The organism is Neglectibacter sp. CSJ-5 (genome assembly GCF_032490475.1).
GTDB classification, from domain to species: domain Bacteria; phylum Bacillota; class Clostridia; order Oscillospirales; family Acutalibacteraceae; genus Hominenteromicrobium; species Hominenteromicrobium mulieris.
This window is the reverse complement of sequence record NZ_JAVYJC010000005.1, coordinates 1-57,671: the sequence shown is the minus strand read 5'-3', so window position 1 is coordinate 57,671 and position 57,671 is coordinate 1. Positions and strand designations below refer to the sequence as shown.

The 57,671-nt window shown below is 50.8% G+C and carries 51 protein-coding genes and 3 pseudogenes (1 of these 54 running past the window's edge); 50 read left to right on the top strand and 4 right to left on the bottom strand.

The window, feature by feature from the left end; all coding sequences use genetic code 11:
* The 18 genes and pseudogenes from R2K26_RS11110 to R2K26_RS11030 all read left to right on the top strand — a co-directional run.
* Window positions 1–1,010, top strand: a pseudogene (locus R2K26_RS11110) (VirD4-like conjugal transfer protein, CD1115 family) (its annotated part extends 394 nt beyond the left edge of the window); the annotation flags it as partial.
* Window positions 1,011–1,256: 246 nt separating this feature from the next.
* Complete coding sequence (locus R2K26_RS11105) at window positions 1,257–1,469, top strand: Maff2 family mobile element protein (protein WP_117493307.1); 213 nt, start codon at window positions 1,257–1,259, stop codon at window positions 1,467–1,469.
* A gap of 6 nt (window positions 1,470–1,475) precedes the next feature.
* Complete coding sequence (locus tag R2K26_RS11100; RefSeq protein ID WP_008394466.1) at window positions 1,476–2,339, top strand: VirB6/TrbL-like conjugal transfer protein, CD1112 family; 864 nt, start codon at window positions 1,476–1,478, stop codon at window positions 2,337–2,339.
* A 31-nt stretch (window positions 2,340–2,370) separates the two neighbouring features.
* Entirely contained in the window at window positions 2,371–2,820 is a 450-nt protein-coding gene (locus R2K26_RS11095) for a SpoVG family protein (protein ID WP_008394467.1), read from the top strand.
* The gene (locus tag R2K26_RS11090) at window positions 2,820–3,383 is read left to right on the top strand and encodes an MT-A70 family methyltransferase (RefSeq protein ID WP_283680695.1); all 564 of its coding nucleotides are present in this window, start codon (window positions 2,820–2,822) and stop codon (window positions 3,381–3,383) included. Before R2K26_RS11095 ends, R2K26_RS11090 begins: the two co-directional genes overlap by 1 nt.
* 2 nt (window positions 3,384–3,385) lie before the next feature.
* The gene (locus R2K26_RS11085) at window positions 3,386–4,129 is read left to right on the top strand and encodes a hypothetical protein (RefSeq protein WP_316521091.1); all 744 of its coding nucleotides are present in this window, start codon (window positions 3,386–3,388) and stop codon (window positions 4,127–4,129) included.
* A 78-nt stretch (window positions 4,130–4,207) separates the two neighbouring features.
* Window positions 4,208–4,639, top strand: a complete 432-nt coding sequence (locus R2K26_RS11080; protein ID WP_316521089.1) for a PrgI family protein — start codon at window positions 4,208–4,210, stop codon at window positions 4,637–4,639.
* A pseudogene (locus R2K26_RS15470) lies at window positions 4,542–6,224 on the top strand (VirB4-like conjugal transfer ATPase, CD1110 family); the annotation flags it as partial. The gene R2K26_RS11080 and the pseudogene R2K26_RS15470, both read left to right, overlap by 98 nt.
* 9 nt (window positions 6,225–6,233) lie before the next feature.
* Window positions 6,234–7,430, top strand: coding sequence for a VirB4-like conjugal transfer ATPase, CD1110 family (locus R2K26_RS15465; protein WP_396897248.1), 1,197 nt, complete (start codon window positions 6,234–6,236; stop codon window positions 7,428–7,430).
* A 33-nt stretch (window positions 7,431–7,463) separates the two neighbouring features.
* Complete coding sequence (locus R2K26_RS11070; RefSeq protein WP_316521081.1) at window positions 7,464–9,980, top strand: CD1108 family mobile element protein; 2,517 nt, start codon at window positions 7,464–7,466, stop codon at window positions 9,978–9,980.
* A 17-nt stretch (window positions 9,981–9,997) separates the two neighbouring features.
* On the top strand, window positions 9,998–10,255 hold the full coding sequence (locus R2K26_RS11065) for a DUF4315 family protein (RefSeq protein ID WP_183775351.1): 258 nt from the start codon (window positions 9,998–10,000) through the stop codon (window positions 10,253–10,255).
* On the top strand, window positions 10,245–11,417 hold the full coding sequence (locus R2K26_RS11060) for a DUF4366 domain-containing protein (protein ID WP_316521077.1): 1,173 nt from the start codon (window positions 10,245–10,247) through the stop codon (window positions 11,415–11,417). Before R2K26_RS11065 ends, R2K26_RS11060 begins: the two co-directional genes overlap by 11 nt.
* Before the next feature lie 51 nt (window positions 11,418–11,468).
* A complete protein-coding gene (srtB, locus tag R2K26_RS11055) occupies window positions 11,469–16,430 on the top strand; it encodes a class B sortase (protein WP_396897245.1) in 4,962 nt (1,653 codons plus the stop codon).
* Between the two features lie 68 nt (window positions 16,431–16,498).
* The gene (locus tag R2K26_RS11050; RefSeq protein WP_173870706.1) at window positions 16,499–16,981 is read left to right on the top strand and encodes a hypothetical protein; all 483 of its coding nucleotides are present in this window, start codon (window positions 16,499–16,501) and stop codon (window positions 16,979–16,981) included.
* Window positions 16,982–17,557: 576 nt separating this feature from the next.
* A complete protein-coding gene (locus tag R2K26_RS11045) occupies window positions 17,558–18,919 on the top strand; it encodes an RNA-binding domain-containing protein (RefSeq protein ID WP_330590974.1) in 1,362 nt (453 codons plus the stop codon).
* Window positions 18,920–19,119: 200 nt separating this feature from the next.
* Complete coding sequence (locus tag R2K26_RS11040; RefSeq protein WP_243164763.1) at window positions 19,120–19,314, top strand: hypothetical protein; 195 nt, start codon at window positions 19,120–19,122, stop codon at window positions 19,312–19,314.
* Window positions 19,301–20,068: an FAD-dependent thymidylate synthase gene (locus tag R2K26_RS11035; protein ID WP_316521547.1), complete on the top strand. Its 768-nt coding sequence runs from the start codon at window positions 19,301–19,303 to the stop codon at window positions 20,066–20,068. The genes R2K26_RS11040 and R2K26_RS11035 overlap by 14 nt, the downstream gene beginning before the upstream one ends.
* Window positions 20,065–20,478, top strand: a complete 414-nt coding sequence (locus R2K26_RS11030) for a dUTP diphosphatase (protein ID WP_008394486.1) — start codon at window positions 20,065–20,067, stop codon at window positions 20,476–20,478. The genes R2K26_RS11035 and R2K26_RS11030 overlap by 4 nt, the downstream gene beginning before the upstream one ends.
* A gap of 182 nt (window positions 20,479–20,660) precedes the next feature.
* Here the strand turns inward: R2K26_RS11030 and R2K26_RS11025 are convergent, their stop codons facing one another.
* Complete coding sequence (locus tag R2K26_RS11025) at window positions 20,661–20,975, bottom strand: helix-turn-helix transcriptional regulator (RefSeq protein WP_316521544.1); 315 nt, start codon at window positions 20,973–20,975, stop codon at window positions 20,661–20,663.
* A gap of 154 nt (window positions 20,976–21,129) precedes the next feature.
* On the opposite strand from R2K26_RS11025, the gene R2K26_RS11020 reads away from it, so the two are divergent.
* The 32 genes from R2K26_RS11020 (at window position 21,130) to R2K26_RS10865 (ending at window position 54,471) form a co-directional block, all read left to right on the top strand.
* Window positions 21,130–21,657: an SLOG family protein gene (locus R2K26_RS11020; RefSeq protein ID WP_316521068.1), complete on the top strand. Its 528-nt coding sequence runs from the start codon at window positions 21,130–21,132 to the stop codon at window positions 21,655–21,657.
* Between the two features lie 155 nt (window positions 21,658–21,812).
* Window positions 21,813–21,956: a DUF3789 domain-containing protein gene (locus tag R2K26_RS11015; protein ID WP_087180090.1), complete on the top strand. Its 144-nt coding sequence runs from the start codon at window positions 21,813–21,815 to the stop codon at window positions 21,954–21,956.
* Window positions 21,953–24,061, top strand: coding sequence for a DNA topoisomerase 3 (locus R2K26_RS11010; protein WP_316521064.1), 2,109 nt, complete (start codon window positions 21,953–21,955; stop codon window positions 24,059–24,061). The genes R2K26_RS11015 and R2K26_RS11010 overlap by 4 nt, the downstream gene beginning before the upstream one ends.
* Window positions 24,058–24,432, top strand: a complete 375-nt coding sequence (locus R2K26_RS11005) for a cysteine-rich VLP protein (RefSeq protein ID WP_117493295.1) — start codon at window positions 24,058–24,060, stop codon at window positions 24,430–24,432. Before R2K26_RS11010 ends, R2K26_RS11005 begins: the two co-directional genes overlap by 4 nt.
* Before the next feature lie 160 nt (window positions 24,433–24,592).
* Window positions 24,593–25,432, top strand: coding sequence for a hypothetical protein (locus tag R2K26_RS11000; protein WP_316521056.1), 840 nt, complete (start codon window positions 24,593–24,595; stop codon window positions 25,430–25,432).
* Window positions 25,433–25,904: 472 nt separating this feature from the next.
* A complete protein-coding gene (locus R2K26_RS10995; RefSeq protein WP_316521541.1) occupies window positions 25,905–26,537 on the top strand; it encodes a hypothetical protein in 633 nt (210 codons plus the stop codon).
* A 12-nt stretch (window positions 26,538–26,549) separates the two neighbouring features.
* Window positions 26,550–27,476 carry a DUF4316 domain-containing protein gene (locus tag R2K26_RS10990; RefSeq protein ID WP_316521053.1) on the top strand — a complete coding sequence of 309 codons (927 nt, stop codon included), beginning with the start codon at window positions 26,550–26,552 and terminating at the stop codon, window positions 27,474–27,476.
* Window positions 27,477–27,479: 3 nt separating this feature from the next.
* Window positions 27,480–28,184: a hypothetical protein gene (locus R2K26_RS10985; RefSeq protein WP_316521051.1), complete on the top strand. Its 705-nt coding sequence runs from the start codon at window positions 27,480–27,482 to the stop codon at window positions 28,182–28,184.
* Window positions 28,181–28,525 (top strand): plasmid mobilization protein, encoded by a 345-nt coding sequence (locus R2K26_RS10980; RefSeq protein ID WP_087180083.1) that lies wholly within the window; start codon window positions 28,181–28,183, stop codon window positions 28,523–28,525. Before R2K26_RS10985 ends, R2K26_RS10980 begins: the two co-directional genes overlap by 4 nt.
* Window positions 28,526–28,616: 91 nt before the next feature.
* Window positions 28,617–29,018: a hypothetical protein gene (locus R2K26_RS10975; RefSeq protein WP_316521047.1), complete on the top strand. Its 402-nt coding sequence runs from the start codon at window positions 28,617–28,619 to the stop codon at window positions 29,016–29,018.
* A gap of 92 nt (window positions 29,019–29,110) precedes the next feature.
* Window positions 29,111–30,502, top strand: coding sequence for a relaxase/mobilization nuclease domain-containing protein (locus tag R2K26_RS10970; RefSeq protein WP_316521044.1), 1,392 nt, complete (start codon window positions 29,111–29,113; stop codon window positions 30,500–30,502).
* 114 nt (window positions 30,503–30,616) lie between these two features.
* Window positions 30,617–31,267: a TetR/AcrR family transcriptional regulator gene (locus R2K26_RS10965; protein ID WP_316521042.1), complete on the top strand. Its 651-nt coding sequence runs from the start codon at window positions 30,617–30,619 to the stop codon at window positions 31,265–31,267.
* 92 nt (window positions 31,268–31,359) lie between these two features.
* Window positions 31,360–32,601, top strand: a complete 1,242-nt coding sequence (locus R2K26_RS10960) for an MFS transporter (RefSeq protein WP_316521040.1) — start codon at window positions 31,360–31,362, stop codon at window positions 32,599–32,601.
* 65 nt (window positions 32,602–32,666) lie between these two features.
* A complete protein-coding gene (locus tag R2K26_RS10955) occupies window positions 32,667–33,146 on the top strand; it encodes a response regulator transcription factor (RefSeq protein WP_316521036.1) in 480 nt (159 codons plus the stop codon).
* A gap of 208 nt (window positions 33,147–33,354) precedes the next feature.
* On the top strand, window positions 33,355–34,038 hold the full coding sequence (locus R2K26_RS10950; RefSeq protein WP_316521034.1) for a response regulator transcription factor: 684 nt from the start codon (window positions 33,355–33,357) through the stop codon (window positions 34,036–34,038).
* On the top strand, window positions 34,035–35,066 hold the full coding sequence (locus R2K26_RS10945) for a HAMP domain-containing sensor histidine kinase (RefSeq protein WP_316521032.1): 1,032 nt from the start codon (window positions 34,035–34,037) through the stop codon (window positions 35,064–35,066). Before R2K26_RS10950 ends, R2K26_RS10945 begins: the two co-directional genes overlap by 4 nt.
* A gap of 119 nt (window positions 35,067–35,185) precedes the next feature.
* Window positions 35,186–35,851: an ABC transporter ATP-binding protein gene (locus tag R2K26_RS10940; protein WP_316521539.1), complete on the top strand. Its 666-nt coding sequence runs from the start codon at window positions 35,186–35,188 to the stop codon at window positions 35,849–35,851.
* A gap of 14 nt (window positions 35,852–35,865) precedes the next feature.
* A complete protein-coding gene (locus R2K26_RS10935; protein ID WP_316521028.1) occupies window positions 35,866–38,370 on the top strand; it encodes an ABC transporter permease in 2,505 nt (834 codons plus the stop codon).
* Between the two features lie 211 nt (window positions 38,371–38,581).
* Window positions 38,582–38,911 (top strand): response regulator transcription factor, encoded by a 330-nt coding sequence (locus R2K26_RS10930; protein WP_316521533.1) that lies wholly within the window; start codon window positions 38,582–38,584, stop codon window positions 38,909–38,911.
* Window positions 38,912–39,192: 281 nt separating this feature from the next.
* Window positions 39,193–40,179: an AraC family transcriptional regulator gene (locus R2K26_RS10925; RefSeq protein ID WP_316521531.1), complete on the top strand. Its 987-nt coding sequence runs from the start codon at window positions 39,193–39,195 to the stop codon at window positions 40,177–40,179.
* Window positions 40,180–40,309: 130 nt separating this feature from the next.
* The gene (locus R2K26_RS10920) at window positions 40,310–40,912 is read left to right on the top strand and encodes an MptD family putative ECF transporter S component (protein ID WP_316521025.1); all 603 of its coding nucleotides are present in this window, start codon (window positions 40,310–40,312) and stop codon (window positions 40,910–40,912) included.
* Between the two features lie 112 nt (window positions 40,913–41,024).
* A complete protein-coding gene (locus tag R2K26_RS10915; RefSeq protein ID WP_316521023.1) occupies window positions 41,025–41,798 on the top strand; it encodes an energy-coupling factor transporter transmembrane component T in 774 nt (257 codons plus the stop codon).
* The gene (locus R2K26_RS10910; RefSeq protein WP_316521020.1) at window positions 41,795–43,267 is read left to right on the top strand and encodes an energy-coupling factor ABC transporter ATP-binding protein; all 1,473 of its coding nucleotides are present in this window, start codon (window positions 41,795–41,797) and stop codon (window positions 43,265–43,267) included. The genes R2K26_RS10915 and R2K26_RS10910 overlap by 4 nt, the downstream gene beginning before the upstream one ends.
* 15 nt (window positions 43,268–43,282) lie before the next feature.
* Window positions 43,283–45,067, top strand: a complete 1,785-nt coding sequence (locus R2K26_RS10905; RefSeq protein WP_316521017.1) for an ABC transporter ATP-binding protein — start codon at window positions 43,283–43,285, stop codon at window positions 45,065–45,067.
* The gene (locus R2K26_RS10900) at window positions 45,068–46,816 is read left to right on the top strand and encodes an ABC transporter ATP-binding protein (RefSeq protein ID WP_316521015.1); all 1,749 of its coding nucleotides are present in this window, start codon (window positions 45,068–45,070) and stop codon (window positions 46,814–46,816) included. It abuts the gene before it with no gap.
* An 18-nt stretch (window positions 46,817–46,834) separates the two neighbouring features.
* The gene (locus R2K26_RS10895; protein ID WP_316521011.1) at window positions 46,835–47,197 is read left to right on the top strand and encodes a metal-dependent transcriptional regulator; all 363 of its coding nucleotides are present in this window, start codon (window positions 46,835–46,837) and stop codon (window positions 47,195–47,197) included.
* A 215-nt stretch (window positions 47,198–47,412) separates the two neighbouring features.
* Window positions 47,413–47,718, top strand: a complete 306-nt coding sequence (locus R2K26_RS10890) for a helix-turn-helix domain-containing protein (protein ID WP_396897244.1) — start codon at window positions 47,413–47,415, stop codon at window positions 47,716–47,718.
* A gap of 513 nt (window positions 47,719–48,231) precedes the next feature.
* Window positions 48,232–48,657, top strand: coding sequence for an RNA polymerase sigma factor (locus R2K26_RS10885; RefSeq protein ID WP_067536939.1), 426 nt, complete (start codon window positions 48,232–48,234; stop codon window positions 48,655–48,657).
* Window positions 48,658–49,307: 650 nt separating this feature from the next.
* On the top strand, window positions 49,308–49,538 hold the full coding sequence (locus R2K26_RS10880; RefSeq protein WP_087180054.1) for a DUF6870 family protein: 231 nt from the start codon (window positions 49,308–49,310) through the stop codon (window positions 49,536–49,538).
* Window positions 49,539–49,683: 145 nt separating this feature from the next.
* Window positions 49,684–51,303, top strand: coding sequence for a recombinase family protein (locus R2K26_RS10875; RefSeq protein ID WP_316521004.1), 1,620 nt, complete (start codon window positions 49,684–49,686; stop codon window positions 51,301–51,303).
* A 1-nt stretch (window position 51,304) separates the two neighbouring features.
* Window positions 51,305–52,942 carry a recombinase family protein gene (locus R2K26_RS10870; protein ID WP_087225075.1) on the top strand — a complete coding sequence of 546 codons (1,638 nt, stop codon included), beginning with the start codon at window positions 51,305–51,307 and terminating at the stop codon, window positions 52,940–52,942.
* A complete protein-coding gene (locus R2K26_RS10865; RefSeq protein ID WP_278604265.1) occupies window positions 52,939–54,471 on the top strand; it encodes a recombinase family protein in 1,533 nt (510 codons plus the stop codon). The genes R2K26_RS10870 and R2K26_RS10865 overlap by 4 nt, the downstream gene beginning before the upstream one ends.
* Window positions 54,472–54,669: 198 nt before the next feature.
* Here R2K26_RS10865 and xerC read toward each other — a convergent pair.
* From xerC to R2K26_RS10850, 3 genes and pseudogenes are all read right to left on the bottom strand, one after another.
* Window positions 54,670–55,656, bottom strand: a pseudogene (gene xerC / locus R2K26_RS10860) (tyrosine recombinase XerC); the annotation flags it as partial.
* Complete coding sequence (locus tag R2K26_RS10855; RefSeq protein WP_316520995.1) at window positions 55,620–56,822, bottom strand: site-specific integrase; 1,203 nt, start codon at window positions 56,820–56,822, stop codon at window positions 55,620–55,622. The gene R2K26_RS10855 and the pseudogene xerC, both read right to left, overlap by 37 nt.
* 96 nt (window positions 56,823–56,918) lie before the next feature.
* Complete coding sequence (locus R2K26_RS10850) at window positions 56,919–57,506, bottom strand: hypothetical protein (RefSeq protein WP_396897243.1); 588 nt, start codon at window positions 57,504–57,506, stop codon at window positions 56,919–56,921.
* Window positions 57,507–57,671 lie beyond the last annotated feature (165 nt).

Genomic DNA, 57,671 nt, shown 5'->3' with positions numbered 1-57,671 from the left:
CCAAGAACGAGCAGAACTTCTCCACTTTGGTAGAAATGATAAATGCCATGGAGGTCCGGGAGGATGATGAATCGTTCAAAAACGCGGTTGACCTTCTCTTTGACGCTTTGGAGCAGAAAGACCCGGACCACTTCGCCCTCCGGCAATATAAAAAATATAAGCTGGCGGCTGGCAAGACAGCGAAGTCGATTTTGATTAGCTGCGGAGCCAGGCTTGCGCCTTTTGATATTGCGGAAGTCCGGGAGATCACCATGTATGACGAGCTGGAGCTGGATTTGGTCGGGGATCGGAAAACAGCGCTGTTCTTTATTATTTCCGATACGGACGCCACATTCAACTTCCTGGTGAGCATGGCCTATACGCAGCTTTTCAACCTGCTTTGTGAAAGAGCGGATGATAAGTATGGAGGCCGGCTGCCGGTGCATGTGCGCTGCCTGATCGACGAGGCGGCTAACATTGGGCAGATTCCGAACCTCGAAAAACTCATGGCAACGATCAGGTCCAGAGAGATTTCGGCCTGCCTGGTGCTGCAGGCGCAGAGCCAGTTGAAAGCACTGTATAAGGATAACATGGACACCATTATCGGCAACTGTGATTCCAGCTTATTCCTGGGAGGAAAGGAAGAAACCACCCTAAAAAGCTGGAGCGCCCTGCTGGGGAAAGAAACCATTGATATGTATAACACCAGCGTTACGAAGGGCACGCAGGAATCCCACGGCCAGAACTTTCAAAAACTGGGCAAAGATCTGATGTCCATGGACGAGCTGGCTGTGATGGACGGTGGGAAGTGTCTGCTGCAGGTGCGTGGCGTCCGGCCCTTCCTGTCCAGAAAGTACGATATTACAAAACACCCCAATTATAAGTACCTTTCGGATTTCAACCCGAAGAACACTTTCGATATAGAGAAATACCTGTCTACCCGCTTGCGGGTGAGGCCGGACGACCTGTTCCTCAATTATGAGATCAGCCCGTCCGAGCTGGCGGAAGAATCCGCAGACGATACCGAATAGGCCCGCCGATCTGCAAGTTTCCCATTCTTTTCGGCGGGCCTTGTTTTTTTATGCCCATTTTAAGGAGGTGCCTATTGGTAAGGAGCCGTGATTCTCCTGAATTTACTCACAGTCCGCAGGATATACGCCTGCGTTCGCCGCCCGCTGTTTGTTCTCTTTTCAAGCAGCGGGCGGCTTTTTTCGTTTCAGGCCAAAAAAACGGCCACAACATTATTTTTCATTTGATAAGGAGGTAATTACCCTAATATGAGTTTTTTCACTTCTGCTATTGATACCCTGCAGATTTTGGTTGTCGCGCTGGGCGCTGGTTTGGGCGCGTGGGGCGTCATCAATCTTCTGGAAGGATATGGAAATGACAATCCTGGGGCTAAAAGCCAGGGTATGAAACAGCTCATGGCTGGCGGCGGTATCGCGGTGGTAGGGATGACACTGATTCCGCTTCTGTCGGGCTTGTTCTAATCGTCCATGGACTGGTTATTTGGCTGGATAACAGACTGGATAAAACAGGGCTTAATCGACGCCATCACAGGACAATTTACGGGAATCTTTGAATCGGTCAACAACCAAGTAACCGATGTGGCCGCGCAGGTAGGCCAGACGCCCCAGGGCTGGAATGGCGGTGTTTTCAGTATGATCCAGACGCTATCGGAAACGGTAGTGCTGCCCATTGCCGGTATGATCTTAACTTTCGTGCTGGTGTATGAGCTGATCCAGATGATTCTTGAGAAAAACAACATGCACGAATTTGACACCTTCAACATCTTTAAGTGGGTGTTCAAGACCTTCGTTGCCACCTATCTGCTCACCAACTGTTTTACGATTGTGATGGCCGTATTCGATGTGGCGCAGACGGTTGTGGCGAACAGCGCGGGGATCATTAACGGAAATCTGGATGTGGCCGCGTCCATGGCCGACCTGGAAACGCAGCTTCAAGCCATGGGTATCTGGGAGCTGATCGGCCTGTGGCTGGAAACCAATATCATCAATCTGTGCATGTGGATTTTGTCTATCGTGATTTTTGTGATCGTTTACGGAAGAATGATAGAAATTTATTTGACCGTGAGCATTGCGCCGATTCCTTTTTCCACACTTGCCAACCGCGAATGGGGCGCGATGGGGACCAATTACCTGCGCTCCCTGTTCGCCCTTGGCTTCCAGGGATTCCTTATCCTGATCTGTGTTGCGATTTACGCGGTGCTGGTCCAATCCATCCCATCTTCCAGCAGCGTACACGCCGCGATCTGGGGCACAGCAGGCTATACGGTGCTGCTGGCCTTTGCCCTGTTTAAGACAGGTTCGCTATCCAAATCTATTTTCAATGCACACTGACGTATGTTTTAAAAAGTAAAGGAGATGTTTTATGAGTAATAACAATACTGCTGCAAATCCCACTGTCCCGGAAACAAGCGGGGACCTGCCTTTCAAGCTGGACGTGCGTGTCCGGCCTATCGCTCCTATGGGAAACCTGCTGGCCTACGCCAACGTCACCATCGGGGGCTGTTTTAAGATCGACGGCTTTCGGATCTGTTCCGGCGAAAAGGGGCTGTATGTCAATATGCCCTCCACCCAGGACAACAAAGGGAACTGGAGGGATGTCTGCTGGCCGGTGACGGCAGATTTTCGCCGCCAGCTCAATGAAGCGCTGATTGAAGGATACGGCGCGGCCATTGAAAACTTGCAGGCGACTTTGGAGGCTACGAAAGGCGCCGCAGAAAAACCTTCGCTGACCGGGGCGCTGAAAGAGAACGCCGGTAAAGTGAAAAGCCAGCCGGTGAAGGCAGCCGCCGCCAAAGACGGTCCCTCCCGCTGATGCCGGAGACTAAAAAATACGGGATCATCTATGCGGACCCTCCCTGGCGTTACGATATGAAGCGGGGCCACGGGGTTGCGGAAAACCACTATCCCACAATGAGTATTGAAGAAATCTGCGCGCTTCCGGTTGCGGACCTTGCGGCCAAGGACAGCGCGCTTTTTCTTTGGGGTACATTTCCTCAGCTTAAAGAAGCGTTCCGTGTCATAGACGCCTGGGGATTCCAGTATAAAACACTGGCTTTCCTGTGGCTGAAACAAAACCGCAAAGCGGACACCTGGTTTTACGGCATGGGGTTCTGGACGCGCTCTAACGCGGAAGTGTGCCTTCTGGCTACCCGCGGCCATCCGAAACGGCAGAGCGCCGGAATCCATCAGTTTGTCATTTCCCATATCGAGCAGCACAGCAAAAAGCCGGATATTGTACGGGAAAAAATCGTTAAGCTGATGGGCGACCAGCCCAGGGTAGAGCTTTTTGCCCGTCAGAAAACGCCGGGATGGGATGTCTGGGGCAATGAGGTCGATTGCACGATCACCCTCCCGGCGGGAAAGGAGGAAATTTGAGTTTGGAACAGGATGCAAAAAAACTGTTGATGGACAGACTGGACGATTGCCTGTCAATACACGCGGATATGCTGGACAGCACGAATATCGGCAGTATCTATGAATTGCAGGATTTGGCGGCCCTGCACTACTATCTGAAAGTTGAGCATGAATTTACGCCTGCGGAGGTAGAGGCTCTGCTGTCTTTTCAAGATCCGTTGGATGTGGCTCACTGGTGCTGGGAAGAAAACACACACGAACACAGTTTCCCGATTTGCGAATTGCTGGATAAAATTGACGCTTTCCAGAGGTTTGAACAGCTCAATGAGAAAACGTCCCCGGACCGGATGCTTGGCCTGATAAAACGCCTGGGACAAAATTGGGTAAGCCTTCGGGATGACTGGCTCTCCATGGATAAAGAGATACTGATTGAAAAGGCCCCGGAGATTGCGGCTGTGCAGGATGTCTACGCTTATATAACACAGGGTATGACCTTTGAAAAAATCGAGGTGGAAGCGCTGCTGTCACTGGAAAATCCTTTGAAATATCTTGCCGACAGATGGCCGAAGCCGGTATCTGACCTGATTGATATGGATGATCTTCTGGAGGAATATATCGGAGATATTCAGAGCAGCCCGGAATACCTTGCCCAGAAAGGGGCAGCAACGGCGCGGGAGTCGGTGCATGACCGGCTGCAAAAAGCCGCCCAGCGGGTAAGTACACAGGGTTCCCACGCAAAAGAAAGCCGAGATCCCCAGGTTCGGTAATGCCGACATTTTGTGTTTCCCCGGACAGCCTGCGTCATACGGGGAATTTATGATACAGAAAAGAAAGAAGGTGATTTTTTGCCCTATGTGCCAGTTCCAAAAGATTTGACGAAGGTTAAGACTAAAGTTGCCTTTAATCTGACGAAAAGGCAGCTTATTTTTTTCAGCATTGCCGGGGCGGTTGGCCTGCCGGTGTATTTTCTCACCCGCACGGCGATTGGGAATACCGCTTCGGTGCTTTTGATGATCGGGCTTATGATGCCCTTTTTCTTTATGGCAATGTATGAGCGTGACGGCCAGCCCGCGGAGAAGATTCTGAAAAATATGATCCGCCACCGCCTGTGGCCGGAGACGCGCCCATATAAAACCCGGAACTTTTATAAAATCATGTCAAAGAAGGAGGAAATAAGTATTGCCAAAAACCAAACAGCAGGAAGCGCAGGAAAAGCGCCTGCAGGCAAACATCCAGCAGGCACGAAAAAACCGGTCCGCAGTAAAAAAGGCCGGTAAAAAATCTGGGCCTCATGCAAAGCCGCCTGGCAAGGGCGGCTTTTTCAGTGGAGTAAAGCGGGATGCGCCGCAGACAGCCCAGCAGACGATCCCCTACCGGGAGATCTATAAGGACGGGATCTGCCGCGTCAATGATAAGCTGTACACCAAGACCATTCAGTTTTTCGATATTAACTACCAGCTTGCCCAGGCGGACGATAAGGCGCAGATTTTCGAGAATTACTGTGATTTTCTCAATTACTTTGATTCTACCATCAGCGTCCAGCTCACCTTTATCAACCAGCGGGCCAATATGCAGGACTTTTCCAAAAGCATTGCGATCCCGCCCCAGGGGGACGAGTATGACGACATCCGGCGTGAGTACGCGGAGATGCTTAAAAACCAGCTCGAAAAAGGCAACAACGGCCTTGCCAAACGCAAGTATATCACTTTTGGCATTGAGGCGGACGACCTGCGTACCGCCAAAATGCGGCTGGAGCGCGTGGAAACGGATGTGCTGAACAACTTTAAGACCCTGGGCGTCCAGGCGGTCCCGTTAAGCGGGCTGGAACGGCTGGAGCTTCTGCACAGCCAGCTCCACCCAAGCGGCCAGGAGAAATTTAAGTTTGCCTGGAGCGACCTTGCCAAAACCGGCCTTTCCACAAAGGATTTTATCGCGCCCACCAGTTTTACCTTCTCGAAGGATGGCAAGACCTTCCGCATTGGGGAGTATTCCGGCGCCATGTCCTTTTTGCAGATCTTAGCGCCGGAGCTGACGGACCGGATGCTGGCCGAATTTCTGGACCTGGACGACGCAGTGACGGTCAACCTTCATATCCAGTCTATCGACCAGGCCACGGCGATCCGCAATATCAAGCGGAAAATGAGCGACCTGCAGAAAATGAAGATCGAGGAACAGAAAAAGGCGGTGCGGGCCGGATATGATATGGACATCATTCCCACGGACCTTGCCACCTACGGGGAGGAAGCCCAAAACCTGCTTCAAGATCTGCAATCCCGGAATGAGCGTATGTTTTTGGTAACGGTGTTGGTGCAGAACATCGCCCCGAAAAGGCAAAAGCTGTTCAGTGACATTATGGCCGCCTCCGGCATTGCCCAAAAGTATAACTGCGCGCTGAAACGCCTGGACTACCAGCAGGAACAGGGCCTTATGTCCTCCCTGGCGCTGGGCCAGAACCAGATCGAGATACAGCGGGGCCTCACTACCAGCAGCACCGCTATTTTCGTACCCTTTACCACCTGCGAACTGTTCCAGGATGGGCAGGCATTGTATTACGGCCTCAACGCCATTTCCTCAAACCTGATTATGGCGAACCGCAAGCTGCTGAAAAACCCCAATGGACTGTTTCTTGGCACGCCCGGCTGCTTTGCCGGTGATACCCGGATTCTTTTGGCAGACGGCAGCGCTGCCTCCTTTGAGGAACTGCTGGCGCGCGGTGTAGAGGAAATCGAGGTCAAGACTTTTGATGATGAAACCGGCCGGGTTATCACCGCCATGGCGCGGGATATTCGCGTTGAAAAATACGCGGATGTCTTAAAGCAGATCACGTTGGAGGACGGCACCACTTTCCGCTGTACGGAAAGCCATCTCATTATGGATGACGCCGGGGAATACATGCAGGCGGTGGATGTGAAGGAAGGCCAGAAATTGAGCGGCGGCCATACGGCAGTGCGGGTATCGGTGCTGAAACTGCCGGAGAAAGTGCCGGTGTATGATCTTACCGTACCCCGCTATATGAATTTCCTGCTGGAAAACGGCCTGGTCGTCCATAACAGCGGCAAATCATTCAGCGCCAAGCGTGAGATCGTCAATGTGTTCCTGCTAACGGATGATTCCATCATTATCGCGGACCCGGAAAATGAATACGGCCCGCTGGTAAAACGCTTTGGGAAACAGGGGCAGGTCATTGACCTTTCGCCCACTTCTTCCAACTATATCAATCCGCTGGACATCAACCTGGATTACAGTGATGACGAAAACCCCATTACATTAAAGAGCGATTTTGTCCTCTCTTTGTGTGACCTGATTATCGGCGGCAAGGATGGGCTTACCCCTATCGAGAAAACCATCATTGACCGCTGCACCCGCCTGGTGTACCGGGATTACCTGCAGGACCCCCGCCCGGAAAATATGCCGATTTTGGGAGACCTGTATGAGCTGCTTCGCAAACAGAGCGAGCCGGAGGCCCAGAATATCGCCACCGCCCTTGAAATCTACGTCAACGGCAGCTTAAATGTGTTCAACCACAGGAGCAATATCGACATGGACAGCCACCGCGTCCTGTGCTTCCAGCTTAAATCCCTGGGCAAAGCCTTAAAAGAGATTGGGCTGCTTATCATGCAGGACGCCGTGTGGAACCGCGTCACGGCCAACCGTGAGAAACATAAAACGACCTGGTTCTATATTGATGAATTTCATCTCCTTCTCAAAGGCCAGACCGGTGCTTTTTCCGTTGAGATCTGGAAGCGTTTCAGAAAATGGGGCGGGATTCCAAGCGGCCTGACGCAGAACGTGAAGGATTTGCTGGCCTCCCGTGAGATCGAGAACATCTTTGAAAACTCGGATTTCATCTACATGCTGAACCAGGCCCAGGGAGACAGGCAGATTTTGGCGAAACAGCTTGGGATCAGCCCGACGCAGCTTTCCTATGTGACCCACAGCGGCCCCGGCGAGGGCCTTTTGTTTTTCGGGAATGTGATTATCCCCTTTGTCGATCACTTCCCGAAGGACACCAGCCTGTACCAGATCATGACGACCCGCCCGGAGGAAGTCGCGGAGGCCGGGACGTGATAACCTTCTTCACCGCCTGGCGTATGGGAGGTGATGCAGTTGCCAAGGGATGAAGAATTTAGGGCAAAGGAAAAGAAATTCCACAAAATGACCCGTGACGGGCTGGTGGAGCGGGGCGCCGCTTCCGGCGAGGAAACCCGTATCAGCGGCCGGGAGCAGGATTTTGATTTGCGGCAGGCAAGGGATTCTCCTGACTCTTTGGAGGACCTTTCGGCCAAAGCCCGCCATACCCGGCAGCAAAGGCCGAAAGACGGAGACACCCCGCAGGCGGAGCCAGTGGAAAATGGGGAGGCTTCCCCTTTGGAGGATTCGCAGCCCCGGGCCCATGAGGACGCCCCGCAGGAGGAACTACGGGAAAAGCCCGGAAGCCGGCGTTCTCGGCATCAGCAGAAATTTTCCGAGTCCAGCAGTGCCAGTGAAGCGGCCGCCGAGCAGCCCCGCACCTCAAAACTGCAATTCTCTGAGGACGAGCTGCCGCCGGATGCCCCCGCTAAAAAGCTGGTAAAGGCCCAGCAGAAGGCGGAACGGACCGCCCGGAAACTGGAACAGGCCGAAGCCAATCTTCCGGCCAGGCGGAAACTGCGGATGGAGGTGGAGCCGGACGCTGCCACCGGCAACGCCAAACGGCGCTTAAAATTTGAAAAAGAGGTGATCTCCCAACAGGAACACATAAAAGGCGCCAAACCTCTGCGCCCAGTGAAAAAAGGCGCAAACGCGGCTATCGGATATGCCCACAAGAAGATCTATGAGAATGAGCATGAAAACGTGGGCATTGAGGCGGCCCACCGCACAGAGCTGGTAGCTGAGGGCGGGCTTCGCGCCTTGAACCACCGCCGGAAAACCGCGCCTTACCGCAAGGTGTCCCGGCTGCAGAAAAAGACGGTGAAAACCCGCGCAAGGGCGGCTTACCAGCAGGCCCTCCATGATAACCCGCAGTTACGGAGCAATGTGTTTTCCCGCATGTGGCAGAAATACCGCTTAAAAAGAGAATACGCCAAAGCTGCCCGGACCGCCCGGCGCACCGGGCAGGCTGCCGGGAAAACTGCCGCTGTCACGAAAAAAGCCGGTGGCGCTGTTGGCCGTTTTGCCAGCCGCCACCCGGCCCTCTGCCTGATGGCGGCGCTGTTGTTCCTGATCGTCGTTCTGATTTTTTCGCTCTTTTCTTCCTGTTCCAGTATGGGGACGGGCGGGATCGGCGCGATTGCGGCGTCCAGCTATACCGCGGAAGATCAGGACATCAACAATGCCGAGCTGGTTTATACGGAATGGGAAACCGACCTGCAGATGCAGATTGACAATGCCGAAGCAGACCACCCCGGCTATGATGAATACCGCTACCATGTGGGTAATATCGGGCACAACCCCTTTGAGCTGATGGGATTCCTCACCGCGTCCTATCAAGCCTTCCAGTATGAGGATATTGAGGCGGTGCTGCAGGAGATCTTTGCCGAGCAGTATTCCCTCGAATTTGTGGAGGAAGTGGAGACCCGCACCCGCACGGAAACCCGGACGGACCCCAGTACCGGCGAGACTTATGAGGTAGAAGTGACCTACGAGTGGCGGATTCTCAATATCAACCTGACGGCCAAATCCTTTACGGATGTGATCGCCGCCCGTATGGACACGGAACAGGCCCAGCTTTTTAATATCCTGATGATGACGAAGGGCAACCGCCAGTATGTCTCTAACGTGTTTGGCGATACCAACTGGCTCCCTTATGTCACAAGCTACTATGGCTACCGCGTCCACCCCATCAGCGGAGAAAAGAACTATCATAAGGCGGTGGATATTGGGATGCCCCAAGGCACGGAGATTTTGGCCGGGCATGACGGCGTGGTAACGCAGGCCGGGGAAGCAGGCAGCTACGGGCTGATCGTGGTGCTGGAGGGCGCCATGGAGGACGGGCGGACCCTTACCACAAAATACGCCCACTGCTCGGAACTTCTGGTGTCTGCCGGGCAGGAAGTCAAACAGGGGGATGTCATTGCCAAAGTGGGCAGCACCGGTGATTCCACCGGGCCGCACCTTCACCTGGAAGTGCTGGTGGATGGGCAGTACCTTAATCCCCTGTATTTTACCGATACCGGCGACCATACCGGAACCAGCCTGATCCCTGGAAGCGCGGGCGGGCCGGAAATCCCCGCATATCCCGGCGCTCCTATGGGCGATGGCGATTATGCGGCGCTGATTACGGAGGCGCAGAAACATCTCGGAAAGCCTTATGTGTTCGGCGCTTCGGGACCAAACAGCTTTGATTGCAGCGGCTTTGTTTCCTATGTCCTCAATCAGAGCGGTGTTGCCAGTGTGGGACGCTCCACAGCCCAGGGGCTTTTCAACATGAGCACCCCTGTTTCCAGAGAGAACGCCCAGCCGGGAGACCTGATTTTCTTCACCGGCACCTACTCGGCGGGCACGCCTGTAACCCATGTAGGGATCTATATCGGCAACGGGCAGATGATCCATGCCGGGGACCCGGTACAGTATGCCAATATCAATACATCCTACTGGACCGAACATTTTTACGCATTTGGGCGTATCTCAACCAATTAAAGATCGGAGGTAATAAATTGAATCCCAAAATTGACAAACTCGCAAGGGATATAGAAAAAACGGAAAAGAAAATCGCAGACCTGCAAAAAAAGCTGGAGCTTTTCAAAGAGGAAAAGACCCGGCTGGAGAACGAGGATTACGGCGATATTGGCCGTGATTTCCACCTGACCCCGAAGGAGCTGGCGGAATTTTTGAAGGCGCACAGGGCTGGGACCCTTACGGTCCCGGAGGCCGCCCCTCCTGCGGGAGAACAGGAGGCCGGCCATGAAGAATAAAGTGAGGAATGTTCTGGCGGCGCTTGTGCTTTGCATGAGCGCCGTTGCCCTGCCTGTCACCGCTTACGCTTCCACGGGCAGCGATACCACGCCGCCCACCCTTACCGCGGCCTTAAAGGACGATAAGCTGGCGGTGGAGGCCAGCGATGATATGTCCGGCGTGGAGGCGGTGTATGTGGACGGGACCCGGATCAACAGCCTTGTCAACGGCAAGGGTACCGTGGCCTTGAAGGATTATGCCGGGGACGGCAAGGAAGTGACGGTTTACGCGGTGGACTATTCCGGCAACCGCTCCAAAGAGGTAAAGCTGGATAACCCTTATTATGAGGAACCGGCGCAGATCCAGGCGGCTTCCTCTGCCGCGCCCCAATCTTCCAGTGGGGAAACCCAGGCTGCGCCTTCCACGCCACCCGCGCCTTCTCCTTTGGCAAACAATGCGTCCAGCAGTTCAAGCAATTCGGAAAGCAGCCAGGCCGCCGGGACCCCTTCGACCTCCCAGGCAGAAACAGAGGCTTCTTCTGAAAGCCCTGCCGCGGAGGACGAAACGGAGTCGGCTGTGCCGGAAGGGGCTTTTACCCCGGAAGGCACCGGCACGGTCCTGGACTCAGCTACCGGACAGGAAGATGATAAGCAGTTTTATACCATCACCACCGCAGATGGAAATGTGTTTTACCTTATCATTGACGGGAAGCGGGATTCGGAAAACGTCTACTTCCTGAATGGCGTTACGGAGGAAGATCTGCTCTCCCTGGCCCAGCAGGATAATGGCGGCGAAAGCGCCATTGAGGTTGTCACCTGCAACTGTCCGGAAAAATGCGAGGCGGGCGCGGTGAATACCGATTGCCCGGTCTGCAAAAATGACCTGAACGGCTGCCTGGGCAAAGTGACGGAAGAACCGGCGCCGGAAGAAACCGAACAGCCGGAAGCAGAGCCGGAGAAATCCGGCGGCAATACCGGCATGATTATCTTCCTGGTGATCGCTCTTGCGGCCGCTGGCGGGCTGGGCTACTACTTCAAGATCGTGCGCCCGAAACAGCAGGCGGCTATGGATGAGGACGAGTTCGAGGATGACGGTTACGGTGAAGATTATGAGCAGGATTTGGCATACAGCGATGAGCCTTCTTATGACGAGGATGAAGAATCCACACAGGACGGCAGATAACGCCGTCCTTTCCGTTTCCCAAACAAATTTTATGAAAGTGAGGATTACAGCTTGAATACAAAATCTATGCGCGGCCATGGCCTTTCCCGGCTTTTGGCCGGTTTCCTTTGTCTGCTGCTTTTGGTGGGGATCTTACCGGTCAGCGCGTTTGCGGCTTCGGAAGGCCAGCAGGCCAGCTCCGCTTATGGCGATACGGTCATTGGCTCAGACGGGCAGCCCTATTATTCCCCATCTGGCTATTACACGATGACCTACCACGACGATGGTTCCACTTCCTATGTGTATCATGGTGGGAATGTGGCCTACCGTCATTTCGTGCTGAACACGGATGGCGGCGGATTCCGCTGGGTGTACTGCATTGAGAGCGGCATCCGGTTCGGTGATTCAGACGATGGCTATTATTCCGAACAGACGGACAACAGCCAGTATTTCAACCAGTTGCCGGAGGCTTCCCGTCGCGGGATCATGCTGGCCTCCCTGTATGGCTGGCAGCCTGGGGCTTCCCTCCCCATGGCTGGTATCAACGCTGATGACTGGTACATGGCAGCGCAGTGTATCATTTGGGAATACCAGCAGCAGCTCCGCAGCGACGCTGCCAGCCGCCACGACAATGGAAGTGTTGCGGAAAATACTTTCTTCCGCATTGTGCAGGGACGCCCTGCCGAGCAGGTCTATTACTGGATTCTGGAGCAGATCGCTTCCCATTCCACTATCCCTTCCTTTGCCGGGACAACCGCAGAAAGCGCCCCGGTGCATGAACTGAAATGGGATTCCAATGCCAAGGTTTATACCCTGACTCTGACCGATGCCAACAACTTAAATATCGACCTGGAGGCCCTTACTGCAAGCGGGATCTCCGTGACCCGCAGCGGCAACAGCTATACCTTCACCAGTAAAGAAATGCTGGAATCCCCGGTGGCGCTTCAATTCCGCAAAAATGTGCCTATCGGCGAGGCCATGCTGATCTGGGGGCGCGAGGGCTGGCAGACCATGATGACGGGCGCCAAAGACCCCGTTTCCTTCTATATGCAGATCAAGACGGAAACTTATGGCAAGGCAAAGATCGTAAAGACCAGCGAGGACGGTATTGTTGAGGGGATTCCCTTTACCATCAGCGGCAACGGCGTGGAGGAATCGGTTGTCACCGGCGCGGACGGCACGGTGTCCCTGGATCTTCTGCCCGGCACCTATCTTGTAACAGAGCAGCCCATTGACCGTTATGTGACGCCTGCCGCACAGTATATCACCATTGAGAGCGGCCAGACCGCCAGCGTCCAGTTTTCCAATATCCTGAAGAAGTTCCGCGTGGAAGGCCACAAGGTAGATGCGGAAACCGGCGAGGCCCAGGGAGACGCTTCCCTTGCGGGGGCCGTCTATGGCCTGTATAAAGGCGGGGAGCTTGTAGATACCTTTACCACCGGGCCGGACGGCAGCTTTGCCACCGGCTACTATCCTTGCGGGGATGACTGGACCTTGCAGGAGATTTCCCCAAGCCCCGGCTACCTGCTGGATGAAACGGTGCATGAGGTGGGCGCTTCTCCTTCCCTTTATGAAATCGAGCTGAATACCACGGAAAATACGCTGCCGGAAACGGTGATCCGCGGTAATATCCAGCTTGTGAAGCATACGGATGACCCGGACCCGGATGTATCGGACGAGGAACACAGTGACGACGCCAATGCCGGTATGGTGGAAAAGCCGGAGGAAGGCGCAGTATTTGAAGTTTATCTGACAAGTGCGGGCAGTTATGAAAACGCCAAAGAAAGCGAGCGTGACATCCTGACGACAGATGCGGACGGCTTTGCCGCCTCCAAGGATATGCCCTATGGCCGCTATACCGTCCATCAGACCGCGGGCGAGGACGATAAAGCCTTTGTGCCGGATTTCACGGTATTTATCAGCGAGAACGGAAAGACCTACTCCTATATCCTGAACAATGACGCCATTACTGCAAGGGTGCGTGTGGAAAAACGAGACGCGGAAACCGGTGAGATCATTCCTATGGCCGGTACGGGCTTCCGTATTAAGGACCTTACCACCGGCGAATTTATCAGCCAGGAGATCTACTATCCCAACCCTGAAACCATTGACGTATTTTACACTTCGGATGAAGGCTGGCTGATGCTGCCGGAGCCGCTGCCCGCCCACGAATTTGAACTTTACGAAGTAACAGCCCCGGAAGGGTATGTCCTTTCTGACGAGCCGGTGCCTTTCACAGTAGATGGTTCCGAGGCGGTCGTTACCGTCGTACAGTACAACCAGCCGCAGAAAGCCCAGCTTACCATCAGCAAATCCGGCGAGGCTTTTGCCAGCGTGCAGGAAAACGATGGCTTCTATCAGCCGGTTTATGAGGTAGTTGGACAGCCTGGAGCTGTGTATGACCTGATTGCCGATGAAGATATTTATACCGGCGACGGCACGCTGCGGGTGGCAAAAGATACGGTAGTCGCTACCCTTACCACCGGGGAGGACGGAACGGCGGTCAGCGAACCGCAATACCTGGGCCGCTACCGTCTGGAGGAACGCCAGGCGCCGGAGGGCATGGTGCTGGACCCCACGCCGATTTATACCGAGCTTACCTATGCCGGTCAGGAGGTAGAAATCACCCAGGCGGCCATTGGGCTTTATGATGAACGCCAGAAGGTGGAGATCGACCTTCTGAAATCCCTGGAAACAGATGAAACCTTTGGCATTGGGCTTGGCGAGGAATACAAGGATATTTCCTTTGGCCTGTACGCTTCGGAGGACTTGACTGCCCTGGACGGCAGCGTGATTCCGGCAGGCGGGCTTCTGGAAGTCGTGGCGGTTGCGCCGGTGGAGGACGCGCCCGGCCAGTATTCGGCTGCCTTTGCCTCCGACCTGCCTTTTGGCAGCTTCTATGTCCAGGAGCGCACCACCAATGAGGCATTTGTTCTTTCCGATCAGCAGTACCCGGTAGTCTTTGCGTATGCCGGGCAGGAAACCGCTCTGGTTACGGTTGCGGTCAATGACGGCGAGGCCATTTCCAATGAGATGATCCGCGGGCGCATTGACGGTGTGAAATACGGCGAGGACCCCGAAGGCGGTGAGGACCTTACCCTGGAGGGCGCGCTGATCGGCCTGTTTGCTCCCGGCACGGAAGAATTTACCGAGGAAAATGCCCTGCTGGTGACGACTTCCGGGGAAAACGGCGCCTTCTCCTTTGAGGACGTGCCTTTCGGCCATTGGATCATCAAGGAGATTGCCAGCCCTTCGTCCCTGTACTCCATCAGCCCGGAACAGCACCATGTCTATATCGGCACGGATGGGCAGGCCATTGAAATTGAAATCGACAATACCCTGATCCACGGTACGGTGCAGGTCATCAAGACCGAGGCTGTGGACGAATTGAAGTCTATCCAGGAGAACGGGGAAACCCCTTCTGAAAGTGAGGCTGGCGAAACGGAAGAAAACGCTGCTGACGATACCGGCGAGGATTCCGCAGACAACCCGTTCCTCCACCGGCTGCCCGGCGCCGTCTTTGAGCTTTACGAGGACACCAACGGCGATAAGGCATTTGATGAAGGCGACGCCCTGATCGGGGAGCTGACGGAAACCGATGAAGGGTTCCATGAAATGAGCGGCCTTTTGGCGAAGGGCTATTTTGTCAAAGAGAAAACTGCCCCGGAGGGTCACAAACTGGACCCCAACGCCTACTATTTTGAGATCACCACGGATGGGCAGGTTGTCGTTGTGGAAAATGGCGAATCCGGCCGCGGATTTGTCAATGAGGCGTACCGCGGAAACCTGAAAATCACGAAGGATTCCAGTGATGGCCGCAAGGACGGCTTTGCCTTTGAGGTGAAAAGTGAAGATGGCACCTACTGCGAGACTTTCACAAGCCCGGAGGATGGTATCATCCTGATCGAAGGGCTGCGCGTGGGCAAATACACTGTGACCGAGGTGAAAAATAAGGCCAGCGAGGACTATATCATCCCGGATGGCGCCACGGTGGAGATCAAGGCCGATGAAACTGCCGAGGTGAGCTTCTTTAATGAAAAGCCGGAGGAAGAAACCCCGGAAACGCCTGATACGCCGGATAACCCGGATAGCCCGGCAACGCCTTCCAATCCTTCCAAGCCGGTCCCGCAGACAGGCGATGATTATAACCTGTATATCTGGATCGGCGTGTTGGGCGCAGCGGTGGTCGGCAGCGGCATTGCCCTTTTCCTGTGCGCTTACAAGAAAAAGGGACAGAAGGCCAGTACCGGGCGCCGCAAAGCGGCAGCCGGCGCGCTTCTGATCTGCATTGCCATGACGGTAGGCAGCGGCTTCATGCTGGCGCGGGAGATCGGCCAGTACAAGGAAAGCGCCGATACCTATGCCGGTCTTTCGGAATATGTCACCCCGGCAGAAACGGACGGGGAAAAAGAGAACGCGGAGGCGCCGGAGGAAACCGGCGCTTCCTCCGTTTCCCTTCCCACGGTGGATTTTGAAAGCCTGCTGGCCCAGGGGCAGGATGTCAAGGCGTGGCTGGAGCTTCCCGGCACGGTCATTCAGTACCCGGTAACACAGGGCGAGGATAACAGCTACTACCTGAAACACCTGTATGACGGTACGGCAAACAAGGTGGGCTGCCTGTTCATCGACTATGAAAACGCGGAGGATTTTTCCGACAACAACACGATCATCTACGGGCACAACATGCGTGACGGCTCTATGTTCTCCACGCTGGTGGAATACAAAGCGCAGGCTTACTATGACGAACACCCGGAAATGTACCTGGTAACGCCGGAGGGCGGCTATGTAGCCGAAGTATTTTCCGCGTTTGTGGCAAGCCCGGAGGAATCCGGCAGCGAAACTTCTCCTTGGGCGCTGGAATGGAAAGACAGCGGCGCATATACGACCTGGCTTTCCGCGATGCAGGAACGCTCTATGATTGAAACCGGCGTTTCCGTCACTTCCAGTGACAAGGTACTGACCCTTTCCACCTGCACCAATGGCGGCGCTGACCGCTTCATCGTCATGGGCAGGCTGGTAGCTGTAACTGAATAACATTTTTCGTAAGATGGCGCGGGATGCCGGATGCTCCCGCGCCTATCTCTATATATGGAGGATTTGCAATGGTAAATAACATTGTTCCCATTCCCGGATATGTCCATCTCTACCGCTCCATGCTGCGGTTTTACGATATGCCCAGCGCGGAGCTGAAAGAAATGCTCTATCTTCTGAATACCGCCAACCTGGACAGCTATGGCTTCCACCACCCGGAGGCGCATGTGGTCGAGAGCGGCCCGGTGGCCTTCTGCGGCTGGCTGGATCATCGGTATGCCCGCCCTTACCGGACGGAAGTGCAGCTTTATAAATCCCTGCTGGCCCTGAAACGCAGCATTGACCGGGATTGCATTGTCACCTCCCAGCGGGAGGCCCTTCAAATGCTCCGGTGCGTGATCTCCAATCTGGAATACCGCTTTTATAAAGCCTACAACATGGAATTTGAGGATAAGCGCACGGTGTATTCCGAGTGCGCCTTCCGGCTAATCCCGCGTGAGGACGAACCCAGCGTGTGCCTGATGCACGATTGGGTGTACCTGCCTACGGCGTAAAATATGTGCTTTGCTTCTTTTTTCTAACCATCAATCTAACCACCTGCTAACAATGATGGTTAGATTGGTTAGAATAGCCGCTTGAATTGCGGCAAATATTCCGGCCAAACCAAAATCACAATTTAGTTTAGCCAGAGATTTCATTGACAATGAGGATAATCGCACGGTGTATTCTAAGTGCGCTTTCTGGCTGCTCCCGTGGGAGGCCAAACCCGGTGTGCGCCTGATGCACGATTGGATTTATCTGCTGACTGTATAAAACACAACGAATACTGTATGGAAGCCGTTGCATGATATTTTTTGATTTGTCCCGAATGTTATACGGCACCGCAATTTCGATAGGGTTCTTATGGTGTTATTTATCGGTTCAATCGTGTCACTGCCTGGTTAGAAAACTGAATAGAAACGATTGGATATGACAATATTATGAACGGAAAAGCACCTTTTTGTGTTAAAAGACTGCTGCAATGCACCCGTTTTTGTGAACCTCATAAAAGTATCGGTTCATAATCGGTTCATAATCGGTTCAGGCTCGTTGACACGATTGAACCGATTTGCTATAATAGGAGCGTTAATATGAATGAAGGAGATGGCAGTATGCTTTTTCGGGAAAGTGAGACCATAGAACTGAAAGAAGTTGTTGTGGACGAAATCAAAAAAGAGATCATTGCTTTTGCTAACTGTGACGGCGGAAAACTGTATATTGGCGTCCAGGATGACGGCACGGTAGTCGGAGTGGATGACCCGGACGGTGTATCTTTGCAAATCAGCAATATGGTACGGGATGCCATCAAACCGGATGTAACAATGTTCGTGCATTATAAGACGATTGAAGAAAATGGAAAAGACATTGTTGCTGTAGATATTCAGCGCGGAACGGACCGGCCTTATTATCTTGCCAAAAAAGGGATGCGGCCAGAAGGCGTCTATGTCAGGCAGGGTTATTCTTCGGTTCCTGCTACGGATACGGCAATCCGCCGTATGATTAAAGAAACGGATGGGGACCGCTTTGAAGCCATGCGCTCTCTGAACCAAGAACTCACATTTGAAGCTGCGAAAAAAGAATTTGACCTTCGGAATGTAGAATTTGGTCCGCAGCAAATGCGTACTTTGAAGCTGGTCGATCAGGATAACCTTTATAGCAACTTAGGGCTGCTTCTGTCCGACCAATGCGTCCATACGATTAAGGTCGCAGTTTTTCAGGGGACAGACCAGACGGTATTTAAGGACCGCCGGGAATTTAGCGGGTCGCTGCTGCGCCAGATGAACGAAGTGTATGATTTTATTGACTTCCGCAATCAGACCCGTGCAACCATAGAAAAACTGCTAAGGATTGATGTCCGGGATTACCCTGAAATCGCTGTCCGGGAAGCATTGCTGAATCTGCTGGTCCACCGGGATTATTCCTTTAGTGCCAGCGCACTTATCAGTATTTATGCGGACAGGATTGAATTTGTGTCCATTGGCGGCTTGATGCCGGGAATTGACCTGGAAGATATTATGGTAGGTATTTCCGTATGCCGGAACCAGGACCTTGCGAATGTGTTTTATCGTTTACATTTGATTGAGGCTTATGGTACCGGAATGGGAAAAATTATGAAGGCATACGAAGGCATGGTGGAAAAGCCTGTGATTGAAACCACAAAAAACGCCTTTAAGATCATACTGCCGAATATTAACGCCAAATATGAAAAAGGCGCTGAATCTGTTCTTCCAGCAGAGCCATCCGCACATACTCCTGTTGGCACGCCATTAAGTGCCGGAGAAGAAAAAGTGTTGGAATATGCCCGGACACATGGTGCTGTTACAAGAAATGAAGTCATGGGACTGCTCGAAGTGAGTATCTCTACTGCTGCCAGAGTCCTGAAAAAGCTGGTAAAAAGCAATCTGCTAAAGCAGAATGGAAAAGGCAGAGGCACCAACTATATACCATTATAAATAAACGATATGCTGCACAGCCGATTGGAAAAATCCAGTCGGCTGTTTTTAGTTAGGAGGGATGCTATATTACACAAACAGAAGTCAACGCCGTATTTGACGAGCAGGTGAGGCTTTGCGCTGACACGCTGCAGAAGAAAACCAAGGAATATACCGGGGATGATACGGACCGGCTGGGGGCATTTAAGGCGGCTGCTGCTTTGCAGCACGCAACACCCCAGCGGGCGCTTGCCGGTATGATGGCAAAGCACATCATCTCCATTTATGATATGTGCTTTTCAGACCGGAAAACTTTTGAGCTGGCTGTCTGGGAGGAAAAGATTACCGACAGCCTCAACTATCTGTTCTTACTAAAAGCTGTGATAAAGGAGGAATTGGAACATCAACCAGATTGAAACAAAAATTTTGAACTGCACTGCGGTACAGGAAGCGGAGAAAAACATGGTGTTTGCGGCCAGGCTCACCCAGCGGGGCCATAAGATCCATTCTATGGATGACCTTCTGGCTCTTTATGAGAAAGGCTATACTTCCGAAACGGTCAAACGGATTGCCTCTCTGCCTCATCCTGCCGTACAGAAGTTTTCGGTTATCACGGTGGCGGTTGTGGGCGCCAGCAGGCGTTTTCTGGCGCAGATCACCCGGCACCAAAATGAAGTCAAATTTATCAGTGCGTCCCTGCAATACAGCAATTACGCGGGGCAGGCCGATTTTGTGGTGCCTTATGAAATCCTTACGGCCAGCCAGTGGGTGCATGATTTTTACCTGAAAAAATGCCGGGCTGCCATGGAGCATTACGCGGATATAGGCGCCTGCGGGATTTCCAGGGACGCCGCGGGGTACCTTGCCCCGCAGAGCCTCCGCAATGTGCTGATAATCAGCGCCACGCCTTACCAGTGGAAGCACATGATCGGCCAGCGGACTTGCCGCCGCAATACGGATGAAACACGCTTTGTCCTGCTGAAAATATGGGCGGACCTGTATGCGCTGGACCCGGAACTATTTAGCCCGGAACTTGCCGGTCCCTTCTGCCAGCGGGAGGGATGTCTGGAAAAAGATATGTCCTGCGGCTGCCCGTGTGAAAAAGGGGCGCTGCCTCTTGACCTGCTGCGCCAGGACTATCCTGCCGCACTGGAAGGAGGCCGCCAGTGAAAATCAGGATCATTGATTTCGGGCTGCCGGAGAACCACCGTCCCCTCCGCTCCCACGCCAATGACGCCGGGGCGGATGTCTATATGCCATTTGACTGTACCCTGGAGCCTGGCGGGATCGCTAAAATCCCGCTGGGCTTTGGCCTGGAGGTGCCGGACGGCTATGCTGCCTATGTGTTCCCAAGGAGCAGCCTTGCGGCAAAAGGGGTGGTCTGTGAACTGCCCCCTGTGGATTCCGGCTACCGGGGCGAAATCCATGCCATTGTCAGCAATGTGGGAAATGAGGCCCGGACGCTTCCGAAAGATTCCAGGATCGGGCAGCTTATCATCATGCCCGTGGTGATCGCGGACTTTGTAAATGACCTGGGCGGCGAACGCGGCAAGGGTGCTTTCGGCAGCACGGGGAAATAACTTTTGTCTTTGTATAAATATTTTCTGTGTGGATAACTTAAAAATAAGGCCAGGTACTATACAGATGTAACCAATCCTATATAATATTGGTTATATCCGGGAGCAAAATACGATTTTAAACTGTTTTATTCCTTACAAAGAATAGAAAGTGGCCAGCCTCCCTTATATGTGACTGACCACTTCTACTTTTTGTTATTCAGTTCTTTCATAATGCCGAGGATGTAAGACATTGTTTTGGAATCCAGCTTCTTTGCCTCTGTGATAAATTCCTTTAAAGCGGCGGGATTCGGATTGCCTTCATCGAAAAATTCCTGTGGTGTTACGCCCAGGTATTCACAGATATAAAAGAAGGACTGCATAGAAGGAAGCGTTTTCTTGTTCTCCACGTTGTTGATATAGTTGTTGGCCTGTCCAAGCGACAGCGACATATCCCGCGCGGAAACACCCTTCTGCATCCTCAGTTTTGCCAGCCTTTCCGGGACAAAATCTTCGTACACCATAGTCACCTCCTATTCTGTAATAGATTGTACCTTACAGGCTGGCTCTATTCGCTAAATGAAAAGGGGTATTTCTGTTGACACGCTAAATGTAACCTACTAAAATAAGAAATGCAGTAGTTTTCAACTATCAGCCATAAGGGAGGCAGGTATCATGGAACAAAAAATATGCGGAGTAACCGGACACCGGGAGATCCCCGCTGAATATATGGAGCAGGCAGAGCAGGACCTTCGCCGGGAAATTGAAAAAGCCATCGCAGACGGTTATACCTATTTTATTTCCGGCTTTGCTGACGGCGCCGATCAGCTATTTGCCCGGATTGTTCTGGAAAAGGCAAAAGAAAATCCGGCGCTGCGCCTGGAGGCAGCAATTCCTTACCGCAACCGCTATAAGCGGCTGATGGAGGATGGGCAGACCAAAGCCATGCTGGAGGCATGTGCGAAGGTTGCAGTTATCAGCGAGGAATGGGCTTCCAATGTCTATATGAAGCGCAACCGTTATATGGTAAGCCAGGCAGACCGGGTGATCGCTGTCTATGATGGACGGGAAAAAGGCGGCACGGTGTCCACGATCCGCATGGTCCACGCCCAGAGAAAAGAAATGCGGGAGGTCCCTGTGGGGCCTTATCTTCCTGAAAACATGATAAATCTTGGATATTTCAGGAACGCTTCGGGTAGATAAAAGCACTCAAATCTCAAATTCCAAAATTAAAACTGAATACCATGAATTTACGCCGCAGATCCTTTCTGCGGCGTTTTGCTATATAATCCTGGCGCAAAGGTGCTCTTATCCCTTTGCGCTTTTTTCATATTCAAAATTCAAAGGAGGTGCGGCACATGTGGAGCGCAGTATCACATTTTCTGTCTTTCACGCTTGGCACAATCGCAGGCGTAACTTTGATGTGTCTGCTGCAGGCCGGAAGGCAGGCAGATGAGCAGTTTACAAAATTCTTTGATAAAGAAGGAGGTTCAGACGAATGAAACTTGTAGTAGCCGAAAAGCCCAGCGTGGCCCAATCTTTGGCCGCGGTGCTGGGGGCAAAAGAGAAAAAGGACGGGTATCTGGAAGGCGGCGGCTGGCTGGTGTCCTGGTGTGTGGGCCATCTGGTGGAGCTGGCCCAGCCGGAAGCCTATGGGGAGCAGTACGCCAAATGGCGGTATACGGATCTGCCCATCCTTCCCGCCCATTGGAAATATGATGTGGCAAAGGATAAGAAAAAGCAGCTTGGCGTCCTGCGCCGTTTGATGGAGGATAAACGTGTGGACGCTGTGGTGTGTGCTACTGATGCCGGCCGGGAAGGAGAACTGATCTTCCGGCTGGTCTATCAGCAGGCCGGGTGCAGCAAGCCCATTCTCCGGCTTTGGATCAGCTCTATGGAGGACGCCGCTATCTGTGATGGATTTGAACACCTGCGGCCCGGCGCCGATTATGACCTGCTTTACCAGGCGGCGCTCTGCCGGGCTGGTGCGGACTGGATCGTGGGGATCAACGCCACCCGGCTTTTCTCTGTCCTGTATGGCGACACCCTGAATGTGGGCCGGGTAATGACGCCGACACTGGCGCTGATCGTCCAGCGGGAAGATGCGATCCGTTCTTTTAAGAGCAAGCCCTTCTATGTGCCGGAACTCGCCTGCGGAGGGGTTACCGCTGCCGGGGAAAAGCTGGAGGACAAGGCGGCTGCGGAAGCGATACGGGCAACTTGTGACGGAAAGCCTGCCGTTGTCCGCAAAGTAGAGCGACAGAAAAAGACTGTCCAGCCGCCCCGCCTTTACGATTTGACTACCTTGCAGCGGGAGTGCAACCGCTTGTATGGCTTTACTGCCCAACAGACCCTTGATTATCTGCAAAGCCTGTATGAGAAAAAGCTGGCGACCTATCCGCGAACAGACAGCCAGTATATCACAGCGGATATGCAGGCCACGGTTGGCTCTCTGGCCCTTTGGCTGTGGCAGAATATGCCTTTTGGCAAGGACAGCACCACGGCGCCGGAGCTGGAAGGGATCATTGATGACAGCAAGGTAACGGACCACCATGCCATTCTCCCCACGGTGGAGATAGCCCGCACCGATCTGTCTGCTTTGCCTGCCGGTGAGCGGGATGTCCTGATGCTCCTTGCCTGCCGCCTCCTCTGCGCTACCGCCCAGCCCCACCGCTTTGAGGCGGTGCTGGCAGTTTTAGAGTCCGAGGGCCACACATTTACCGCAAAAGGGAAAACGATTCTGCATGAGGGATGGAAAGGCATTGAACAGGCTTTCCGTGCCAGCCTGAAACAAAAACAGCCGGAGGACGGCGACGAAAATACGTCCCGCCTGCCAGAGCTGAAAGAAGGACAGCGATTTGAAAAGGCTGCCGCCACGATCCGGGAAGGCAAAACCAGCCCGCCCAAGCATTATACTGAGGATTCTCTGCTTGCGGCTATGGAGACAGCCGGTGCGGAGGATATGCCGGAGGACGCCGAACGGAAAGGGCTGGGTACTTCGGCCACCCGTGCCGCCACACTGGAAAAGCTGGTGTCCACGGGATTTGTCCAACGGAAAAAGAAACAGCTTTTACCTACGGATAAGGGCGTCAACCTGATTGCCGTCCTGCCCGATGTGATAAAATCCCCGGCGCTTACAGCGGAATGGGAGTCTATGCTGAAACAGGTGGAACGCGGAGAAATGACGGCGGACGCTTTTATGGAAGGGATTGCCGGTTTAATCCGTGACCTGATCCGGCAGAACACCGCCCCCGATCCTGCCTATTCCGTCTTGTTCGGGAACAAGAGCGCGGCCAGCCGGGAAGCTGTCGGGACCTGTCCCCGGTGCGGCGGCACTGTCTATGAAGGGAAGAAAGGCTTCTTCTGTGAAAATGAAGCCTGTGCCTTTGCGCTCTGGAAAGAAAACCGGTTCTTTTCCAGTAAAAAGAAAACCATCACAAAAACTGTTGCCGCGGCGCTCTTAAAAGAGGGCCGCGTTTCCATGTCCGGGCTTTTCAGCGAGAAAACCGGCAAAACCTATGACGCCGTGGTGGTGCTGGACGATACCGGCGAAAAGTATGTGAATTTCAAGCTGGAATTTTCGCAGCAGCGGGGACGGAAGAAATGACCGGCCCGCCGCGGGAGCTGACCCGCTCCGAGCGCGCAGCGATCCGAAGGCTGGTAACAGGCTTATGCGCCAACTATGACGAGCGGGAAAAGCTCTGCCTTCCTCTGGACTGTCCCTGCTATATGCTTCATAAATGGTGGACCGGCGGCCTTTGCCGGTATTTTGAGCTGTCGGTGCTGCCGGTTGAACCGGCTCTGGAAGCAGCTCTGACGGGAAATGATACTTCCCAGCGCCAGAAAAAATGCCCGGTATGCGGGAAGCTGTATCTTCCCACGACCAGCCAAGCGTATTGTTCTGACGCCTGCCGGACCTGGGCCAGACGGGACGCGGATAAAAAACGCAAGCGCCGGATTCGCCAGCACAAGGGATGATATGTCTGCAACTTAGCCTATTTATGCCTTGATTTATAAGGCTTTCCGGCCTCACTTTTACAGGCGGCAAGAGATTTATACTCTGCCCCTCCATAGGAAGGTTAAGTTGCGGACAAAAAGGTAAATGTAACCAACCGGATAATCAACTTTTAGGAGGGATGTGTATTTGAAGATTGCGCGTGTATTTCCACGCCGTACCAAAGCAACGCCGGATGATCCTCTGGCATTTACCGGCCCGCCGCCAAGGGACGGCCTGCCGGATATAGAAGAAGTGCATGTTTCTGTGGCCTTTACCTATGACATGGAGAAAGCGTGCCAGCTTGCCGAACAGTGGATGAAGCTGGGCGTCCCCGTCCACATGGGCGGTCCTGCCTTCAATATGCCTGGCGGTGATTTCGTGCCGGGGATGTATCTGAAAAAAGGTTATGTTATCACTTCAAGGGGCTGCCCCAACCGCTGCTGGTTCTGTTCCGTCCCCAGGCGGGAAGGCGGAAGGCTTAGGGAACTGCCGATCACCGAAGGGAATATAGTGCTGGACGATAACCTGCTTGCCTGTTCCCGGCAGCATATTGAAGCGGTATTTGAAATGCTGGGCAGGCAGAAAGAGCGTCCGGCCTTTACGGGCGGGCTGGAGGCCCGCCTTCTTCGGCCCTGGCATGTGGACCTTCTGCGGGAATCCAGGACGCAGCGCATGTATTTTGCCTATGACACCCCGGATGATTATGAGCCGCTTGTGGAGGCCGGGCGGCTTTTGCAGGCCGGAGGATTCGAGAGAAAATCACATAAAGCCTGCTGTTATGTCCTGATCGGCTACCGGGGCGATACCATGGAGGCAGCGGAAAAACGTCTGCGGGACGCCTGGAAAGCCGGATTTATCCCTTATGCCATGCTCTACCGGGATGAAAAAGGCATTGTAGACAGCGAGTGGAGAAAATTTCAGCGGCTTTGGGTCCGTCCGGCGATTGTAATGAGCCAACTGAAAGAATCTGACGGGAGGTGATGATACGGAGAAGGAAAAACTTGAAGTCGTGCCGGTAGTCCCCGCAATGATGAAGCTGGATGTGGCGGTCCAGGCTTTTGATATGCAGGATATTTCAAACCGGCGCTTTATGTATAATCCCAAGACCGGTATTCTGGTTTTGGGCCAGCAGTACGGGAAAGCAAGAGGGTTGCCCGGCAGCCATGCCGATGATCTGACTCAGGCCGGAATCAAAAACGGCTTTGATGATTTTGTGCGCGGCTGGGTGGGCACTGGAAAAAACTATCCCGCAGGGATCATTCATTTTGCCCCCAATGTGGACACCCAAAACATTTCCCTGTTCAACCGGGCGTTTGACACTTTAGAAATGTTTCAGCGCAACGGCGCGCTTCCCGATACTGTAGTCCGGGGATTTGGCAGGCAGTGGGAACAGGCGCTTTCCGAAGTCCTTTCCCCGGCTCATAACGAGAGGATCTCAAACCAGGAGGAATCTATGGAAATTCAGAATATCACGGTGGAGGACCTTCGCCGTATGGAGGATAAAGAAGGGCTTGTTTTGCAGGGCTGCGGCGGTGATCCTGGCGAATGGGTCCAGGGGATCAATGACCTGTTGGCGCAGAAAGGGATTCTTTTGGAAGGAACCACTTTTACCCATGTGAGCGTATTCCAAAATGAGGGGCTTACCTGCCTGCTGTTCCCTTTTGAGGATGTCAAGCTGGATATAGGGAAACTTGCCATGTGGCGTCTGCAAACCCATGATACTTTTGGCGGCACCTGGTTATCCGATTATATCGACAACCGCCTGGGCCATGAACCGGCGCAGGAAGCGCCAGGGAAACCGGATTGCCCGCTGATCGGCCAGGACGGGAACATTTTCAACCTGGTAGGCATTGCTTCCCGCACTCTCAAAGCCCATGGGATGCCAGAACAGGCGAAAGAAATGGCGGACCGGGTATTTTTCTGTGACAGCTATCATAAGGCGCTTTGTATTATAGGGGAATATGTCAATATCACTTCGGCTGACCGGGAGGCCGGGCGGCCTCACTCTATCCGGCAGCAGCTAAAAAATAATAAAGCCCCGGAAACGGCTGCCCCTAAAAAGGCGGCAAAGGAGCCGGAACGATAAGGAGGATGTGAAATGGAACAGGTATATGGAGTTTGGGCGGTAAGAAGTGCCGCTTCCATGTTCGGACATGCGGAAGCATGGTGCAAAGAAGATGGCCGCCCCTTGGAATTTGAATCCCTGGAGGCGGCCCAGGCTTATGCCCTGGAATTGAACCGTAAGGCAACGGCCAATGTCCGTTACTTTGTCAAAGAGAAGGAGCCGGAGCCAAACGCTGTAAGAGTCCCCGCCTCACAGCCGGATATAGAAGCTGTCGGCCCGGTGGACCGTGCGCCGAGAAATGAGGTTGCAGAAAAGCATAATGAGATCCCCGGCCGGCAGATGGCGCCGGAGGCGGACCCGGTTGTGGAGATCCGCTCTGCGGTACACAGCAACTATGCCAATATGGTCGCCATGCTTGCCGCTGACAATAAGGTATATCTTGGCCGGGAGGAACGCTATTCCTTTACCCCAGGCCAGTCGGGAAGCTATGACAACCGGGACGGCTCTTTATGTTTTGTGAGCGATATGCCGGAAATGTATTATTTCCTCTATGGGGAAGGCTGGTCGCACTCACAGGAGGAAATGCTGGACCGGGGGCTGACGATGGATCAGTATATGGAATTTGCCCGCCTGCAGGAAGGTGTTCTGCGGCAATTCACCCCGCGCCGGGAAATCCTGTTTGCGGGCCAGCCCTTCCAGGCGCCGGAAAACTATCTTCGCAACGCGGAGCTGGACCTGGAGGGTGAAAAGGGCAACTATAACATGATTGACGGCATTGTGAATAATGACCCGCCGATCCGGGCCGACCTTACCGATGGACAGACCCATGAGGAAGTCAAGGAGCCGGCCCCGGAAACGCTGCCGAATGAAAAGCCTTCGATCATGGAAAAGCTGCGGACAGACCGCATGGAGCATGAGGCCCGTGGTTTTCATCCTTCCCCGCCGGAAAGGGGGCTTTAATGCTTGAAGCTGAAATTTGAAAATGTGGATGTGGAACAATGCCTGCGCTCTGTGATGGAGCGAAACACAAAGCATTATCAATCTGATTTTGAATTTGATGTGGGCAGCATGGAGCGTATCGCTCAAACAAAGCACCCGGAGCGCACCCCTCTGTACTGGATGTCTCGCCCTTCCGGTACATGGTGCTTTCGGGAGCGGGATATTTTTATCCGGGATTCCGATGCGTTTCACACCTGGCAGTTTTACAAAGATACCCGTGATACGATCCTTGCGTATACGGTGGAGATCACTGGCATGGAAGGTGATTCAATCAAGGGAAATCTCTATACGCAGGATTACAGGGCTATGGCGGAGCATATTGAACGGACCGCTCTCCCCGCTGCGACTGTGATCGTCCAATTTGAAGGCCAGAGCGATCCAATGGAATTTAGTTATGCGTATTACCATGAGCATAGGCTGTCCCTTCACGCCCAATTTGGCAAGGCAGAAAAATTCCGGATGGAACCGGCTGTTCCGGGCCTGCTGCGCGGGATTCTGGCAAGCGAACAGAAATACCGGTATAACTTTATACCCGGCGTGTTTGAAAATCATCTGGATAAAATGATCGCGGCGGAAAAGCGTTCTGTTACCCACTTTCTGAAAGAGGCCGCCGCAAATACTCCGCGCCCGGCTCCTAATAAAAAGACAAAGGAACAGCCCCAGCGATGAAGGCCCCGAAAGAAAAACGCAGCGCCCAGATTCATATTTTGATTTCAGAACAGGAAATGGATAAGATCAGGGAACGCATGGCGCAGACCGGTATCACAAATACTTCTGCCTTTATCCGTAAAATGGCGATTGACGGATATGTGATTAACCTGGATCTGTCCGAAGTCCGGGAGCTGACCCGGCTGCTGCGTATCTGCTCCAACAATCTGAACCAGTATGCTCGGAAAGCCCATGAGACCGGCAGTATCTATGCGGTGGATATTGCAGATCTGCAATCCCGCATGGATGGGCTTTGGGAAATTGCAAAAAAGCTGCTGACGGAATTTACAAACATTCCATGAACATTCAAAAAAACGGTTGCTTTCCTGTGGCCGGGAGCGGTAGAATTTTTATAGAAAGAGAAAATCTGTTTTTGAGAAGGGAGGCCATCGTATGGGCGCTGCTTTACTGGCCGTTGGCATAGAATTGTTGATCGGCATTGGAATTGGACTGATTGTGACGGTGATCGGGCTGTTCTTTGGAAACATCATTGTTTTTGACAGCATTGCGCTGGCAATTCTGGCGGGCTTTCTTTCCCATGGACTTTTAGGCGTCCATCCCGCCCTGGCGATTGTGATCGGTATTGCTGTCCTGCTGGGGCTTCTCCTGCTTCACCGCACCCGTCCCGGCTTCTGGCTGATCGGCGGCGGTCTGTCCATTGTGTGGGGATTTATTTTTGCTACCATGGCCTATGAATTTTCCGGTAAGGATATGGTGTGGACCTATGTGGTGTGGGCGCTGGGGGCTATACTGGTCTTTGCCCTTCACCTGCGGGCACGGTACAAAATTGCATAAGGTAAGGATTTGGCCCGCCGATCAACCGGCGGGCCGTTTTTTTATTTATTCCAAATGTTTTGGCAACGCACATTTATCAAAGGAGGTGGACAATGGCGACCACAAGGCTGATGCCTTTGCATATCGGAGAGGGCCGCTCCTTCTCCACCGCAATCGAGGACATCATTGATTATGTAGAAAATCCAGAGAAAACCGACTATGGGAAACTGATTTATGGTTTTGAGTGTGATACCCGCACAGCGGATGCAGAATTTACCTTAGCCAAGCGGCAGTATATCCACAAGACCGGCAGAGTCCGGGGTGCGGATGACGTGATTGCCTACCATTTTCGGCAGGCGTTTAAGCCGGGTGAAGTGACGCCGGAGGAAGCCAATCAGATCGGCCAGGAGCTTGCTATGAGACTGACGAAGGGAAACAACGCTTTTATCGTCTGCACGCACATAGATAAGCACCATGTCCATAATCACATCATCGTGAGTGCGGTAAATTTGGAATGTACCCGGAAATTTCGTAACTTCTGGGGTTCCTCCTGGGCTTTGCGCCGGATCAGCGACAAGTTGTGTCTGGAGCATGGTCTTTCTATTGTCGAAGATCCTAAGCCCAGCCGCGGCCATTATGGGAAATGGCTGGGTGATGGAAACAAACCGCTATCCTTTCAGAATCAAATCCGACAGGCCATTGACGCCGCCCTGGAGCAGCACCCCTCTACCTTTGAGGATTTCCTGAAAATTCTGGAAGCGTCCGGTGTGGAAGTCACCCGGCGCGGAAAATCTATCAATTTCCGTGTCCCAGGGCAAAAGAGCCGAACTCGTTGCAATACGCTGAAAGGCGATTATACTGAACAGGCAATACGGGAAAGGATTGCCGGAACCTATATTTCCTCTGTTCAGCCCAAACGGTCCAGTTCTTCTGTGAGGATGCTGATTGATATTGACGCCGCAATGCGGGCCGGTAAAGGCGCCGGTTATGAGCGTTGGGCCAAAGTGTTCAATGTGAAGCAGCTTGCGAAAGCTGTGGCTTACCTGAAAGAGCACGGGGATATGAGCTATGAGGACCTTCAAGCAAAGGCCCAGGCCATGACTTCCCGGTTTAATGAACTTTCCACGCAGATCAAGGATATGGAAAGCCGTCTATCTCAAAATGGAGAATTGCAGAAACAAATCGTCAACTACTCAAAAACGAGAGCTGTCTACATTGAGTATCGAAAAGCCGGTTACAGCAAAAAGTTCCGGGCCGAGCATGAGGCTGACATCCTGATCCACCAGGCGGCAAAGAAATACTTTGACAGCCTGGGTGTGGAGAAGCTGCCTACCATAAAAGCTCTGCGGGAAGAATATGCCCAAGTGTTGGAAGCCAAGCGGAAAGCCTATGCGGAATATAAGCAGGTGCGGGAAGAAATGCGGGAGCTGCAAAATGTGAAAGCCAATATTGACTATCTGCTGGGGCCGTCCGTGGAGAAAAAGCAAATTATAGAACACTCTTAAAAAATCACCAAATTACCAACCTTATCATTTGAGTATTAGCCAGCTTATCTGTTGACACAGCCAAAAGAATATGCTACTATTTATACAGACCGTTGGTTTGTATGGAGGTGCGGGATGGCAAGAAACAAATACCCGGAGGAAACCGTGAAGCTGATTTTGGATGTTGCCACCCATCTGTTTGTTGAAAAAGGATATGACGCAACATCTTTGCAGGACATCATCAACGAAACAAATCTTTCAAAAGGCGCAATCTACCATCACTTTTCGTCCAAAGAAGAAATTTTTGAAGCGATCTTTCACCGTATAGGGGAAGAAAACACAAGTGCTTTGGCAAAAGTACGGGATGATAAATCCTTGAACGGGCTGGAAAAGTTGCGGGCAATCTTTAAGGCTGCTTTGTTTAACTCTAACCAAAGTCTAATGCTGACCGTTACGCCCTGCTTACTGGATAACCCGCGCTTTTTGGCGATGCAAATTGCCCAGCTCTATCAGATTGTTGCTCCTAAGTTCATCCAGCCGATCTTACAGCAAGGGATTGACGACGGTTCCATTCAGGCGACAAATCCCCATGAACTGGCAGAGGCCATCATGGTCTTGTCAAATGTATGGCTCAATCCGCTGGTTAGTATGACGGATGAAGCGGGAATGCGTAATCGTTGCGAAACATTCAATGACCTGTTACAAGGCGTTGGTATCAACCAGTTTTTGGACGATGAAATGATAAAGGGCTATATTAGCTACTGCAAGTCCCAGCACACGGCCTAACTCCCTAAAATGAGCTGCTCTCAATGAGCAGTTTATTTTAGACATACACCAAACCGACGGTCGGTTTAATATCGAGATAATGGAGGTATTTTATGCAGACAAAACTTTTCAGGCGTGATTTTACTCTCGTCGTGATCGGCCAGATCATTTCCCTTTTCGGCAATGCCATCTTGCGATTTGCCTTGCCGCTGTATCTGTTGAGAGAAACAGGTTCGTCAACGCTATTTGGTGTTGTGACCGCCTGTTCCTTTGCTCCGATGGTCATTCTTTCGATGGTCGGCGGCGTATTGGCTGACCGTGTGAACAAGCGCGACATTATGGTAGGGTTGGACTTCTCTACGGCAGCCATTATTATGCTGTTTTACTTTTCGTTGGGGAAGATCCCAACGGTTCCGCTTTTTATCGTTGCCTTGATGTTACTCTATGGTATTTCCGGCACATACCAGCCAGCAGTACAGGCAAGCGTTCCGCTTCTGGTGGTGAAAGAGAAACTGATGGCCGGAAATGCGGTAATCAATCAAGTCAATACCCTTTCTGGTCTGTTGGGGCCGGTAATCGGTGGCGTGATGTTCACCCTTTGGGGCATTTATCCGATTTTGCTTTTGAGTGCGGCGTGTTTTACTTTCTCAGCCATCATGGAAATCTTTATCCACATCCCGCATGAAAAACGCCCGCGTGAAGTCGGTGTGCTTCGGGTCGTCGGAATGGACTTGAAAGAAAGCTATCAGTTTGTAAAGACAGAAAAACCCATTTTCTTTTCGGTGGTCTTTCTGGTGTCCATCTTTAATTTGGTTTTAAGCGCGGTGATGATTGTAGGAACCCCCATTCTCATTACACAGGTGTTAGGGATGTCTGATACCATGTACGGCTTCACACAGGGGGCGCTGGCGTTGGGCGGTCTGTGCGGCGGAATTTTAACTGCAATCGTATCGGAAAAGCTGAAAATCCAAAATTCCTATGTGCTGCTTTTGGTTTGCTCCATTGCTGTGGCGGTTATGGGGATTTCCCTTTTTCTGAATATGCCTGCCATCGTATCGTATTGGGCAATCACTTTAATGAGCTTCACCGCTATGGGTGCCTCTACGCTCTTTATGGTTCAGGTTTACACACTGGTACAGACGCAGACCCCACCTCAATTAGTCGGTAAGATCATGGCGGCACTGATTTCTATTGCGATGTGCGGACAACCGATTGGACAGGCGATTTACGGTGTTCTGTTTGACATTTTTGCAGCGCATACATGGGTGGTTTTAATTGGGGCCGCTTTTGCAGCTTTGCTAATTTCTATCTATTCTAAGAAAGTTTTTAATCGGTTGGGTGTAAATTCAAATTAACTAACATTAAAGATTATTTCAAAGACAGAAGGTGATAAAATGGGAAATTAGCTGTATTAGATATATTGGAATCCGGCAGGCAAATTGGTGAAAAACTATTTGCTTTACTCTCTACTCAACAAAAGAAAGAGTTGGCTCAGTTTGTTCGTGACTATGAGGCTGGCAATATTCCGGCTGATGTCCCATACACAACACTCTTTCGAGGACAATATTTTATTCCACCACAGGAAGATCAGCCATTGACGGAGATCCAGAAGGGCGATTTGTATTTTTGCTTGGAGCAGCGCCTTGTTACTGTCCGAGGTCAGGTGATCCCGCTAACAGTTAAGGAATTTGAAATTTTTGCTTTGCTTATACTGAATCCAAAACGGGTGTTCACTTACGAAATGCTTCTGGATTTGGTATGGCATGAGGACTACACATACTATTCCCGAAAGGCAATCAACAACCATGTAAGCAACTTGCGAAAGAAAATCAGAATTGCCCCGGATCTGCCGGACTATGTAAAAAGCGTGTACGGTGTAGGATATAAATTCGATACATGAAAAGGGAAAGCTGCAGAGCAATTACCAACTCTGCAGCTTCTTTTATAAAAATCCTGTTTTACATCTACACGGTGTATGAAGGTTAACGGAACGAGCGAATAGCTCGATATTGCAGTTATCCAATGTGTACCGTAAAATAAAAAAAGATTTTCTTGTGAGGTTTCTGTGACATTTGGTTGATACTCTATAAAGAAAAGGATGTGAGCAAATGAAAATTTTAGTGGTTGAGGATGACCGCCTTTTGAATAATACCCTTTGCTATAACCTGTCTGCCGCAGGCTATGAAGTAGATGCAGCCTTAACGAAAAGCGTTGCCGAACTGTTTTGCAGAAAGCAGGAATATGATTTGATTGTCCTTGACATCAATCTGCCGGACGGCAACGGATTTGATTTTTGCCGGGATATTAAGGACAGCCACCTGGACACTGCTGTAATCTTCCTGACGGCAAACGATATGGAAAGCGATATGCTCAAAGGCTACGAGCTGGGGGCAGATGATTATGTGACAAAGCCTTTCCCCATGAGCGTATTTCAGAAAAAAGTGTCTGCATTGCTGGCCCGGATCAGAAAGCAATCTGGCGGTGACTTCTACAACGACGGCAACCTGTTTATCAACTTTACGGAAATGACCGCAACGCGGGGCGGGGAAAGCATTTCTTTTACTCCGATGGAATACCGGCTTTTGAAAGTGCTGACGAAAAATCCGCAGATCGTTTTGACCCGGCAGGTGCTATTGGAAAAGCTATGGGATATTGACGGGAATTTTGTGGATGAACACGCGCTGACTTCCACAATCAGCCGGGTACGAAACAAAATTGAAAATCCAGATCATTCCTATATTAAAACCGTCTATGGCATGGGCTATATGTGGATTGGGGGCGGTAACAAATGAGGACAGAAAAACTCTCTGTCAATAAAGTGTGCATGGTTGTGTGTGTAGCCCTTTTTCTGCTTTCGGTCGCCATGTCATGTACCATTTACTTTTTGACACGGAACATATTGGCGCTATGCTGCGGATTGCTCTATGCGGTTTTCGTCGCCGGGTGCATGGCTGCTTTTCTGGCCTTTGTACGCCGGAAATTAACGCTGTTTTCGGACGCTCTGTGCAAGCTGTTGGACGATATGATGTCAGCAGATCAGACCCCGCCGCAGTACACAGAGGAAGAAAACCTGTTCTATAAAATCCAGCACCGGCTTTCCCGGCTCTATGATGTGCTGCGGGAAAGTAAGAGCAGTATTGCAAAGGAACGGGCTGACTTGCAGGAATTGATTTCGGACATCTCCCATCAGGTCAAAACACCGATTGCAAACCTGAAAATGCTGGATGCCACTTTGTTGGAACAAAATGTATCACCGGAAAAGCAGAGAGAATTTCTTTTGGCGATGGACAGCCAGTTAGACAAGCTGGATTTTCTCATGCAGGCAATGATTAAAACGTCGCGGCTGGAATCCGGGGTAATTGCTTTGGAACCGAAGCCGCAGGCCATCTATGATACTCTCGCTGCGGCGCTGGGCGGTATTCTGCTGAACGCAGAACAGAAAAAGATCGCGGTCACCGTGGAGTGCCCGGAAACGGTAACGGCAACCCATGATCGGAAATGGACAACCGAAGCCCTGTTCAACATTCTGGATAATGCGGTGAAGTACACGCCAGAGGGCGGGAAAATCCATGTGGCTGTGGTGTGCTGGGAAATGTATGTGAAGATTGATATTTCCGATACGGGCATTGGTATTCCAGAACAACATCAAGGGACGATTTTCAAACGATTCTACCGTGAGGACAGTGTGCATGACGCCCCCGGCATCGGGATCGGCCTATATCTTACCCGTGAAATTATCACCCGGCAGGGGGGCTTTATCCGTGTTGCCTCGGAAGTCGGCTCCGGCTCTACCTTTTCGGTGTTCCTGCCTCGTTCTTGAAATGTCACAGGATTGCGACATTTCAAGGCATTTTAAGGGGAAATTCAAGAACCGCCGTGACATTTCTGCGAGGATTTCCTTTTACAATGGAACCATCAAAAAGAAAGGTGGTAGAACTTATGCCTATTTTACAGACAACAGATTTGAAAAAATACTATGGAGATGAGCCGAATATTACAAAGGCTCTGGACGGCGTTTCTCTTTCGATTGAGCCGGGGGAATTTGTTGCCATTATTGGCACATCCGGCAGCGGAAAATCCACATTGCTGAATATGATGGGTGGTCTGGATGTTCCTACTTCCGGCAAGGTTATTGTGGATGGTAAAGATTTATCTACATTGAATGAGGAACACCTTGCGATTTTCCGCAGGCGAAAAATCGGATTTGTGTTTCAAAACTACAACCTTGTTCCCGTTCTGAATGTGTATGAAAATATCACTCTCCCGGTTGAACTGGACGGAGATACCGTGGATAAAGCGTTTATGGACGATGTAGTTCGTATGCTGGCTTTGGACGATAAACTAAGCAATATGCCGAACAATCTTTCCGGCGGCCAGCAGCAGCGCGTCGCTATTGCCCGCGCCCTGATTTCAAAACCAGCTATTGTTTTGGCGGACGAGCCGACGGGCAACCTTGACAGCCGGACGAGTAATGATGTTCTTGGCCTGCTGAAAGCTACCAGCCACAGATTTCATCAAACGCTTATCATGATTACTCATAACAACGAGATTGCCCAGCTTGCAGATCGCATTATCCGTATTGAGGACGGCAAAATTTCAGAGTAAGGTGGTGAAAAAGAATGAACGACATTTTATTTGGCAACAATAATGGCCCGATTATAAAAAAATTGACAAAAAGAAGTTTGAAAGCCAATAAACGGCGAAACTTCTTTCTTGTTATGGCAATCATGCTTACCACCTTACTGATTGGCTCTGTTTTCAGTGTTGGCATGAGCCTTGTTGAGTCCGTAAAAATGGAGCAGATAAGATTTGCAGGAACATCGGCGCACGCTGCCGTAGGACATCCGACGGCGGAGCAGATCCAGCAGCTTCACGCATTAGACTATGTAAAAGAAGTTGGTACTGGTAACAGCGTTGGCGTTGTTCAAAATACAGCAGATGTGGGAAATATCAGTTTGACCCTTCATTATTTCGATAAAACCGAATGGGAAGAACTGCGCGCCCCCGCCTATGTTGATATAGTAGGGAACTATCCCGAAAAAGAAAATGAAATCATGGTTTCTCGTGGAGTGCTGGAACGGATGGGAATTGATACCCCGTCTATTGGCATGGAGATACCCCTCACCTATTACACAGATAGCGAAAGCAGAGATTCCATAATTCAGGAAACTTTTACCTTGTCGGGGTGGTTCACAAGCTATGCGTTTGTCCAATCAACGGAGACTGCCGATGTGATTTTCGTTTCTCATGCGCTATCACAAAGATATGGAAAGACTGTGGAAAATGACGGCTCTGCGTCGATCCTGTTTGTGGATGAGTCCAGAGTTTCAGAATATTGTAACGCATTAGTGGCCGATTTAGGGTTAGCAGAAAATCAACCTGTTGCGATGGTACAGCTTTATGAAACAGATGCCGGTCAGGGAACCGCTACTTTGCTTTCCTTATGTGCTATTGTGTTTTTCCTCATTTTTACAGGCTATCTGCTGATTTATAATATCCTATACATTTCCATCTCCCATGATGTGCAGTTTTATGGGCTTCTCAAAACGATTGGGACGACGCCAAAACAGATCAAGCGTATTGTTATTCGGCAGGTTATGCGCCTCTGTCTTATTGGAATACCTATTGGCATTATCCTGTCGTTGCTGCTTTCTTTAGGGGTGGTTCCATTCTTGATTTCAGAACTTGGAGCCATTTCCGCAGATGAAGCCGTTGTATCATTCTCACCGATTATCTATGTGGGAGCAGTGTTCTTTCCTTTGCTTACTGCCATATTAGCTGCTTCAAAACCCGCAAGAAAAGCCGCGAGTATTTCTCCCATAGAAGCGCAAAAATATACGGGAGTTATAGGCAATGTGAAACACATCCGATCACTGGCACACGGCAAACCATATCGCATGGCTTGGCGGAATATTTTCCGGGATAAAAAACGTGCAGGAGTGGTATTGTTCAGTTTGTTTTTAGGAGTGACGACCTTTCTATCAGTGACAACATTGGTTTTTAGTACGGATATTTCAAAGTATATTGATGCTACTTTTGAAAGTGATTTTGTGTTGGACAATGAGGCTTGGCCTACGCAGAAGCTGGATGCTTCGTTAGTGGAACAACTAATGCTAATTCCCGGAGCTGAAAATATACACTCTACAACATGGGAAGAAATGCGGTTGGATTACTCGGATGCTTTCAGAGAATATATTGCTAACCATCCCATGCAAGAGCAGATTTCCGCTTTGTCAGAACAGGATATTGCAGACAATTTCAATGGTTTTCTTCTTGGCGTCGATGGGGAAACTTTAAGAAACTATCACGACAGGCTCGGCAATCCCATTGACATTGAGGCATTTGAGCGTGGAGAAATTGCGTTGATTGCCACCGATTACCCCGAATTATTTTCCAATGTTCAAGAGCTGAATATCACGCCTTCTTATCGAGAAGAAAACAGCGTTTCCGACCAGCAAAAATATAAGTTTACTCTTGGTGGATTTGTTCCGTTCAGCTATAAGGGCGTTGGCACCAGCCTTGCACCAACTGTGATCGTGTCAAACACTATCATGCAGGAATGGTTCGAAGAGCCAGCCGTGAAACAGCTTGACATGAATGTTTCCAGCAGTTATGAGCAAAATGCTTTAATTGCATTGAAGCAGATTATAGGAAACGATTCTGGAATTTCTTTGACATCAAGAATTGAGTCTATGGAAGAACTGGATCGTGCAAAAATGGCCGTGCTGATTCTTGGTGGAAGCATTTCGTTTGTCATCGCTCTTATTGGAATACTCAATTTTGTTAATGTCATGTCGGTTAGTGTTGTTGCCCGCAAGCGCGAATTGGCAACGCTTGAATCTATTGGAATGAGCCGTAAGCAGGTTCGGAAAATGCTGATAAGTGAGGGACTTTACTATGCAATAATCACTCTGGTTCTTGTCTTGTCTGCTGGCAATCTGATTGCATACGGTATCTTCAAACTATTTCAGCAGCAAGTGAGCTTTGCGGTATTTACCTATCCGTTTATTCCGGCGACCAGCATTATTCTGGTGATAATGATAATCTGCTTTATAACGCCGGAGAGGATGTATCGCTCTCTTAGCAGAGAAACAATAACGGAGCGATTAAGGGAGACAGAGTAATGTTAAGCATGTTTTTGAATCGAGGTGACAATAATATGGGAAATTAGCCGTACTGGATTTAGGCGATTCCGGCAGGCAGATAGGTGAAAAGCTATTTGCCCTTCTTTCTCCCAGCCAAAAGAAGGAACTGGCTCAGTTTGTTCGTGACTATGAGGCTGGCAATATTCCGGCTGATGTCCCATACACAACACTCTTTCGAGGACAATATTTTATTCCACCGCAGGAAGATCAGCCATTGACGGAGATCCAGAAGGGCGATTTGTATTTTTGCTTGGAGCAGCGCCTTGTTACTGTCCGAGGTCAGGTGATCCCGCTAACAGTTAAGGAATTTGAAATTTTTGCTTTGCTTATACTGAATCCAAAACGGGTGTTCACTTATGAAATGCTTCTGGATTTGGTATGGCATGAGGACTACACCTACTATTCTCGAAAGGCGATCAACAACCATGTAAGCAACCTGCGAAAGAAAATCAAGATTGCCCCGGATCTGCCGGACTATGTAAAAAGCGTGTACGGTGTAGGCTATAAATTCGATATATGAAAAATAAAAGCTGCAGAGCAATTACCAACTCTGCGGCTTTCATTTTGAAGATTTTTTTAGCGTCCACAGGACGCGTGGCCGTCACCGAAGGTGGCGATCTTGGGGGCTTGGGGGTTATCCCTCAACAAGCATTTTGGCCGGTGCAATCCGGCCAAAATCGCAAAACATGTATATGTTTGCATTGCTTGCCAGACTGTATTTGGGCTATATCTTGACTGAAAAGCAAAAAAGTTATATCATGATTAGCGGTAACTAACTTGAAAAGAGGTGAAGCTCATATCATGACGCATGGGAGCCATTATCTTGGCAAATTATACAATGATCTTATAATCAATTCTCCCCAGACAATTTCGATGGAAATTCCGTCTGATATGGGGCAAGGAAGAATTGCTCAAACGAAAATTAAACATGGAGTTATTCTTTCTGACTGGCAAATGTGTTATCAGTCTGATATGAATGTGCAGGGACCCGTCAGTAAGGAGTATATGCAAATTATTTTCTGCCTGAATGACGGTATTTCCTGGGGGATCATGGATGAGCGGCGTTCTGTTACTATTCAGAAAAATGAGTCCTGTATCTATGCCGGGCATGGAGGAACGGAATATATTTGCTACAAAAAGGACAGTAATTTCTCATTCAAAAGCATCAAAATTCCGATTTCATATTTCTCTCAACTTCTCTCTGATTATTTTGATGGACAGGAAGTAACCGCCTATGAGAAGAAACTTCTTAATGGAATTTCAAAAGTTCCCGTAACGCCCATCATGGACCAGATTTTATCGGAGACGAGCCGTTTTACTCAATATCGCGGTGGTTTAGGATATTTGTATTTGGATGGCAAGCTATTGGAACTACTGTCCATCTATTTGGGTGAGGTCCTTGAATTGGACATCCTGATGGGAAAAAGCACCTCTATGTCCCGGACGGAAAGGACCGCCATTATGGAAGCCAAGCGAATTATAGACAGTCAGCTTGCATTCGCCCCTTCATGCGAAGAACTATCTCGTATGGTACACTTAAGCATGACAAAACTGACACGTGGGTTCTCATCATTCTATGGTATGCCGATCCATCAATATGTTATTGAACAGCGTTTAGCACAGGCCGCACAGTTACTTTTAGAAGGAGACTGGAATGTAAGCGAAGTTGCCGCAATAGTTGGTTATGGGAAGGCCAGCAATTTTGCGGCTGCTTTCAAAAAGCGGTATGGTGTAGCACCCAAAAATTATCGGGAAAGCCGGTTCGATAGCGCAAAAAATAAAGTCTGACCGTTTTTGGGTCAAAATAGGCAGGTTTTGGGTTGGATTAGTCTGCGATAACTGATATTCTATGTGGTGTGGTTAGGTTCTGCTAACTACACCACATTTTAATTTTCCAACAAAGTGAGGAGGCATGAGCATGAAACAAAAGTTGAATGCGAAAGACTTTATTCTCATCGGTGTCCTGACTGCCCTCATGTGGATCATCTGCATGATTATCAGCACCATTATGAGTGTGGCTGGCCCGGTGACAAATGTGTTTTACCCGTCCGTTGTTGCTATCCCTAATGGTATCGTGATGATGCTCCTGCTGGCCAAAGTGCCAAAGAAGGGTGTATTCACCATCTGCGCCGCCATTCAAGCCATTCTGTTCCTGCTGGTGGGCGCTTTCTGGTTCATTCCCATCGGTCTGGTCATTGGCGGTGTCATCTGCGACTTCTTGGTTATGGGACGCAAAGAAATCACGATGAAATCTATGATGGCAGCGTATGCGCTGTTCAGTGCTATTTTTGCTTTCAGCGCCATCTGCCCCATCAAGTTCCTTCAAAGTGCCTTTGTAGGCGCGATGGAGAAGAACAATATTGCCCCGGAGTACATCGAAGGGATGCTGAATATTACTTCTGTTCCAATGCTGGTAGTCATTGTCGCTGTTGGGCTGGTAGGTGGTCTGATTGGCGGTTTTATCGGCCAGAAAGCGTTGAAGAAACACTTTATCAAGGCTGGACTCGTTTCAGTAAAATAACAGGATCAGCCCCCTGAAAATTCATCAGACAAACGCGGGCAAGCGGGCTGCCTGATTTAGAGTGCGGGGCTGAATGTGGTCCCGCACTTTGATTTTATAGGGAGGCATTGGAATGGAAGAAGCACAAATCAAACAGATTATTGAGCGGCAGCCCCTCCATGGGTCTGCGCTCCTGGATCCGCGCTGCAAGATCCTTCTCCTGGTTTGCATCGGCTTTGTCAGTTATTTTCTGGCCGGAGAAGTTGTCAGTCTTGTACTCATGCTGGTTTACGGATTGTTCATCGCCTTGGGTAATGGCGGAAAATGGGCTGTAAAAATGATAGTGACCTATATCATTGTCGCTTATCTCAATGCTCTGCTCCGTTATGTGCAGGTGCCGGTTTTGAGTGTGATTATGAGTGTGTTCGGCGTGACGGTTCTGAAACTGATCCCCATTGTAATGATGGGACTCTGGATATTGCGGACCACCTACATGGATGACCTGATGGTGGCTCTCCAGAGGATGCGGCTGCCGCAGGCAGTCACGATCCCTCTTGTGGTTATGTTCCGCTATATCCCTACTTTACGGATTGAATACCGGCAAATCCGCAGCACGATGGATATTCGAGGTATCAGCGATACCCTCTGGAAACGGGTATCTCATCCACTGGCGACGATAGAGTATATTTTGATACCGCTGCTGATGCGATGCCTGAAGGTCACAGATGAACTTGCGGCATCTGGCACAACGCGGGGGTTAGAACTGGAATGCAAACGATATGCACTGAGGCCGATCCGATTTGCGTGGCCGGAAATCATAGTATCTCTGCTGGGTATTCTCTTTTTGGCTGGCCTTCTCCTTATTGACCGGACCAAAATCGGGGAAATCATTTTGTGGAGGGTATGACGATGATCTCATTTCAGAATTTTAGTTTTCGATATGAAGAAAGTCAGGATTTTACTCTCCGTGGTATTGATATGACCGTACAGACCGGAGAATTTATCCTCTTGACTGGAAGAAGCGGCTGCGGCAAAACAACACTGATCCGTTCCCTCAATGGTTTAATTCCACACTTTTATCCTGGAGAAATCCAGGGCGACCTTGTGATGGACGGGTGTTCACTCCTGGAAATGAAACCTTCACAACTGGCCGGACAGGTAGGGACCGTATTCCAAGACCCGCGCTCTCAGTTTTTTATGACAGACACTACGCGGGAACTCGCCTTTGGATGCGAAAACATGGGGCTTTCCCGTGAAGAAACGGTTGAGCGAATCACAAAGGCGGCTAAAGATCTGGAACTGGCGGACTATCTGAACAGGAGCATCTTTGCCCTGTCCAGTGGAGAAAAACAGCAGATTGCCGTTGGCTCAGTTTATGCTCTATCACCCAAGGTCTATATATTCGATGAGCCATCCGCGAATTTGGATTATGCGGCAACCAAGCGGTTGGCTGAAATCATGGGAAAATTAAAGCAAGACGGTTATACCATTTTTGTGGTAGAACATCGCTTTTATTACCTGCGCGATCTGATTGACCGGGCATTTCTCATTCAGGATGGAAAGGTCGAACGGGAATTTACCAGAGAGCAGTTTTGTACGTTGCCTGAGAAAACACGGATCTCCTACGGTCTGCGGACAGTGTACCCGGAACGAGATGCGGAAAACTATCACGAAAAGAAACGCACTGCCGATGGAACGCGCCTGTTGGCGGTGAAAGACCTCGCATTCTCTTATGAGAAAGGTCCTGATGTATTTCAGAATGTCAGTTTTGAAGCTCATGCGGGAGATGTCATTGGGATTCTCGGCCACAATGGAGCGGGCAAGACAACTCTTTTGTCGATTTTGACCGGCCTCTTAAAACAGCGGCATGGGGAAATCAACTTTGAATGGAAGAAACTCACACCCCGTCAGCGGCGCGCCCTGTCTTATCTGGTGATGCAGGATACGGATTATCAGCTCTTTGCCAGCAGTGTGGAAGAAGAACTGTCCTTGGGAATAAAAGAGGATTGCAAAGAAAAAGTAGATGCCACTTTGGAGGCACTGGAGCTTTCAGAATATCGGGAGCGTCACCCAGCCTCCCTATCAGGCGGTCAAAAACAGCGCGTCACCATCGGCGCAGCCATCGTAAAGGATAGCCCGGTGATCTACTTTGACGAGCCCACCAGCGGCTTGGATTATGACTCGATGGTGCGTGTCAGCAATTTGATAGAACAGCTTTCTAATTCCGGGGTGATTGTTTTTGTGGTATCCCACGATTTTGAATTTATCGTCCGCACTTGTACGGAAGTGGTTCAGTTAGACGATCACGGAGCCATTCAAAATCACAGGCTTTCGCCGGAAATCTTGAAAACTCTTTCCGAAAAGTATTTTACCTGATGGGAGGTTAGACTTATGTTCCAAAAAGTATTTGAATACGCAGGGCCTCATAAAAAGGGGCTTTATGCGGCAACGGCGGTTGTGCTGGTCAGCGTCCTTATGGGGGTGCTTCCCTTCGTACTGGCCTACCAGGTGATCGCGCCGTTGGTTATGGGGGAAGCGATAGACGCCTCCTTCGTCATTCTACGAGTGGTTTTAGTATTGGTATGCCTGGTTTTGCAGGCAATTTTCTACGGCTGGGGATTGAACATCTCACACAAGGCTGCCTATGACACGTTGCTGCGTCTGCGGACTGCTTTGCAAAAACGATTTGAGAAGCTGCCTCTTGGAGTGATCCAGGATAAAGGTACGGGAACAGTTAAAAAGCTGTTCGTCGATGATGTGGACAGCCTGGAAGTTCTGTTGGCTCACTCTATGCCGGAGGGCATCGCAAATCTAATGATCCCGATTGCGGTTTATGTGGCGATGTTTTTCGTGGACTGGAAACTGGCGCTTTTGTCGCTGGCTTCTATCCCCATCAGCTTGATTGCCATGAGAACAATGTACTCCGTTGGTATGAAGAAAATGGGTCCCTATTATATGGCCGGGCAGAAGATGAACAATACCATTATTGAGTACATCAACGGCATGGAGGTTGTCAAGGTATTCAATAAGGACGCGGACTCCTATGAACAGTTCCGCAAAGATGTTTCTGACTATCGGGACTATACCTTGGAATGGTATAAGGCAGCATGGCCCTGGATGGCGATTTATAGTAGTTTATTACCCTGCACCATCATCCTCACCCTGCCCTTGGGCGCATGGTTTGTTCTTTCTGGCTGGTCAGCTCTGCCGGATCTGATTTTGGTACTATGCCTTTCCTTGAGCATCGGTATGCCGCTGCTAAAATCTCTTGGGTTCCTGCCTACGATGCCGCAGCTTAACTATAAGATTTCTGCGCTGGAGCAGGTTTTGGATGCGCCGGAGCTTCAGCAGACAGGTGATGGGTTCCACGGAAAAGATGACACCATTACTTATGACCATGTTTCGTTTGCGTATCAGACCATGCAGCCAGGCCCAGACGGGAAACCTACGGTTGTGGAGGATGAAGTCCTCCATGATATTTCTTTTATCGCAAAGGCAGGGCAGAAAACCGCACTTGTAGGCGAGTCCGGTTCCGGCAAGAGTACCTTAGCCAAATTGCTGATCCATTATTATGACCCGCAAAAAGGCAGTATCTCTATTGGCGGACAGAAACTTTGTGATATGAGCCTGGAGGCGCTGAACAGCCACATCTCCTATGTGGCGCAGGACCAATATCTGTTCAACACCTCGCTTCTGGAAAATATCCGGCTTGGCCGGCTGAACGCAACGGACGAAGAAGTAATGGAAGCAGCGAAGAAAGCCCAATGTATGGAGTTCCTTGAAAAACTGCCCCAGGGTATTCATTCTATGGCCGGTGACGCAGGAAAGATGCTCTCTGGCGGTCAGCGCCAGCGTATCTCCTTGGCGCGGGCGATCTTAAAGGATGCTCCCATTGTAGTGCTTGATGAGGCAACTGCTTACGCCGATCCAGAGAACGAAGAAAAGATGGAGGCCGCCATTGCAGAGCTTGTGAAGGGGAAAACCCTGGTTGTCATTGCTCACAAGCTGCCTGCGATTATGAACGCCGATCAAATTTGCGTTATGGATCGCGGAAAACTGGTGGCAACAGGCAAGCATCAGGAGCTGATCCAGTCCTGCCCTGAATATCAAAAGTTGTGGAAAGCGGCGCAGGACAGCGCCGAGTGGAGAGTACACACTGCAAAGGAGGGAAAATAAATGTTTGCTTTATTTTCAAGAATTTTGAAACTCTCTGGCCGATATAAAAGCCGTATCCAGGGAGCATTTGTCTGCGCATTTTTAGAGTCCATCCTCTCCAAAATGCCAATTTTCCTGGCCTTTGTAATTTTGAGCGGCTTTGCAGCCGGAACGCTGACCGGCCAGACTTGCCTCTATGTGGGCCTTGGTCTTGCTGCGGCTGTGCTTGTACAGATGCTCGTACACTATCTTAGCGACAGCTTGCAAAGTGCGGCGGGATATTTGATGTTCGCTGATAAGCGTATGGAGCTGGGCGGCCATCTGCGGAAACTTCCAATGGGATACTTCACTTCTGGCAACATCGGAAAGATCAGCTCGGTTCTTAGCACCGATATGGTGTTTATCGAGGAAGTTGCCATGAGTACCCTGGGCAATATGATGAGCTATCTGCTCTCCTCCCTGGTTCTGCTGGCTTTCATGTTTTATCTGAACTGGCAGCTTGGCTTGATTGCCGCCATCGTGACAATTCTGGCATGGCTGGTATCCAAGGGGATGAACAAAGTATCTTTTCGGGAGGCGGCGGGCCGTCAGGAACAGAGTGAACGGCTGACGGATGCCGTGTTGTCCTTTGTGGAAGGTATTGGCGTTATTAAGAGCTATAACCTGCTGGGTGAGAAGTCGGAAGAATTAACTGGGAATTTCAAGCGATCCAGAAATACATCCCTTGCCTTTGAGAGAAAAATGACCCCCTGGACCATGGGGCTGAATATCCTTTATGGCATTGGTATTGCGGCAATCTTCGGGCTGGCAATCTTTCTGGAACAGAATGGCGGCCTTTCCCTGGCTTATGTCCTTGGCGTTCTGTTGTTCGTATTTGATTTGTTCGGACCGCTGAAAGCACTCTATGGCGAGGCATCTCGTCTGACTGTAATGAACGCGGCATTGGATCGTATTGAAGCGGTATTGGACGAGCCAGAACTCCCCGATACTGGTAAGCAGCACTTGCCTTCCCAGGCACAGCCGGGGCAGCCGGAAGTACAGTTTAGCGATGTTGCTTTTGCCTATCAGGACAAAGAAGTGCTGCACCATATCAATTTCTCTATGAGGAAAAACTCTATGACAGCCCTGGTCGGCCCTTCCGGTGGCGGTAAATCCACTATCGCAAATCTGCTGGCTCGGTTGTGGGATATAAAATCCGGCAGTGTGACAATCAGAGGTGTGGATATTCGGAATGTACCCCTGTCGGAGCTGATGGATCAGATCAGTATGGTGTTCCAACGGGTGTACTTGTTCCAGGATACTATCTATAACAACATCAGCATGGGAAAACCGGATGCCACGGAGGAAGAAGTCTATGAAGCGGCAAAAAAGGCCCGTTGCTATGATTTCATCATGGCTTTGCCTGATGGGTTCCAGACCGTAGTTGGAGAAGGCGGCGCTACGCTTTCCGGCGGTGAGAAACAGCGTATTTCGATTGCGCGCTGTATTCTGAAGGATGCGCCTATCGTTATTTTGGACGAAGCTACCGCAAGTGTTGATACCGACAATGAAAGCTATATTCAGGAGGCCATCTCTGAACTGGTAAAGGGTAAGACCTTGCTTGTGATTGCACACCGTTTGAATACCATCCAGAATGCCGATCAAATCCTGGTAATCGACAACGGCCAGATCGCACAGCATGGCACTCACGAGGAACTTCTGGAGCAGCCGGGTATCTATCAGGATTTCGTCAATATCCGAAAGAGTGCTGCTGGATGGAGCTTGGCCTAATAGCGAAGGGAGGTCTTTATGAAACTTCATGCGTCCGGGGAGGACTATCTGGAAACCATCCTTGTTCTTCAAAAGAAACTCGGTATGGTGCGGTCCGTAGATGTGGCCCGGCACATGGAGGTGTCAAAGCCCAGCGTGTGCCATGCGGTGGCTACCTTGCGGGACGGCGGCTTTCTCACGATGGACGAAGATCACTTTCTCCATTTGACCGATATAGGCCGCGAGGTTGCCGAAAAAATCTACGAGCGCCATTGCTTTTTTACTGAGCAGCTTATCGCCGCAGGCGTTGACCCCAGGACAGCGGAGGCCGACGCCTGCCGGATTGAACATGTTATTAGCAATGAATCCTTTCAAAAGCTGAAAGATGCTTTAGAGGACTAAGGAGGTGGTGATAACATGGGAAATTAGCCGTACTGGATTTAAGAGATTCCGGCAGGCAGATCGGTGAAAAGCTATTTGCTCTGCTTTCTACCAGCCAAAAGAAGGAGCTGGCTCAGTTTGTTTGTGACTATGAGGCTGGCAATATTCCGGCTGATGTCCCATACTTAACACTTCTTCGAGGCCAGTATTTTATCCCTCCGCAGGCAGATCAGCCATTGACGGAAATCCGGGAAGGTGCTTTATATTTCTGCTTAGAGCAGCGCCTTGTTACTGTACGGAGCCAGATAATTCCGCTAACGGTCAAGGAATTTGAAATCTTTGCTTTGCTCATACTGAATCCAAAGCGGGTGTTCACTTATGAAATGCTCCTGGATCTGGTATGGCACGAGGATTATTCCTACTATTCCCGGAAAGCGATCAACAACCACATAAGCAACCTGCGAAAGAAACTCCGGGTTGCCCCCGACTTGCCGGATTATGTAAAAAGCGTCTATGGTGTAGGCTACAAATTTGAAATATAGAAAGGGTGCGGTATTTCTGCCGCACCCTTAAATTTTCGCTTTTTCTGCTGTGTGGATAATGCCTGATTTTGTCATGTATTGTTGATTAAATTCAGTAAAACCATGACGCTTCTGGAAGAATTATAGCATTTATCCCTATATAATGCCCCAAAATGAGGGAGGTGGACATAATAGGTAACTCTGCTCTCCTTCAATAAAGGAGGGCATGGAAAATGCTGCCGAGGTCAGAATACCGGCCTCGACATAGCCGGTCATATAAAAGAGATTCAAACCCCGTAATCCTGCGATGGATTGCGGGGTTTTTTCATTCGACAGGATTTTGCATTTTCCATTCTGCTCCGTCAGATGGTGACGGAATACGACAGGCGCAGCTTACCGCTGTACGGTGGGCGCTCTTTTTTACAAATAAGGCGCAGGACAAGCCTGCCGCCGGACCTGTACGGTGTAGATCACCGCCCCTCTGATTTCGATTTGCCCATTAACCCACTCAAAAATCGAAATTGGAGGATTACCATGAAAGAAATCAATCTGCGGGAATTTTACCCGGAAATATATAAAACGGATCTGTTTATCAGCCTGCCCGATGAGGTTGTAGATGTGCTGGTAGAATATCAGCGAAAAGAAGTGGCATATCGCCGCCGTACATACCGGCATAAGGCATTTCTTTCTCTTGATTATGGGGATGATATTGAACGCGAAGCTGTTCTTTTTACCCCAACGCTGCAGGAGATCGTAGAAAGGCACCTGGAGGAAGAACGGCTGTACCAGGCGATTTCTTCATTGCCAGAGAAACAACGCCAGCGTGTGTACGCTCACTATATTCTCGGCATTACCCTGATGGATATTGCCAAGATGGAAGGTGTTTCTCTCCATGCTGTCCATGAAAGTATTCGGCGCGGACTTCGGCGTCTGGAAAAAATTTTAGAAGAAAATTTCTAAACCCCCTATAAATGTACCCCCGAAAATGTCACGACTTATAGAAGGACAATTTTTTGGGACAATGCCATTTCGGTGAGTGAGAACCTTCAACGGTGCCACACCCACCTGTATATGCAGACAAGCTCCCAATCCTTCATCTGGACCTTGAAAACTGCATATACGGTGCCATAGGTACTTTCCCTGTATTCCGAGCGGCAAATGGAGCGGCGCGATGACAGGCGGCTTTAAGGAGGTGATGAAGCCCAACCGTCCGAGCGATCTACGCTATCCATTGATCTGGCTGTGGCAGGCCAGACGCGATGACTGATACAGGGTATAATGATACTTTCTCACGACCCGTCAAAGACTTGGGGGGAGTCCCTTCTGTGTTCGTTAGCTCTGGCGAAGCGACGGCACAAGCAGGGCTATGATGCGGTAAAGCTGGCCGCAGCCTGTGGCATCCCCGGCCCGGAAAAGGGCCTGCCGGGGGGCGTGGCAAATACGGCAAGCTACTAAGAAAACATCCATGCCGTTGTTTTGATTTTCGAGCAGCGGCATGGATTCTTATAAAATCGAAATCAGATACCATGAGGCCGGGCCGCTCTTTTTGTGTGTCCGGCCTTATTCATGTGATTTTGATGATCCAGTATGAAAAGAAAGGAGCTGTTGTTATGACTCAAACACCGGCCTATACGGTCATACATACCCCGGAAGCAGACAGACTTGCCGACATCCGGGATGTATCTGTCAATAAGGACCTGCCGCGGGAAGAAAGGATTGCCGAGTTTGTCCGGCAGATCCGGGACCCGTATCATTTCAAATGCGGCGGATTTGTTGTCAGGGCAAGTTTTTCCCAAGGAGGCGCTACCCTGGAAGAATGCCTCCGCGGAATCCTACGCTGAAAATTATTGATATTTTTTTATTTTGGGGGCTGATTTTTCCCGCATGGAGCGTTATAATAAACATGGAAAAGGAATTGAATACCGATACGTAGACTGCACTCCTTGAATTGCGGGGATTTTTCCGTGATGAAAGGAGTGTTTTTCTATGCAGGTTTATAAAGCTGCCAAATACATCCGCTTATCTTACACGGATGACAAATCAAACGAAAGCAACAGTGTAGGCAACCAGCGAAAGCTGATCGAAGATTTCGTGAGCCGCCACCCGGAGATCGAGCTGGTTTCCGAAAAGGTAGACGATGGGTACAGCGGGGTTATCTTTGACCGTCCGGCTTTTAAAGAAATGATGGATGACATCATGGAGGGAAAGATCAACTGTGTCATCGTCAAAGACCTTTCCCGTCTTGGCCGTGAGTATATTGAGACTGGCCGCTATATGCGCCGTGTCTTTCCGGCCTATGGCGTGAGGTTTATTGCCATCAATGACAATATTGATACTCTCAATGAGAGCACAGGCGATGACCTGACTGTATCAGTAAAGAACATTATGAATGAAGCTTACGCACGGGATATTTCCATCAAAACGAGAAGTTCCCTGGAAACTAAGCGTAAGAATGGGGATTTCGTTGGAGCTTTCCCGGTTTACGGCTATCGTAAATCCGAAGATAACCATAATCTTCTTGTAGTAGACGAATATGCTGCCCAGGTGGTGCGGAGCATTTTCAGGATGCGCCTGGAAGGATTCAGCCCCTACGCTATCGCAAATGAGCTGAACCGGCTGGGTACGCTCTCTCCTTTGGCATATAAAAAGTATTATGGCCTTCCCCATGCCAAGAAAGGCTATACAGACCGGAAGGATTGCCGGTGGTCGGCCAATACCGTCACCCGGATCTTGCAGGATGAAACTTATACCGGCACGCTGGTTCAGGGTCGAAAGGGTTCTCAGCACTTCAAACTGAAAGAGATGGAGAGCCGCCCTTCCTCCGAGTGGATTCGCGTGGAAAATGCTCACGAAGCCATTATTGATCGGAATGATTTTGACCTGGTGCAAAGGATTCGCAACCTGGACACCCGTACATCTCCCCAAAAAGATAAAGTCTATCTGTTTTCCGGCATACTGGTCTGCGGCTGCTGCGGCAGCCGGATGGTACGCAAAACGAACCGCTACAAAGACAAAGAATATCACTATTACTATTGTCCTACCGGAAAGAAGAACGGCTGCGCCCATCCGGTCATGGTAAAGGAACATGAGCTGATGGAGTGCGTGCGGGACAGCCTGAAAGGGTTTATTGCCAATGTAGTCTCTCTGGATGAAATCTTATCCGGCATAGACCAGAGCCGTATCAACCGTGAACTTATCAAGGAGTATTCGCGGCAGATCGCCCAGAATGAGCAGCAGTTGGAGCAGATTCGTCAATATAAGATGAAACTGTATGAGAGCATGGTAAACGGCTTTCTGGACAAGTCGGAGTTCCTTTATAACAAAAGCAGTTACAGCGCCCGTATCACCCAACTGGAACAGGCAGTTGCCGCCCTTAAGGAAAAACGGACCGATGTAATGGAAAACCGGAGTGAGCGGAATCGCTGGATTGAGAATTTCAGGCGTTTTTCCGATCTGGAAGAACTGGACCGCAAGGCGGTGATCCAACTTGTGCAGGTGATTACAGTGCTGGGGAAAGACGAATTGCAGATTCAATTTAATTATCAGGACGAATATGAAAAAGCCCTCGCCCTGATTACGCCGGTACAGGAAAGGATGGTGGTCTGAAATGGCGAGAAAGAGCAGGAAACATACTATGGCGCAGGCTGCCATGCCTGCTTCCCCGTTTATCAGCACGGCGCTGTATATCCGGCTGTCTGTGGAGGATAACAATAAACGTGGAAATTCTATCGAAACGCAAAAGCTGGTTCTCGAAAAATTCCTATTGGGAAAACCTGAACTGCGTCTTTATGACATTTATATCGACAATGGAGCAACAGGAACGAATTTTAACCGTGACGGCTTCCAACGGATGCTTTCGGATATTGAATCCGGCAAAGTAGGCTGTGTGATTGTCAAAGACCTTTCACGCCTGGGACGCAATGCCATTGACACGGGATATTACATTGAGCGGTATTTCCCTTCCCATAATGTCCGGTTCATCAGCGTTACGGATCAATTTGATTCTGAAAATCCTGATAATCTCCACGGCGGTATTATCCTTCCGCTGAAAAATATGATTAACGAAGCCTATGCTCTGGACATAGGACGTAAGATAAAGGCCCAGGCCCGTCAGGATATGAAAGAGGGCAAGTATGTGGGTGGCAGGGCGCCATTTGGATATATGAAAGACCCTGATGACTGCCACAAATTGATTATTGATCCGGTGGCGGCTCCTGTGGTACGCCAGATTTTCCAGTGGGCTTATGAAAAAGTCCCCCTCAACCGGATTGTGCTTCTGCTCAATGAAGGAAACTACCCTTCTCCCGGAATGTATAAGATGCAAACCGGGGAGATCACCCATCAGGCGTTAGCAGGGCGTGGCTACTGGCAGACCTGGACAGTTGCCAAGATTTTGAAGGAGGATAAATATACCGGCGACATGGTGCAAGGGCGAACAAAAACGGTCCTTCACCGGCAGGTGCCCGCAGGCGAGGAAAACCTGATTGTCGTTACTGGAACCCATGAGCCTATCGTTTCCAAAGAGATTTTCGATGCCGTTCAGAAGTACCGGGCAGAAGTGGCCGAGGAAAGCAAGAAGCACCCGGTTATCCCATACACGCCCAATATTTTTAAGGGGCGTATCTTCTGTGGAGACTGCGGGAGAAGCCTGCATCGGCAGCGCCAACAATGCAATGGTTCATATCGCTTCCACTGCCTGACCCCTACCAGGGTACATAAAGATAAATGCACTGGCGTTTCCATCAGCGAAACCGAGCTGATCGCAACGATACTGGATATTCTTAAAAGGGAACTTGCCGCCGTCCTGGGGGATTACGCGCTGCTTCTGAAAGACAACATGCAAAAGCACGAAAAAGAAGCTGCTTCCCGTGAGAAAGTCAACCGGGCAAAGCTGCAGTTTAACCAAAGCCGTGAGCTTTTGCAGACTCTTTATGAAAATCTGATGAACGGTGCGATTGACAGTGAAGAATACTTCGACCTGAAAGCGACCTATGAAAAGCAGATACAGGCAGCGCAAAAGGAGCTTGCTTTTTACGAAAAGCAGGCTGATGTCCGCCAGAAGCAGGCTGAAAAGTGCAAAGATCTGGAAAAAGACGAACAGGAACTTTTGAGTGGAGGCGTCCTGACTGCCGCCCTCATTGAGCGGTTGATTGAGCGGATCACAGTCTACCCGGATAAACAGGTAGATGTAAAATTCACGTTCCGCGCAGAATTTGAGGCGTTTAAGGAGGCGGAGGCAGAATGAAGAAGTACAGGATTGCTCTTTACATCCGTCTCTCTTTGGAGGACGCCAAAACAGACAGTATGAGTATTTCCAGCCAGAGAAACATCCTTCGGGAATATGCCTCTGAACTGCCGGAATATGCTAATGCGGAACTTACGGAATTTGTAGATAACGGGTACAGCGGGGCAAACTTCGAGCGCCCTGCGGTGCAGGAATTGCTTGACCTGGTACGGGCTAATCGGATTGACTGTATCATGGTAAAGGATTTTTCCCGCTTTGGCCGCAACAGTTTGGAAACAGGCTATTTTATCGAGCGGGTATTTCCGCTGTTCCATACCCGCTTTATCTCTGTCAATGATGATTTTGATACCCAAAAGCTGAAAGGCGATACCGGCGGTATGGAAGTCGCCTTCAAGTATTTAATCAGCGAGTATTATAGCCGTGATATGTCGGTAAAGACCAAAACGGCCAAATACCTGAAGTTCCAGCGGGGCGAATACCAAAGTAAAATTTGCCCTTACGGTTATCGCAAAGGGGAAAACGGACGGATGGTGCCGGACCCGGAGACTTCCGAAGTAGTACAGAAAATTTTTGAATATGCCGTAAATGGCATGAACGCAACCGATATTGCGCGGGAACTTTCCCGTCAGCAGATTCCCACACCCGGAGAGCATAAGGCCCGAAAGGGGATTAAGACACACGATGTTTCAAGAACTCACGGAATGTGGTGCAATTCTACTGTGCTTCGGATTCTTGCTGACGAACGATATATGGGCACTTATGTGATTGGCAAAAGAGAGGTTACAGAAATCGGCGGCCACAAGATGCGGAGCAAAGCGGAAAGCGACTGGATCAAAATACCGGACCATCATATACCGCTGGTGAATGAGGAAATCTTTTCAAAAGCCAATGCCTCTATTCAGCGTTTTAAGATTCCAAATAGGAAAAAACACGACTATCTCCTGCGTGGGAAGGTTATCTGCGGATGCTGTAAACATGCCTTGCACCTGGCAAATGGGACATCTTACCGGTGCCGCTTTTCCAGCACGATTCCTTCACTTGACTGCTATAACATTCATATCCGGGAAAAAGAACTGAACCAGCTTGTATATGAATTGCTATGCAAACAGTTTCAGGTAGCCTTCGGTATTGACAGCTTAGCGGATCTCCGTAAGGTAGATACCGTTGCTATACGTCAAGCTGACTTTGACCGGCAGATTTTTGAACTGCAGGAAGAAAAGCGGAAACTGTATGAAGCTCTTGTTTCCGGCAGGATTCCGCTCTTGGAATACAAGGATCAAAAAGAGCAGATCAGTGAAAAACTGTTGGAAGTACAGAATACCAAAGCGGTTGTCATGGCCCGTCTTGAAGCCGAACAGGAAGAACGGCAGCACCAGCGCCAGCAGATGGATATTTCCCGGATGCTGACGGAAAGCGATGGGCTGACTTCGGAATTAGTTGATCTTCTGATTGATAAGATTTATGTTTATCCTGATAAACGGGTAGATATTGCCTTTAAGATAAGGGACAGCTTTACAACTCACGACTGAGGAAAGGAATTGGTTATGCGGATTGCGTTTTATTGCAGAAAAGGCGGCACAACTTTTGGGTGTATGCTGCCGGAAGAAAAGGAGCGACTTTATGCGTTTTTTGCCGCCGAACAGAAACGGGAGGCGGCAAAATTCCTATCAAGAAAGCTGGAACGTGGGGACAAGAAAAAATAAATATTTTTTTGTCGTGGACTTGACATAAGGGTGGCGCAGATCATGAAATCTAACATGCTTGCACCCTGCGTGTTCCAGGATGAGCTGCAACCTGCGGCGCACCACGCCGGGGGTGATGGGACAGTCCTCCTTCACCGGCGACGGGAACATCCAGCGGGAGTTCACCGTCTTTTTGTACTCCCGCAGCACCGCCACCACAGCAGGCGGCAGGACGATCTTGCGGACGGAGTTCTTCGTCTTGGGCGTGCTGATTTGAAGTTGGCCCCGCACATCGTAGACCTGCTTGTTCACATTCAGCACGCCGGTTTTGAAGTTCAGGTCGTCCCATTGCAGCGCCATCAGCTCACCCCGGCGCAGGCCGGTTGCCAAGTCCAGAAGGAAGACTTCGTAGTACCCCTCGAACTTTGCCTGAATGAGAAACCGTTGCAGCTCCTCCCGCGTCAGCACCTGCATCTCCCGTGCCTTTTTCGGCGGCAGCTTGCAGCCGATGGCCGGGTTCACACGGATCAGCCCATCCTGCACCGCCTTCTCCAATGCGGAGCGGCAGGTGGCGTGGCACATACGCACCATTCGGTCGGACAGCCCTTCGCCGTACTTGTCGGTGAACCGCTTCCGGCCGCTTTTCTTGAGCCGACCGTAGAACTGCTGCAGGTCATTCTGCGTCAGCTTGTTCAGCGGGATGTTCCCAATCTCCGGAATGATATGCAGGTGGATGCGGCTCTCGTAGGTCTCCTGCGTAGTTGGGCGGATCTTAGGCTTGGAGTGATTCTCGTACCAGTATGTCAGCCAGTCCCCGAAGGGCATCTCAGACCGCACTTTTTCGGGCTTCAGCCCGCCGCATTCCTCCTTGAGCTTTTGGAGCTTCTCGACGCACTCCTTCTTCGTCTTGGCGAGGACATTTTTCGTCTTGGGGTAGCCATTGTCATCATAGCCGATGACAACTCGCCCCTCCCACCGCCCGTCCTTGCGCTGCCTTACGGTTCCGTCGCCGGCTTTTCGTTTTCTTGCCACGGTTTCAACTCCTTTCCGAAGATATCCTCCATGAAGCCGCCCACGATGCCCGAGGCTGTCTTCTGCATATCTGAGGTGACATGGGTATAGGTGTCCAGCGTGAAGGACGCATTGGTGTGTCCCAGAATTCCAGACAGCGTTTTGGCATCCACGCCGCTGGTGAGGGCGTGGGTGGCGAAGGTGTGGCGCAGATCGTGGAAGCGAATACTGGGCAGCCCCGCCCGCCGGAGCAGCGTTTTCATGTGGAGGTAGGCCGAGCCGGAGTTGACAGGATCCTCCGGCTTCGCTGGGTCGGGGAATATCCATTGACTGATGGTATCCGCCTTGCGCCGCCGCAGGATGTCCGCCACCGTCTTCGGCAGGAGGATGGTACGCATTCCCTTTCCCGTTTTTGTCTCGCCGACGGTGTACTCACCCTTCCTCTGGCTGTGGAGGGTGCGGCACACCTTCAGCGTGCCGGCATTCCCGTCGAAGTCGCTCCACTGCAGACCGCAGATCTCACCGCGGCGCAGGCCGGTCATCAGCTCCGTCTGAAAGAAGTCCCGCCACACCTCGTCCCGCTCCACCACCGCGAGAAAGGCGTCCAGCTCCTCGCCGGTCAGAATGCGCTTGGGCTTGTAGTTGGGTTTGGGCGCCGTTGTACCTTCGGTGGGATTTCTGGGAATGACATGGGCCTGCACCGCGTCCTTCAGCGCGGTGTGGAGGGTGGTATGGATGTGGCGCACCATGGAGTCAGAGAGCTGATGCCCCATCTCGGGGTGCTCGCGGATGCGCCCCTCCGTTTTCAGACGGTGGTACATCCGCTGGATATCCTGCTGAGAGATAAGCGAGATCTGCTTGTCACCCAACTGCGGCTTGATGTAGTATTCGATGTAGCGGCGGTAGCCCTCGAGCGTACCGGACCGCACTGTGCCCGCCTTGTATTCTGCGAGCCAGCGGTCCAGCCACTCGCCCAAGGTCATCCGGCTGTCCTCGGTCAGCTCCACATCACGGTAGCACTCGATGTTCTGGTGGAGCTTGTCCAGCAGTGCCTTTTGCGTCTTGGCGTAGACATGACGGAACAGCGGCTCGCCGTTTTCCTTGTGGCCAATGACGATGCGGCCCTCCCAGCGTCCGTCCTCCCGCTTGCGCACCATGCCGTCGCCGGCCGGTCTTCGTTTTGCCATGTATTTCACTTCCTTTGGATTCATTTTCTTTTTGCAACACAAACAACTACCACACTTTTGCGGAAATAGCTATCAGAACTTTGAAATGGTTTGCCATTACATCCGCATAGAAAACCCGTGGTACTGCTCGTACTCTTCATCTTCGTCATCTACGGCGTATTCCACCGTGCGGTCGATCTTGCCGCCGCGTTCCAGAATGCGCTGGATCTCCTGCTTACTGTGATGCAGCGTTTCCAGATGGAAGCGGTCATTGTCGCCGGTGTTCATCGCATCCAGAATGGAGATCAAACCGCAGACGGCATCGTCCACCGTAGGCAGGAGTTCACCGTACTCGGTGGCATCGATGCGGCTTTCCAGATACTCACAGCCGCCCATATCGAAGTAGGCTTCCATGCTGCTGCGCAGAAGCGTCTGGTCGAAGAGCTTATTGTCTCTGCATCGGACATTCTCCGGTGTGGTGTAGGTGATGTATTTTTGATTCGGCTCCCATCGCACCTTGTAGCCGTACTCCGCCATGAATGCGATGAACTCCTCACGGGTAGCACAGTTCTCCATAGCTTCCTTAATGGTACGGCACAGCCGTTTCTTCCAAGCAGGAATACGGAACGGATCTGCCTTGCTCTCGGTGAAGGACAAGCCATACTCCCGGCAGAGCTGGTTGCTGTATTCCTTGGCCTGCTGCATCTCCCGGGCGCTCTGGTGAAACTTCTGGCCGTTTTCAAAGTTTACCGAGTTCAGTAGGCTAAGTACCCAGCGCCTTGCCGCATTGCTGCGGTAGGTTTCCAGGCACTCGCCCCCGAACCGGACTTACAACTCTCGCTGTATCCGGCTCTCTATTCATTCACAGCC

Excerpts from the sequence above, each read along its gene's own strand:
- R2K26_RS11105 (WP_117493307.1), top strand. The coding sequence starts at position 1,257 with ATGAGTTTTTTCACTTCTGCTATTGATACCCTGCAGATTTTGGTTGTC.
- R2K26_RS11100 (WP_008394466.1), top strand. The coding sequence starts at position 1,476 with ATGGACTGGTTATTTGGCTGGATAACAGACTGGATAAAACAGGGCTTA.
- R2K26_RS11095 (WP_008394467.1), top strand. The coding sequence starts at position 2,371 with ATGAGTAATAACAATACTGCTGCAAATCCCACTGTCCCGGAAACAAGC.
- R2K26_RS11090 (WP_283680695.1), top strand. The coding sequence starts at position 2,820 with ATGCCGGAGACTAAAAAATACGGGATCATCTATGCGGACCCTCCCTGG.
- R2K26_RS15465 (WP_396897248.1), top strand. The coding sequence starts at position 6,234 with ATGGATGACGCCGGGGAATACATGCAGGCGGTGGATGTGAAGGAAGGC.
- R2K26_RS11070 (WP_316521081.1), top strand. The coding sequence starts at position 7,464 with ATGCAGTTGCCAAGGGATGAAGAATTTAGGGCAAAGGAAAAGAAATTC.
- R2K26_RS11060 (WP_316521077.1), top strand. The coding sequence starts at position 10,245 with ATGAAGAATAAAGTGAGGAATGTTCTGGCGGCGCTTGTGCTTTGCATG.
- R2K26_RS11050 (WP_173870706.1), top strand. The coding sequence starts at position 16,499 with ATGGTAAATAACATTGTTCCCATTCCCGGATATGTCCATCTCTACCGC.
- R2K26_RS11045 (WP_330590974.1), top strand. The coding sequence starts at position 17,558 with ATGAATGAAGGAGATGGCAGTATGCTTTTTCGGGAAAGTGAGACCATA.
- R2K26_RS11020 (WP_316521068.1), top strand. The coding sequence starts at position 21,130 with ATGGAACAAAAAATATGCGGAGTAACCGGACACCGGGAGATCCCCGCT.
- R2K26_RS11015 (WP_087180090.1), top strand. The coding sequence starts at position 21,813 with ATGTGGAGCGCAGTATCACATTTTCTGTCTTTCACGCTTGGCACAATC.
- R2K26_RS11010 (WP_316521064.1), top strand. The coding sequence starts at position 21,953 with ATGAAACTTGTAGTAGCCGAAAAGCCCAGCGTGGCCCAATCTTTGGCC.
- R2K26_RS11005 (WP_117493295.1), top strand. The coding sequence starts at position 24,058 with ATGACCGGCCCGCCGCGGGAGCTGACCCGCTCCGAGCGCGCAGCGATC.
- R2K26_RS10995 (WP_316521541.1), top strand. The coding sequence starts at position 25,905 with ATGGAAATTCAGAATATCACGGTGGAGGACCTTCGCCGTATGGAGGAT.
- R2K26_RS10990 (WP_316521053.1), top strand. The coding sequence starts at position 26,550 with ATGGAACAGGTATATGGAGTTTGGGCGGTAAGAAGTGCCGCTTCCATG.
- R2K26_RS10980 (WP_087180083.1), top strand. The coding sequence starts at position 28,181 with ATGAAGGCCCCGAAAGAAAAACGCAGCGCCCAGATTCATATTTTGATT.
- R2K26_RS10975 (WP_316521047.1), top strand. The coding sequence starts at position 28,617 with ATGGGCGCTGCTTTACTGGCCGTTGGCATAGAATTGTTGATCGGCATT.
- R2K26_RS10970 (WP_316521044.1), top strand. The coding sequence starts at position 29,111 with ATGGCGACCACAAGGCTGATGCCTTTGCATATCGGAGAGGGCCGCTCC.
- R2K26_RS10965 (WP_316521042.1), top strand. The coding sequence starts at position 30,617 with ATGGCAAGAAACAAATACCCGGAGGAAACCGTGAAGCTGATTTTGGAT.
- R2K26_RS10960 (WP_316521040.1), top strand. The coding sequence starts at position 31,360 with ATGCAGACAAAACTTTTCAGGCGTGATTTTACTCTCGTCGTGATCGGC.
- R2K26_RS10950 (WP_316521034.1), top strand. The coding sequence starts at position 33,355 with ATGAAAATTTTAGTGGTTGAGGATGACCGCCTTTTGAATAATACCCTT.
- R2K26_RS10945 (WP_316521032.1), top strand. The coding sequence starts at position 34,035 with ATGAGGACAGAAAAACTCTCTGTCAATAAAGTGTGCATGGTTGTGTGT.
- R2K26_RS10940 (WP_316521539.1), top strand. The coding sequence starts at position 35,186 with ATGCCTATTTTACAGACAACAGATTTGAAAAAATACTATGGAGATGAG.
- R2K26_RS10935 (WP_316521028.1), top strand. The coding sequence starts at position 35,866 with ATGAACGACATTTTATTTGGCAACAATAATGGCCCGATTATAAAAAAA.
- R2K26_RS10925 (WP_316521531.1), top strand. The coding sequence starts at position 39,193 with ATGACGCATGGGAGCCATTATCTTGGCAAATTATACAATGATCTTATA.
- R2K26_RS10920 (WP_316521025.1), top strand. The coding sequence starts at position 40,310 with ATGAAACAAAAGTTGAATGCGAAAGACTTTATTCTCATCGGTGTCCTG.
- R2K26_RS10915 (WP_316521023.1), top strand. The coding sequence starts at position 41,025 with ATGGAAGAAGCACAAATCAAACAGATTATTGAGCGGCAGCCCCTCCAT.
- R2K26_RS10910 (WP_316521020.1), top strand. The coding sequence starts at position 41,795 with ATGACGATGATCTCATTTCAGAATTTTAGTTTTCGATATGAAGAAAGT.
- R2K26_RS10905 (WP_316521017.1), top strand. The coding sequence starts at position 43,283 with ATGTTCCAAAAAGTATTTGAATACGCAGGGCCTCATAAAAAGGGGCTT.
- R2K26_RS10900 (WP_316521015.1), top strand. The coding sequence starts at position 45,068 with ATGTTTGCTTTATTTTCAAGAATTTTGAAACTCTCTGGCCGATATAAA.
- R2K26_RS10895 (WP_316521011.1), top strand. The coding sequence starts at position 46,835 with ATGAAACTTCATGCGTCCGGGGAGGACTATCTGGAAACCATCCTTGTT.
- R2K26_RS10885 (WP_067536939.1), top strand. The coding sequence starts at position 48,232 with ATGAAAGAAATCAATCTGCGGGAATTTTACCCGGAAATATATAAAACG.
- R2K26_RS10880 (WP_087180054.1), top strand. The coding sequence starts at position 49,308 with ATGACTCAAACACCGGCCTATACGGTCATACATACCCCGGAAGCAGAC.
- R2K26_RS10875 (WP_316521004.1), top strand. The coding sequence starts at position 49,684 with ATGCAGGTTTATAAAGCTGCCAAATACATCCGCTTATCTTACACGGAT.
- R2K26_RS10870 (WP_087225075.1), top strand. The coding sequence starts at position 51,305 with ATGGCGAGAAAGAGCAGGAAACATACTATGGCGCAGGCTGCCATGCCT.
- R2K26_RS10865 (WP_278604265.1), top strand. The coding sequence starts at position 52,939 with ATGAAGAAGTACAGGATTGCTCTTTACATCCGTCTCTCTTTGGAGGAC.
- R2K26_RS10855 (WP_316520995.1), bottom strand. The coding sequence starts at position 56,822 with ATGGCAAAACGAAGACCGGCCGGCGACGGCATGGTGCGCAAGCGGGAG.
- R2K26_RS10850 (WP_396897243.1), bottom strand. The coding sequence starts at position 57,506 with ATGCAGCAGGCCAAGGAATACAGCAACCAGCTCTGCCGGGAGTATGGC.